Raw genomic sequence first — 54,561 nt, forward strand, 5'->3', positions numbered from 1 at the left:
TGGTCGCGCGATCGCCTCACCGTATCGCGTGCAAGGACCCACCCCAACCCCTCCCTTCCAGGGAGGGGCTCCGATTATTCCACCCGCTCGGCGTGGAGCACTTCGATCAGCCAGTCGTGGAACAGCTTGACCGGCCGCGTCGTGAGCGCGCGGGGCCGGCAGACGAACCAGTAGCTATAGTCGCTCTCCACGGTCAGGTCGAAGAGCTGGACCAGCCGGTCGTCGCGTGCCGCCTCGAAATGCGATTCGAGCATGAAGGCGACGCCCAGCCCCTGCGCCGCTGCCTCGAGCATCAGCGTGCCCGAATCGAAATGGTCGATGGCCGCGGGCTCGATCTCCAGATGCGACAGCCCCGCCGCCGCGCGCCAGGCGGTGAACGTGTCCGCCATGTCGCGGTGCACCAGCGCGGTGAGCTTCGAAAGCTGCTCCGGCCGGGTGACCGGCTCGGGCCCCTCCACCAGCGAACGCGCGCCGATCACATAGACGCGGTTGCGGTCCAGCCGCTTCGAATACAGCGTCGGGTCGATGTCGCGCGCCACCACGATCGCGGCGTCGAGCCCGTCGCCGAGCCGCGCCACCGCATGCGCGCCGGTATCGACGTCGAGATGCAGCTCGGGATGCTTGCGCTTCAGATCGCCCATGTGCGGCATCAGCCGCTGCGTCGCGAACAGCGGCAGGATGCCGAGGCGCAGGCGCAGCAGCTCGGTGCCGCTGGTCATCGTCTCCACCGCGTCGGCCATGGTGTCGAGCGCGGGCGCGATCATGCCGAGCAGCCGCTCGCCATCGTCGTTGAGGCGCAGCGCCTGGTGCCGGCGCTCGAACAGCGGCTTGCCGATGAAGCGCTCCAGCGCCTGGACGCGGCGGCTCAGCGCCGGCGAAGAGAGCGCCAGCTCCTCCGCGGCGGCCTTGATCGAGCCGAGCCGCGCCACCTGCACGAAAGCCTCGATTGCCGTAAGCGGGGGTAGTCGTCGCATTTCGCTCTCTTTTTGTTGCGCTGCGTCACGACCCTTGGCGTGCGATTCGCGCGGCGCCAATGGCGTTTCCAACTCGGGCACAACTATCGTTGCACACACGCGCGATTGCAAGCCATGCACGCGTTAATGTTTCTTTTCGCACTTGCACAAAAACCGGCCGCACTGCACAAAGCGCGTGCCTTTCAGGCATCCTCTCCTAAAACTTTCCCGGCCGGTCCTCGTGATCGGCCTTTTTTTTGTGCAATCGATCCCCCACGTTCCGCGTCTCACACGCCTGGGGAGAACGATAGGATGGCGGACGAAGAAGGGCAGCCCGCCAGGCTGCAGGTTGCCAATTCCCGGCCCGAGGACAGTGGCCGGGGTCTCGCGCATCTGCCGCGCGCGCTGATGGCGCGGCTCGGCCTTGCCGAGGGCGATGTGATCGAGATCGTCGGCAAGCGCGCCACCCCCGCGCTCGCGGTGCTGCCCTATGCCGAGGACGAGGGCCTCGAGATCCTGCGCATCGACGGGCTCCAGCGCGCCAATGCCGGCGCCAGCTCGGGCGATTTCGTCGAGGTGCGCAAGGCCGTGTCCAAGCCGGCGACGCGCGTGGTGTTCGCGCCCGCCCAGCAGAATCTGCGCCTCCAGGGCAGCGGTGAGGCGCTGAAGCGCGTCTTCTTCCAGCGTCCCCTGGCCCAGGGCGACGTCGTCGCCACCGCCGGCCAGCAGCGCGCCGACATCCCGCCCCAGGTCGCCCAGTTCCTGCGCGCGCCGGCCTATGCGCTGCAGGAGATCCGGCTCACCGTGGTCGCCGCCAGCCCCAAGGGCATCGTCCATATCGACGAGAATACCGAGGTCGAGCTGCGCCCCGAATATGAGGCGGCCGCGGGCGACGGCCGGCGTGCCGACGTCACCTATGACGATATCGGCGGCATGGCCGGCACGATCGACCAGCTGCGCGAGATGGTGGAGCTGCCGCTGCGCTATCCCGAGCTGTTCCAGCGCCTGGGCGTCGATCCGCCCAAGGGCGTGCTGCTCCATGGCCCGCCCGGTACCGGCAAGACCCGCCTTGCCCGCGCGGTCGCGAACGAATCGGACGCGCAGTTCTTCCTGATCAACGGCCCCGAGATCATGGGCTCGGCCTATGGCGAATCCGAGGGCCGGCTGCGCCAGGTCTTCGAGGAGGCGACCAAGGCGGCGCCGTCGATCGTCTTCATCGACGAGATCGATTCGATCGCCCCCAAGCGCGGCCAGGTTTCGGGCGAGGCGGAGAAGCGCCTCGTCGCCCAGTTGCTCACGCTGATGGACGGGCTCGAATCGCGCGCCAACGTCGTGGTCATCGCCGCGACCAACCGGCCGGACGCGATCGACGAGGCGCTGCGGCGGCCGGGCCGGTTCGACCGCGAGATCATCGTCGGCGTGCCCGACGAGCGCGGCCGCCGCGAGATACTGGGCATCCACACACGCGGCATGCCGCTCGGCGACAAGGTCGATCTCGCCGAGCTGGCGCGCACCACCTATGGTTTCGTCGGTGCCGATCTCTCCGCGCTCGCCCGCGAGGCGGCGATCGAGGCGGTGCGCCGGATCATGCCGAAGCTCAACCTGGCGGAAGGGACGATCCCGCACGAGGTGCTCGATACGCTGTCGGTCACGCGCGAGGATTTCCTCGAGGCGTTGAAGCGCGTCCAGCCTTCGGCGATGCGCGAGGTGATGGTCGAGGCGCCGCGCGTCCGCTGGGAGGATGTCGGCGGGCTCGACGATGCGCAGATGCGGCTGAAGGAAGGCGTCGAGCTGCCGCTCAAGGATCCCGATGCGTTCCGCCGCCTCGGCATCCGCCCGGCCAAGGGCTTCCTGCTCTACGGCCCGCCGGGCACCGGCAAGACCCTGCTCGCCAAGGCGGTGGCGCGCGAGGCGGAGGCGAACTTCATCGCCACCAAGTCGAGCGACCTGCTGTCGAAATGGTATGGCGAGAGCGAGCAGCAGATCGCCCGGCTGTTCGCCCGCGCCCGCCAGGTCGCGCCCTGCGTGATCTTCATCGACGAGCTCGATTCGCTGGTTCCCGCGCGTGGCGGCGGCCTGGGCGAGCCCCAGGCGACCGAGCGCGTGGTCAACACGATCCTATCGGAGATGGACGGGCTGGAGGAGCTGCAGTCGGTGGTGGTGATCGGCGCGACCAACCGGCCCAACCTGATCGATCCTGCCCTGCTCCGCCCCGGGCGGTTCGACGAGCTGGTCTATGTCGGCGTGCCCGATGCGGCCGGGCGCGAGCGGATCCTCGAGATCCAGACGGAGAAGATGCCGCTCGCCGCGGATGTCGATCTGCGGTCGATCGCCGCGCAGACCGAACGCTATACCGGTGCCGACCTGGAGGATGTGGTCCGCCGGGCCGGCCTGATCGCGCTCCGCCAGTCGCTCGACTCGCGCGAAGTGACGATGGCGCATTTCGACGCGGCGCTCGCCGATTCGCGCGCCACGGTCACGCCCGAGATGGAGGAGGAGTATCAGGCGATGTCGGGCCGGCTGAAGCAGCAGGCCTCGGCGATCCAGCCGATCGGCTTCATCGCGCCGGGCATGCTGCGCGGGCATGGGCCGAAGGGAGCGGATTGACGCTTGCGCACCGCCCGGGAAGGGAAGGCTGGGGTGGGTAGCATCCCGGCGATACGGTGGGTGCGGGCTTGGCCTCGCGGCTTCGCGCGCACTCCGCCCACCCCCTGATCCCCTCCCTTCCAGGGCGGGGAGTCATGTCGATCGCCGCGTCGCCACCCAGGCATAGGCCAGCAGGCATGCCAGCCACCCCGCCGCGGTCAGATAGGGCAGCGGCCGCCAGAGCTCGTAAAGGCCCACTCCAATCGACGGGCCGAGCACGAACGCCGCGCCGTTCACCGAGGTGACCTTGCCCGCCACCGATCCCTGCGATTCCGCCCCCACGGCCAGCGATGCGCCCGCGGTGAAGCCCGGCCGCGCGAAGCCCATGCCGAGCGCGATCAGCGCATAGCCCAGCGCGATGCCGTACAGCGTGGTCGCCGTGCCGGTCGCGACGCAGCCGCACGCGCCCAGGGCCGCGCCCGTCAGCACCAGCGCGCGCGGGCGCAGGTCGAGCATCGGGATCAGCCCCCATTGCGCGAGCAGCGATGCGCCCGCGCCCAGCATCAGCACCAGCCCGGTCGGCTGCAGCGCCTCCGCCGGGGGCAGGTGCATCCGGTCGATGATCAGGAAGCCGATCGCCTGGCCGGTCATCGCCTGGGCATGGCCGATGATCAGCCCGGCGACGATCCACGGCCGGATGCGCGGATCGAAATAGCGGATGTTCTCGCTGGTCTCGGCGGCGGTGGCGGCGGTCACCGTGGCGCCGGTCCCCTGCCCGCCGATCGAGGGATAGGAGATGGCGGCGCCATGGGCGTCGCCCTCGTCCCTGGGCAGCCCGCGCGCGGCGGCGATCCAGATCACCACGCCCACCGCGCTCGCGGCGAAGGCGGGGCCGGCCAGCCCGATCATCGGCCCCTCCGGCCAGAGCCTCCCCATCACCAGATAGGGCGCGATCGCCGGGCCCAGGATCGTGCCGAGCCCGAAGGCCGAGGCGAGCAGGGTGAGCGCGCCGGTCCGCTCCTCGCGGCTGGTGCGGCCGGCGACGATCGCCTGCACCGCCGGCGGCGCCGCCGATCCGAACGTGCCGTAGATCACGCGCCCCGCGACAAAGGCGATGAAGGTGGCCACCGGGCCGAGCAGCCCGTTGATCCCCATGGCCAGGCACAGCCCGCACAGCCCCAGCGACACGGTGAAGCCGCCCACCCCCACCAACACCATCGCGCGCCGGCCGTGCCGGTCGGACCGGTTGGCCCAGAAGGGCGCGGCGATCACCCAGAGCAGCGCGGAGACCGAGAAGACGGCGGCGACGGCGCTGTCCGGCGCGTGCAGCGAGCGGCCGAGCGCGGGCAGCACCGATTGCAGCGCGGTGTTGCCGGCTGCGATGGCCAGCATCACGGTGAAGAGCAGCGCGAAAGTCCGGTCGAAGCGCCGGAACTTCATTTCCGCTCCCAGCTGTAGCTCCGCCCGATCGTGGCGACATGCAGCATGTACCAGCCATACCAGCGCCCGCGCCCCGCCTCGCGCGTCTCGGCATGCTCGGGGTGCTTGCGCCACGCGATCGCGCTGGCCTCGTCGGCCCAATAGCTTATGGTGATCGCCTGGCCGTCCGCGTTGCCGACATGGTCGACGCCGCGATAGCCGGGCTGCTCGGCGGCCAGCGCGTCCATCGCCGCGGCGGCCGTGGCATAGCCTTCGGCGTCTTCCCCCGTGCGCGCGGAGATGAACAGGACGGCGGTCTGCCCGGTGCGATCCTCTGCCATGGCTCCTGCCCCTAACCTAACCGTCACTCCGGCGAAAGCCGGGGTATCGGGCGATGGCGCGGCCGTGGCACGAGATCCCGGCTTTCGCCGGGACGGCGGGTGTGGCTAAAGCCGCACCCTATGATCACCGACTGGCATTTCTATGTGCTCGCCGTGCCCGCGGTGATCCTGCTCGGCCTCAGCAAGGGCGGGTTCGCCGGCATGGGCGCGCTGTCGCTGCCGCTGCTGGCCTTCGCGATCGATCCGGTGCGTGCCGCCGCGATCACCCTGCCGATCCTGATCGCGCAGGACGTGGTCGGCGTCTGGGCCTTTCGCCGCACGGTCGACTGGCGGCTGCTCGGCTGGATGCTGCCCGGCTCGGTGCTCGGCATCGCGCTGGGTTACGGGTTCGCCGCCAGCGTCTCATCCGCCGCGGTGATGGCGATGGTCGGCGCGATCTCGATCCTGTTCGGCGCCTATCGGCTCCGGGCCGCCCGCCATGCCGCGCCGCGCGGCACCGCGCGCTGGCCGGACTGGATCGGATCGCTGTTCGGCATCGCCTCGGGCTTCACCAGCCAGATCGCCCATGCCGGCCAGCCGCCCTTCCAGCTCTGGGTGCTGCCGCGCAACCTCCCGCGCGACATGCTGGTCGGCACCACCGCGATCTTCTTCGCCGCGACCAACTGGATCAAGGTGCCGGCCTATTGGGCGCTCGGCCAGTTCACCTCGGCGAACGTCATGACGTCGGCCGCGTTGCTGCCGCTCGCGCTGGTCGCCACGGTTGCCGGCGTCCGGCTGGTGCGCAGGGTGGATGCGGCGCGCTTCTACACCGCGATCCATGTGTTGATGATCCTGGTCGGCATCGCCCTGGTTGCCGAGGCGATCCGCTAGCTCAGTCGAAGAGCGAGGAGACCGAGCTTTCGTCCGCGATCCGCTTGATCGCTTCGGCGAGCAAAGGTGCGATCGTCAGGTGGCGGATCTTGCTGCTCTCGGCGATCACCGCGTGGTTGCCGATCGAATCGGTGATCACCAGCTCGGCGAGCGCCGATCCGTCGACGCGCGCCACGGCGCCGCCCGAGAGCACGCCGTGCGTGCAATAGGCGACCACGTCCTCGGCGCCCGAGGCCTTGAGCGCGGCGGCGGCGTTGCACAGGGTGCCGGCCGAATCGACGATGTCGTCGATCAGGATGCAGAAGCGCCCTTCGACATTGCCGATGATGTTCATCACTTCCGATTCGCCCGGGCGCTCGCGGCGCTTATCGACGATGGCGAGCGGCGCGTTGTCGAGCCGCTTGGCCAGCGCGCGGGCGCGGACCACGCCGCCCACGTCGGGCGAGACGACCATCCACTGTTTGCCCGGGAAGCGGCTGTGGATGTCGGCGCTCATCACCGGCGCGGCGAAGAGATTGTCGGTCGGGATGTCGAAAAAGCCCTGGATCTGCCCGGCGTGCAGATCGACCGAGAGCACGCGGTCGGCGCCCGCGGTGGTGACGAGGTTGGCGACCAGCTTGGCCGAGATCGGCGTGCGGGGGCCGGGCTTCCGATCCTGGCGGGCATAGCCGAAATAGGGGAGCACCGCGGTGATGCGCCGGGCCGATGCGCGCTTCAGCGCATCGATCATGATCAGCATCTCCATCAGATTGTCGTTCGCCGGGAACGCCGTGGACTGCATGACGAACACGTCCTCGCCGCGGACATTCTCGAGGATCTCGACGAAGATCTCCTCGTCGGCGAAGCGGCGGACGTTCGCCTGGGTCAGCGGGATCTCGAGATACTCGGCGATCGCCTTGGCGAGCGGCAGGTTCGAATTGCCGGCCATCAATTTCATGTGCGCCACTCCCCAGGCTTGCTACGCTGGGCGCGCATTAGAGGCCAAAGGGCGGGGTTGAAAAGAGCAGATGGCGATTGCGCATGCAGAAGGCGTCACGACTGTGACTTATGTGCTCGACGCCGATGCCCAGATCGCGGCGGCGCGGGCCAATCTCTGGCGCTATCTCCGTTCCAGCCGCGCCTGGATCCGCATGGGAATCGGTCTGCTCGTCATGCTCGCCATCGGCGCGGTGCTCGGCGTGGCGATCGGCGAGGATCCGCTGTGGTGGATGCTGGTCTTCGCGGCCGAGATGGCCGTGCTGTTCCCGCTGATCTACGGGCTCCTCTACCTGTTCCTGCCGCGCCGGATCCGCCGGCTGGTGGCGCAGAGCGCGATCTGGCGGCGGCCGGTCGAAGTCACCTGGTCCACCGCCGGCATGTCGGCGCGCTCGCCCCATGGCGAAACCGAGCTCGCCTGGACCGACTATCATGGCTGGTACGCCGCGCGTTCGGGCTTCCTGCTCTACTTCAACGACCAGCAATATCAGGTCGTCCCGGCCTCGGCCCTCGCCGCTGGGCAGGCGCAGGCGCTGCGCGCGATCCTCGAAGCATCGGGCCTGCGCCGGCTCTGAGCCGGTTTGCGCGCGCCGGGCCCGCCCGGTAGAGCGCGGCAATGACCGTCACCACCCGTTTCGCGCCGAGCCCCACGGGCACGCTCCACGTCGGCAACATCCGCACCGCGCTCCACAACTGGATGTTCGCGCAGGCCCATGGCGGCCGCTTCCTGCTGCGCATCGACGATACCGATGGCGAGCGTTCGGAGGAGCGCTTCGTCGACGCGATCCGCGCCGATCTCGCCTGGCTGGGGCTGGCGCCGGACGGGGAGGAGCGCCAGTCCGCCCGGTTCGGCCGCTACGAGGCGCGCTTCGCGGAGTTGCAGGCCGCCGGGCGGGTCTATCCGGCGTACGAGACCGCGCAGGAGCTCGAGCTCAAGCGCAAGGTGCTGCTCGGCCGCGGCCTGCCCCCGGTCTATGACCGGGCGGCGCTGGCGCTGGCCGATGCGGACAAGGCGAAGTTCGAAGCGGAGGGCATCCGCCCGCACTGGCGCTTCCGGCTCGATCATGACGCCATGATCGAATGGGACGATCTGGTCCGCGGCTCCCAGCGCTTCGATCCGAGGACGATGAGCGACCCGGTGGTGCGCCGCGCCGACGGCTCCTGGCTCTATCTCCTCCCCTCGGTGATCGACGATATCGACATGGCCGTCTCCCATGTCGTGCGCGGCGAGGATCATGTCTCGAACACCGCGACTCAGCTCCAGATGTTCGCGGCGCTCGGTGCCGCCGCGCCGCGGTTCGCGCACGAGGCGCTGCTCACCGGCGCCGAGGGCAAGCTCTCCAAGCGGCTGGGCTCGCTCGGCATCGACCATTTCCGTGCGCGCGGCATCGAGCCCCAGGCGCTGATCGCCCTGCTCGCCCGGCTCGGCACCAGCGACCCCGTCGAGCCGTTCCCCGATGTCGCGCCGCTGATCGCCGGCTTCGACTTTGCGCGCTTCGGCCGCGCGCCCGCGCGCTTCGACGAGGAGGAGCTGGCCCAGCTCAACGCCCGCATCGTCCACCAGCTCGGCTTCGACGCAGTGAAGGACCGGCTGCCGGCGGGGATGGGCGCGGCCGGATGGGAAGCGATCCGCCCCAATCTGGCGACCGTCGCCGAGGCGGCGGACTGGTGGGGCGTGGTCGAGGGGCCGGTCGCCGCGACGATCCCCGAGGAGGACCGCGCCTTCCTCGCCCTCGCCGCCGAGGTCGCCAAGGGCATCGACTGGTCCGATCCCTGGCCGGCGCTCACCGGCGCGCTGAAGCAGGCCACCGGCCGCAAGGGCCGTGCCCTGTTCCTCCCCCTGCGACTCGCCCTTACCGGCCGCGAGCACGGGCCCGACATGGCCGCCCTGCTCCCGCTGATCGGCAAGGAAAATGCCCTGGCGCGCCTCGGTAGCGTATGATCGAGAAAGCATTTGCACCGGATATGTAATGTTGTATCATCGCTTTCGCCGGCCTGGACCGGCGTTGGAGATGGAGTGCAACGCCATGTATGCCGAACATCGCTACCAGCCCCAGCAATCGCGCGCCGTCAGCATCGGGGCGTCGCTGCTCATCAGCGGGGCGATCATCACCGGAATGATCTATTCGGCGCCGAACATCATCAAGCATGTCACCCCGATCTTCGAGGCGACGCAGATTCCGATCGAGCAGCCGCCGCCCCCCGACCCCCAGCCCATCGACAAGAAGGTGCTGGTGAAGACGCCGACCCAGCCGCCGATCACCGTGCCCGATCCGATCGTGAAGACCGACCGCGATCCGATCATCAGGACCACGCCGGACATCCCGCCGGTGCAGCCGGACATCGCCAAGCCGGTCGAGGTCGGCCCGCCGGTCGCCGTCGATCCGCCCAAGCCGGTGCCGGCCCTTATCGGCGCGAAGCGCGATCCGCGCTATGCCGATGCCTTCCAGCCCAACTATCCCGCCTCGGAACTGCGCGCCCAGCGCGACGGGCGCGTCGCGGTGCGGGTGCTGGTGGGCCCCGATGGCCGGGTGAAGGCGGTCGAGCAGGTCAGCGCCACCAGCGCCGCCTTCTTCGAGGCGACGAAGCAGCAGGCGCTGGCCAGATGGCGGTTCAAGCCGGCGACGCGCGGCGGCGTGGCCGAGGAGAGCTGGATGACCCTCAGCGTCACCTTCCAGATCAAGGACCAGTAGCGGAACGTCCTTGGCGGAGCGCGGGGGCTGGCTCTCGGGCCTCCGCGCTCCTATCTTCGGCGGCGAGATGAGCTACCTCCAGAGATTCAACCCCCTGCGCGCATTCGGCGACCTGCGGCGCTGGCTTGCCACCCGCAAGCCCTATGAGCTGTGGTTCATGATGCTGGCCATGGCGGTCACGCTCGTGATCCTGTGGATGTTCGTGAAGGATTCGAACGTCGCCACACCCTATAAGCGCGACATCATCTATGTGCAGCAATGGCGGCTCGATCGCAGCGATGCCGATATCAAGGCACAACAGGCCAAGGACCTGCCCGAGGAGCTGAAGCGCAAGGCGGCGATCGAGGCGGCGCAGAAGAAGCGCCAGGCCGAATTCAAGAAATATGACGATTGGCTGACCAGCCACGGCTTCTGAGCGACGCGCGCCGGATGGGCGCCGCGCTCGCGCTGGCCGAGCGCGGGCGGGGGCGGACCGCGCCCAATCCCAATGTCGGCTGCGTGATCGAGCGGGACGGCATCGTGGTCGGCCGCGGCTGGACCCAGCCGGGCGGTCGCCCCCATGCCGAGGCGATGGCGCTGGCCCAGGCGGGCGCGAAGTCGCGCGGCGCGACTTGCTATGTCACGCTCGAGCCCTGCGCGCATGAATCGCCGCGCGGGCCGGCCTGTTCGAGCCTGCTCGTCGCGGCCGGCATCGCCCGGGTGGTGATCGCGCTCGGCGATCCCGATCCGCGCACCAACGGGGCTGGGGCGGCCCGGCTGCGCGCCGCCGGGATCGACGTGGCGGAGGGCGTCCGCGCCGCCGATGCCCGCCGTTCGATGGCCGGCTTCCTGACGCGGCTGGAAAAGGGGCGTCCGCTCGTCACGCTCAAGCTGGCGACCTCGCTGGACGGCCGCATCGCGCTTCCCACGGGCGAGAGCCGCTGGATCACCGGCGCCCAGGCCCGCGCCCATACCCATCTGGAGCGCGCCCGGCACGAAGCGATCCTGGTCGGCCGCCGCACGCTGGAAGTCGACCGGCCGCGCCTCGACGTCCGCCTGCCCGGACTGGAGGACCGCGCGCCGCGCCGGCTGGTGCTTTCCGCCACCGGCGATCTGAAACGCCCGGAGGACATTGCGGCGCTGAAGGGTGTCGACCATCTCTTCGTCGAGGGCGGCGCCGAGACCGCCTCGGCCTTTCTCCGCGCCGGCCTGGTCGATCGGCTGCTGCTCTATCGCGCGCCGATCCTGATCGGCGAGGGGAGGGTGGCGCTTGGCGATATCGGGCTCGCCCGGCTGGACGAAGCCCATGGCCGCTGGCGGCTATATGACAGCCGCATGCTTGGCAGTGACAGGATGGAGGTCTACGAGCACGCCTCATGAGGAAGCATGGCCTCCGGTTTGCCGCCCGCGCGCGGCGCAGCAAGGACTCCTGATGTTTACTGGGATCGTCACCGATATCGGCACCGTCGAGACCACGGAGAGGCAGGGCGACCTGCATGTCCGCGTCTCCACCGCCTATGAAACCTCCGGCATCGATCTCGGCGCCTCGATCGCCTGTTCGGGCGTGTGCCTGACGGTGGTCGACAAGGGCGTGGATGCGGGCGGCGGCTGGGTCGCGTTCGACGTCTCGGGCGAGACGACCAGCCGCACCGCGCCGGGCATGTGGGCCTCGGGCCGCAGGCTCAACCTCGAGCGCGCGCTGCGCCTGGGCGACGAGCTGGGCGGGCACATCGTCACCGGCCATGTCGACGGGATCGGCACGGTGAAGGCGATCGAGGAGATCGGCGGCTCGCACCATGTCGTCCTCCTCGCCGGACCGGAGCTGGCGCCCTATGTCGCGCCCAAGGGCTCGATCACCGTCGATGGCGTCTCGCTCACGGTGAATGCGGTGCGCGATACGGCCGAAGGCGTGGAATTCGACCTCAACATCATTCCCCACACCGCCGCCGTCACTACATTCGGCGCACTCGAAGCAGGGCAGGCCGTCAATCTCGAGATCGACGTGCTCGCCCGTTATCTGCAGCGCATGGAGGCGCTCCGTGGCAAAGCCTGAACGAGCCAATGAACTGGGGCGCCTGAAACATGCCTTCCTCTCCTCGCCCGAGGAGCTGATCGACGAGGCCCGCAACGGCCGGATGGTGATCCTGGTCGATGACGAGGATCGCGAGAACGAAGGCGATCTCGTCATCCCTGCCCAGATGGCGACGCCCGACGCGGTCAATTTCATGGCGCGGTTCGGCCGCGGGCTGATTTGCCTCGCGCTCACCGCGGAGCGGGGCCGCCAGCTCCAGCTCGAGCCGATGGCGCGCATCAACGGCACGCCGCTGGGTACTGCGTTCACTGTCTCGATCGAGGCGAAGGAAGGCATCTCGACCGGCATTTCCGCCGCCGATCGCGCGCGCACCGTCGCGGTGGCGATCGACGCGGCCAACGGGCCCGATGCGATCACCTCGCCGGGCCATGTCTTCCCGCTGATCGCCCGCGACGGCGGCGTCCTCGTCCGCACCGGCCATACCGAGGCGGCGGTCGATCTCGCGCGGCTCGCCGGGCTCAACCCGTCGGGCGTGATCTGCGAGATCATGAAGGACGACGGCACGATGGCCCGTCTCGACGATCTGATCGCCTTCGCCCAGTTCCACAATCTCAAGCTCGGCACGATCCGCGACCTGATCGCCTATCGCCGCCGCTACGACCATCTCGTCGAGAAGCGCGCCGAAACGCGTTTCGAGAGCGAATGGGGCGGCGAGTGGGCCGCGATGACCTTCTGGAACAAGGCGACGGAGAGCGAGCAGGTCGCGCTGGTCAAGGGCAGGATCGATCCGGCCCGGCCGACGCTCGTCCGCATGCATGCGCTTTCGCCCTTTTCCGACATCTTCGGCGAGGGCGGCGCGCGCGGCGGGCTGCTGCGCCGCTCGATGGAGATCATCGCCGAGGAAGGCGCGGGCGTCGTGGTCGTGATCAACAAGCCGCGGCCGGACCAGTTCACCGTCGCGCTCCAGGCGCGCGCCGGCACGCTCGAGGCCAAGGACATGGACGAGCTGCGCGACTATGGCGTCGGCGCGACGATCCTCACCGAACTCGGCGTGCAGGACATGATCCTGCTCACCAATACCCACCACACGCTGGTCGGGCTCGACGGCTATGGCCTGTCGATCGTCGGCGAGCGCCCCATCGATACCGGAGAATGACTTGGCACGTGTCCTGATCGTCGAAGCGCGCTTCTACGCCCATCTGAACGACCTGCTGCTCGAAGGCGCGCGCGCCGCGATCGAGGCGGCCGGGCACCAGCACGAGACCGTGACGGTGCCGGGCGCGCTGGAGATCCCGGGCGCGGTGGCGATGGCCGCCGAGACCGGGCGCTACGACGCGTTCGTCGCGCTCGGCGTGGTGATCCGCGGCGAGACCTATCATTTCGAGATCGTCTCGAACGAAAGCGCGCGCGGGCTGATGGCGCTGGCGATGGATGGGATCCCGATCGGCAACGGCATCCTCACCGTCGAGAACGAGGCGCAGGCGCTCACGCGCGCGAAGCCCGACGAGAAGGACAAGGGCGGGGAAGCCGCCAAGGCCGCGCTGGCGATGCTGGCGCTCAAGAGCCGGTTCGGCTGACGGCCATGGACATGCCCCCCTCCCGCTACCGCGTAGTGGAGCAGGGGCGCCGGCTGGTCGTGATCGACACGCTGGCGGGGGAACCGGTCCGCCCGGTTCCCGCCGCGCCCGAGATGCCGGGCGAGAAGCGCCGCCGGATGGAAGCGCCGCGGCCGGCCAGTCCGCCTCCGCCGCGCGGCCGCGATGCGGGCGGGGAGGGATTCAGCCTGGTCACTGCCCGCTGGTTCGACAATGATGCCCCGCGCTCGATCCGGATCGACCGGGACGGCCAGGCCCAGCTCGGCATGGCGCTGCTCGTGCTGGTGGTCGTCGCCGGCTTCTTCCTCACCGTCATCGGCTGGCCGGCGGTGATCGTGCTGGGTATCCTGCTGTTCAATCCCAAGGCGCGTGGCGGCCTCCGCACCGCCGCCACGGCCTGGCTCACCGCGCTGGACCGGAAGGGCGGTTAGACCGCTGCCGGATAGTCGGTATAGCCCTCGGCTCCGCCGATATAGAACAGGTCCTCGCGCTGCGGATTGAGCGGCAGCCTCTCGCGCAGCCGGTGCGGCAGATCGGGATTGGCGAGGAAGGTGCGGCCAAAGGCGATCGCATCGGCCTCGCCGGCGTCGAGCGCTGCCTGGGCATCGTCGCGAAGATAGTCGGCATTGAGCGCCAGCGGGCCCTTGAACGCCTTGCGCATCACCGGATGGACCGGCGGATGATCGGGCAGCCCGCGCGTGCCGCCCGCCCGCGGCTCGCGCAGCTCGAGAAAGGCGATGCCGATCGCGTCGAGCGTGGCCGCCGCCGCCTCGAACAGCGCATGCGGGCTGCTGTCGTTGACGCCCTGCACCTCGCCATTGGGGGACAGGCGCACGCCGGTGCGCGTGCCGCCGATCGTGTCGACCACGCGCTGCGTCACTTCGCGCAGCAGCCGCACCCGGTTCGGGATGGTGCCGCCATAGCCGTCGTCGCGGAAGTTGGAATTGTCGCGCAGGAACTGGTCGATCAGATAGCCGTTCGCGGCGTGGATCTGCACCCCGTCGAAGCCGGCGCGGATCGCGTTGCGGGCGGCATGGGCATAGTCGTCGAGGATGCCGGGGATCTCGTCGGTGCGCAGCGGCCGCGCTTCGCCATAGGGGCGCCGGATCTCGCCGCTATCCTCCGCCGGATAGGTGCGGACGGTGCCGGGCGCGGTGGTGGCGGAGGCCGAGACGGGTTTCGCGCCGTCCAGGAAATCGGAATGGACCAGCCGGCCCATGTGCCAGAGCTGCGCGACAATGCGCCCGCCGGCTTCATGCACCGCTTCCACGATCGGCTTCCACGCATCGGTCTGCGCCTCGTTCCACAGGCCGGGGGCATAGGCCCAGCCCAGGCCCTGCCGGCTGATGCCGGTCGCCTCGGAGATGATCAGCCCGGCGCTTGCCCGCTGGGCATAGTAATCGGCCATGATCGGCGTGGGCACATGCGCGCGGGTGGCGCGGCCGCGCGTCAGCGGCGCCATCAGCATGCGGTTCGGCGCGTGGATCGCGCCCAGCTGGATCGGATCGAACAGGCTCGGCATCGTCGCAAATTCCCTAACGACTGTGACGCCGGCCAAATAGGTGGCTAAGGGGGCGCATGCATCGTCCCGGGTCCCCAAGAAAAGCTACCGCACCGCAAACCGCCTCTGCGTTGCCGATCGCGGCGCTGCTTGCCGGCAACATCGCGCTCGCCTTCGGGCCGTGGTTCGTGCGGCTGGCCGATGTCGGGCCGGTGGCGGCGGGCTTCTGGCGCATCGCGCTGGCGGCGCCGATCCTGGTGGCGCTGGCCTTTGCCGGGCAGAGGCGCCCTTTCGCCCCGGCGCGCGGGCTGTGGCTGCCCATCGCCCTGGGCGGCATCGCCTTCGCGGCGGACCTGGCGAGCTGGCATGTCGGCATCCTCCAGACCACGCTCGCCAATGCGACGCTGTTCGGCAACTCGGCGACGCTGATGTACCCGATCTACGGCTTCCTCGTCGCGCGGATGTGGCCGACGCGGACCCAGGGCCTCGCGTTGGCGCTCGCCGCGGCGGGGGCGGGGCTGCTGCTCGGCCGTTCCTTCCAGCTCTCGCCCAAGCACCTGGCCGGCGACCTGCTCTGCCTGCTCGCCGGCACGCTCTACACCGTCTATTTCGTGCTGATGGGCAAGGCGCGCGAGGTGGTGGCGCCGCTTCCCGCGCTCGCCCTTTCCACCCTTGCCAGCCTGTTGCCGCTGCTGGTCGCCGCCCTGGTCGCGGGCGAGCGGTTCTGGCCGCAGCATTGGGGGATCCTGATCGGCCTGGCGCTCGCCAGCCAAGTGGTCGGCCAGGGGCTGATCATCTACGCCATCGGCCATCTCTCGCCGCTCGTGGTGGGGATTGCGCTGCTCAGCCAGCCGATCGTCGCCGGCGCGGTCGGCTGGATCGCCTATGGCGAGCGGCTCGGCCCGGCCGAGCTCAGCGGCGCGGTGCTGGTCGCGATCGCCCTGGTGCTGGTACGCAGCGGCGGCCCGCGGGTTGCGTCGGAAGCCGGGGAGGCTAAACCGGCATGATGGACCTGAAGGACGCGACTCTCGACGAACTGCGTGCCGCGCTCGCGCCCGAAGTGGCAGCCAATGCGGCGTTCGACGGCTGGAACAACCGCGCGCTCGACGCCGCGGCGGACGGCCTCGGCATCGACCGCGACGTCGCCCGGCTCGCCTTCACCGACGGGCCGGTGGCGATGATCGATGCCTGGTTCGCCGCGATCGATGCCGCGATGCTCGCCCGCTTCACGCCGGAGCAGTTGGGCAGCATGAAGATCCGCGCCCGCATCACCGCGCTGGTCGAGGCCCGGCTCGACCTCGCCGCTCCGCACCGCGAGGCGCTGCGCCGCGCGCTCGCCATCCTCGCCATGCCGCAGAACGCCGCGCGCGGGGCCCGGCTCGGCTGGCGCGCCGCCGACGCGATGTGGCGTGCCGCCGGCGACACGGCGACCGACTATAACCATTATTCCAAGCGCATGACGCTGGGCGCCGTCTATGCCGCCACCATCGCGGTGTTCCTGGACGACGAGAGCGAGGGCCATGCCGAGACGCGCGCCTTCCTCGCCCGCCGGATCGAGAACATCATGCAGTTCGAACGCGCCAAGGCGAAATGGCTGACCCCGCCCGAGCATCGCTTCAGCCTCTCCCGCTTCATCGGCCGGCTGCGCTACCCGGCGGTTTGATTCAGGGGGACGGGCCAGGACATATCCCACTGGCGCACGGCACTCGCAATTGATAATGACTCGCAGCATGAATGCCCCCGCTGCGATTCCCGTGCCCGTACCGCTTGCCAGCCTGCCCCGCCACAAGCCCGCGGCCGTCGCCACGATCGACTGGAGCAAGCTGAGCGAGCCCGAGGGCCGGCGCCTGCGCGAGCTGGGGCTGGACGAGGGCGTCGAGGTCGAGCTGCTCCACAAGTCGGGCCTGCTCGGCGGCGGGCCGATCGCCTGCCGGATCGGCCGCATGATCGTGGCGCTCCGCCGCCACGTCGCCTCGGCCATCCACGTCAGTCCCGGCGCATGAACGCCGCGCCGCTGGTTGCGCTGGTCGGCAATCCCAATGCCGGCAAGAGCGCCCTGTTCAACGCGCTCACCGGCGCGCGGCAGAAGGTGGGCAATTATCCGGGCGTCACCGTGGAGCGCCATGCCGGCCGCCTGTCGCTGCCCGATGGCCGCCCCGTCGAGCTGCTCGACCTGCCGGGCACCTACAGCCTCGACCCGTCCTCGCCCGACGAGGCGGTGACTCGCGACGTGCTGTTCGGCAAGCAGCAGGGCGAGAAGCTGCCCGACGCGATCATCGTGGTGGTCGATGCCACCAATCTCGACAATCACCTGCGCTTCACGCTCCAGCTGATCGCGCTGGGCCTGCCGGTGGTGGTCGCGCTCAACATGGTCGACATGGCCGAGCGCGACGGCCTGATCCTCGATGCCGAAGCACTGGCGCGCGAGCTCGGCGTGCCGGTGGTTCCCACCGTGGCGGTGCGCAAGCGCGGGATCGACACGCTCAAGGACCGATTGGGGGAGGCCGTCAGGGGCACGCACCGGCTGCGCGAGGGCGCCGGCGTCCAGCACGACATCGTCGTCCTCCAGCGCCGGGCCCGCCAGATCGCCACCGCCGTCACCGTTTCGGAAACGGCGGCGCGCCGCTGGACCCACCGGATCGACGCGGTCGTGCTCCACCCGGTCGCCGGGCCGATCATCCTGCTCGCGCTGATGTTCGTCATGTTCCAGTCGGTCTTCGCCTGGGCGGAGGCGCCGATGGGCTGGATCGAGGCGGGCATGGCCTGGATCGAGGGCGTCGTCGCCGGCGCGCTGCCCGACGGGTTCCTGCGCGACTTCCTGGTCCAGGGCCTGATCGCCGGCGTCGGCGCCGTCGTGGTCTTCCTGCCGCAGATCCTGATCCTGTTCGCCTTCATCCTGGTGCTGGAGGCGACCGGCTATATGGTCCGCGCCGCGATGCTGATGGATCGGGTGATGGCCAGTGTCGGCCTGTCCGGCCGCGCCTTCATTCCCCTGCTCTCCAGCTTCGCCTGCGCGGTGCCCGGCATCATGGCGACGCGGACGATCGCCGACGAGAAGGACCGGCTCACCACCATCCTGATCGCACCTCTGATGACCTGCTCGGCGCGCCTGCCGGTCTACGCGATCATCATCGGCGCGCTGATTCCCGATCGCGCGGTGCTGCCCGGCATCGGGCTGCAGGGGCTGGTGCTGTTCGGGCTCTACATCCTCGGCATCGTCGGCGCCTTCTGCGCGGCGCTGCTGCTCCGCCGCACGGTGACGAAGGGCGCGACCTCCGGTTTCATGATGGAGATGCCCAAATACCAGCTGCCCCGCCTGCGCGACATCGCGCTCGGCCTGTGGCAGCGCGCGGAGATCTTCCTGAAGCGCGCCGGCACCACCATCGCCGCCACCGTCGCCATCCTCTGGGTGCTCGCCACCTTCCCCCAGGCGCCGGCGGGCGTGAAGCAGAGCGAATATTCGATCGCCGGCCGCATCGCGAGCGGGATCGAAGTCGTGGTGAAGCCGATCGGGTTCAATCACGACATCTCGCTGGCGCTGCTTCCGGCGATGGCGGCGCGCGAGGCGGCCGTGGCGGCGATCGGCACGGTCTATGCCGTCGACAATCCCGAGGATGCCAAGGGCGAGGCGACGATCACCGACAATCTGCGCAAGCGCTGGAGCCTGCCGACCGCGCTCGCCTTCCTGATGTGGTTCGTGTTCGCGCCGCAATGCATCTCGACGATTGCGGTGACCCGGCGCGAGACCAATGGCTGGAAATGGCCGCTGTTCATGATCGGCTATCTCTTCACGCTCGCCTATGTCGCGGCGGGGCTCACCTATTGGAGCGCGCTGGCGCTGGGGCTTTAGGCCGAAGCGATATTTCGAGTAAGGGCGTGGCGATGGCGCCGTCTACCCCGTCGCGCCGGCGAATATGGGAGTTCCGGCGCCTGAACGTCGGTCCATCCCGCGGCTTGCAATGTGGGATCGCGCATGTTCGGCCTTTGTCCCGAAGGGAGAGGCGGAATGGAACGGTGGGTCCGCGAAATGCCGCGCGAGGGGCGTCGCGGTGCTTGGCCAGGGGCCGAAAAGAGGGGCGTGCCGTAAACTTCCGCGGGGCCGCTAGTCGCGCCTGGCATCGTCCAGCGTCTTCGCGATCCGCGCCTTCTCGGCGGCTTCGGCCTGCTTCTCGGCCTTGGTGCGGCCGAAGCGCGCGCGATTTTCCTGTGCACGGATCGGCTTCTCGGCCTTCGCCCTGGCCTTGCGCGCCTTGTTGAAGTTGATGATCTCGGCCATATCCTCACCCGAGCATTTACAGATTTCGAAGCGGAGTTTCCATGGCGGGCAGCGTCAACAAAGTGATCCTGGTGGGTAATCTCGGGCGCGATCCCGAGAGCCGCAGCTTCCAGAATGGCGGCAAGGTCGTCGAGCTGCGCATCGCCACGTCCGAAAGCTGGAAAGACCGTAACTCGGGCGAGCGCAAGGAAAAGACCGAGTGGCACACGGTCAAGGTCTTCAACGAAGGCCTGGCGAATGTCGCCGAACGCTATCTGCGCAAGGGCAGCAAGGTCTATATCGAAGGCGCGCTGACCACCCGCAAATGGCAGGACGCCCAGGGCCAGGACCGGTATTCGACCGAGATCGTGCTCCAGGGCTTCAACTCGGTGCTCACCATGCTGGACGGCGCGCCCGGCGGTGGCGGTGGTGCTGGCGGCGGCTTCGGCGGTGGCCGCTCCTCGGGTGGCGACGATTGGGGCGCCGGCGGCGGTGACGAGTTTGCCGGCCAGTCGTCCAGCCGGGGCGGCGGCAATTTCAACAGCGGCGGCCAGCGTTCGGGCGGCAGCGGCGGAAACAATAGCTTCGGTGGCGGGTTCCCCGATGATCTGGACGACGACGTCCCGTTCTAGGAAACACCCAGCGCGAGCTTGTCGCGTCTTATAGGCGAAGCCACGGGCGGAGCGCGTGAAAGCGTGCTCCGCCCTAGCGATCATACCAAGCTGCGCTCCTCGGAAACGCCGTCTTGGACAGAAGGTTGAAGTCAATCCCGAACGCTGCGGTGCGTTGGTTGTAGCGCCGTCCGTCGGGAGAGACCGGGCTCGGGCTCGATTGGCCCACCGGAATGGATGGCAGCGCGGAAGGTGTTGCTGCCACGGCCCAGAATGCTTCAGGTGCAACTCCATATACGAAGCGCAGCGGTTCCCTTGGCGATCGAGCCCGGGCCCGAGACTATTCGGATCGTGGTCGTAAAATCGCCCTCCCCGCCCGACGCGCACGGGGCCGGCAGTTCGTAGTAATAATAGCTTCCTTGCGAAGGGTTCATCACAAAGGTGCCGGACGGAGAGCCCGGGCGTGAGAAGCTATACGCAAGGGTTGTAGCGCCAGTGCAACTGCCCGATTTATCGATCCAGATCAGGAAAGGTTTGCTCGGAAACTCCCAATCATGGGAGAATCCGCCGTCGCGCACAGCGAATTTGCAATCCCCGTCTGCAACCGGCACGCTCGTGGCAACGTTTGTACGATTTCCGGCGGAGTCATAGGAATAAGTTGAAGTTACGCCGCTGGCGGCGCCTCCGCTATGAGTCACGCCGACCAGATGCCCCAGTGCATCATATGAATATTTCGTGGTTTCCTGAGCGTTTGAAGGCGATGCGATCATTGCCCCTGCAATTGCGAGAAACGAAATCACGGAGGCACTTCTATCGGCGCGCATTTCCAACCCTTCGATGATGTCAGACATGAAACAGAAACCGCACACGTGTTACTGTGGTATGAAACGCTTCTGAAAACTGCGCCAAATCCGGCACCGTCGAATCCTCTCGGGCCGATAGATGGGGCTTGAGGAACGGATGTTCCCCACTTGCTCCCTGGATTCACGAGATGATTTAGCGAGGGGCGAATCAAGCGCGGCCAGCGCATCGGCGCACGCAGATTCAGAACGCGGCTTGCGAGTGGGATCCCGAAGCCCGGGAATCCCGGCACCTTCCAGCGCAACTGCGCGGCGCTGTTCCGCGAAAGGCTTGGCGACCCGAACATCGGGGGCATGCCGTTCCATTGCTCGGATATGGACCAATTGACCGCCGGTTTGACGCATTCCCGTAACCGTCCAGCGCTTCATTGTTCATATCGGCCATGGGCAACGGGGCGGGGCATGTATCTGCGTTTACTGGTTTCCTCGGGCGCCCTTGCCCTAGGCTTCCTTTCGCTGCCGGCGCGGGGGACCAGACCATGGTCACAGTACAGGGCGCGCATTTCCACGATTAGCGGCTCGCTGAGGGGCGGGAGATGCAGTGGCGCGTGACGCTGCGTCCCGCTTTGGCAGGCTGAGCGAGTTTCAAATGGCTATGGGCAAGAAGGGCATCATGACCGAGCATATCGTTGCGCTCCGGGTGGCAGGTGCGCGCCTTTTCCGAATGTTTGGGACGGTGCGGCGCTCGATCCTGCGGCTCGGGCTTCCCGTGTCGGCGCTGGTGCTGGTGCCGTTGGCGGCCAGTGCGCAGGACAACTCCGCGCAGAACCAGACCGTGATCAATCCACAGCCGGATATCAACGGCGTCGATGTCGCGACCGCGCAATACTCGGTCGCCTCGCCCCTCGGTTTCAATGCGCCTGGAGCGGGGCATTTGCAGGTGCGATCCGTCTTCAACGGGCGGCGCTTCACCACCAACCTCGAAACCTATCTGACCGACGATACGCTGACGGAACCCGATAGCGGCAACCCCAACAGCCGCCAGATCCGCGTGCATTTCGAAGGCATGGACAAGATGTTCGTCTGCACGGGCCTCGGGCTGTGCCAGCAGGTCGGGAAGGTGGACGGTTCGCGGCTTACCCGCACTGCGGACAAATCCTATGGCCTGCAGACGCGCGACGGCACGGTCGTCAGCTTCTTTCCGATGTCCGTCGAACCCATTCCGGTCTGCATGGGCGGCGGCGCCAGCTGCAATGGCGCGAACTATCGAGGCTTCGCTTACGCTTCCTCGATCCTCTATGCGAATGGCGAGAAGCTTACTTTCGCGGGCAATCCGATTGTGTCGGGCAGCACGATGGTCAGCACGATCACGAGCAATCTCGGTTACACCGTCGACGCCATCTATCCCTGCACTTCCTGTACTTCCAGCGCTTCGCCGGCAGGCAGTGCCTGGGTGCTCTATGGCGGCCTCGCCAACGCTACGTCTTATGTCCTGAGGAAGAACGGGATCGAACTCGACCGGGTGAGCTTTAGCCGCGCCCACACGAATTTTCCGGCAAATCAGGTAGGGCAGCTGGCAGCGCAGCAAGACTGGAAGGCGACGGACAAGATCGGCCGCGCCTTCAAGGTCACGCTGCAGGCGAGGAACATCATGACCTGCCAGCTCGGTTCGGACAGCTGGGGAATAAGCAACGGGCATGACAAGACGACTTTGAATCCCGTCCGGGTGATCACGCCCAACGGTGTCGAAACCGGCATCACCTACAAGAATATTACCCAGTTTAGTGCGTCGCGCATTGTACCGGTCTCGTCGATCACGAGGGGAGGCCGGACCTGGCTCTACAATTTCGTGGACACGAATGACGGCGGCGGCACGCTGACCACGACCGACCCGATGGGCAATAGTCAGACGCGGATTGCGGTCGGCAATCCGGTGCCCTGGGTCACCGGCTGGGGTTCCATTGACTCCGCCTGCTTCGTCTCGACCACGGGTTCGGACGTGGTCCAGAACAAAGACGAGTTCAATCAGCAGACGAACTTCGCCTATCAGTCGCAGGGAACGCTGAGCGCAACCACTCTCCCTGAGAGCAACGCCCGCCAATATCAACATGACAGCCGCGGCAATCTGATCCGCGTCACCAGCGTCGCCAAGCCCGGCTCGGGGCTCGCAGCGATTGTCCTCTATCAGGCCGACTATGACGCGACTTGTTCGGTTCCAGTGAAATGTAACAAGCCGAATTGGACGCGGGATGCGAATGGCGGCGAGACCCATTTCGAATATGACCCGGCCCATGGCGGCGAGACTAGGGTCACCATGCCGTCCGACAGCGCCGGCGTGCGACCACAGCGGCGATCGACCTACGAGGCCATCAATGGGGGGGGCGGCACCCTCTATCGTCTTGTGCAGGTGTCGGAATGCAGGACTCTGGCATCATGCGCCGGCAGCTCGGACGAGGTGCGACACAGCTTCACCTATGTCGGAAACACCTTCCTTCGCGCGACGGAGACCGTCGCCTCGGATGGTCTGTCGCTGGCGACCAGCTATACCTATGACGATGCCGGCCATCTCGTGACCGTGACCGGTCCCGGCGGAGGTACGACGACGTTCCTCTACGATGCCGTCGGGCGAAAGATCGGAACGATCAGTACCGATCCGGATGGATCGGGACCGCTTCCCCGGATTGCAAAGCGGATCAGCTATAATGATGACGATCAGGTCACCAAGGTCGAGGATGGCACCGCAACCGACGTGACCGCGGGCGCGCTTGCCGCGATGTCGGTCACTCAGGTCACCGACACCATCTATAATTCCTACGGCGAGAAGATCGTCGAGACCATATCGTCGGGCGGTGCCGCCTATCAGCTGAGGCAGTACAGCTATGACGGTGCGGCGCGGCTCGAATGCGCCGCCATGCGGATGAACCCGGCCGCGTTTGGCGCTTTGCCGGCCAGCGCCTGCGCGCTGGGCGCTGAAGGCAGCGAGGGGCCGGATCGAATCATCCGCAAATTATATGACGCCGCGGGACGTTTGCAGCAGATCCGCAAGGCCGTCGGAACGAGCGTCGAGCAGGCCTATGTGACGTACAGCTTCTCGCCCAACGGCAAGGAGCAATATGTCGTCGATGCGAACGGTAATCGCGCGCAACTGGTCTATGACGGGTTCGACCGGCACGTGCAGTGGCGCTTCCCATCTTCGGGCTCCGTTTCGGGCTTTAATCCGGCGACTGCCGCTACGGCGTTGGCGAGCGCCGGCGCGGTGAGCGGCGCAGACTATGAAGAATATGGCTATGATGCGAACGGCAACCGCACGCGCCTGCGCAAGCGCGACGGGCGCACCTTCACCTACGCCTATGATGCGCTGAACCGGATAACCTCGAAGATCGTGCCGGAAGCTTGCGTGTCAGGCTATGCCTGCACCAATGTGCCGCCCTCGCTGACGCGCGATGTCTATTATAGTTACGATCTGCGTGGCTTACAGACGGCGGCAAGGTTTGACGGCCCTTCGGGCAGCGATGCCGTTATTAACGGCTATGACGGGCTTGGGCGGATTATCTCGACGACCACCGCAATGGGCGGCATAAGTCGAACGCTGACTTTCCAATTCAGTGCGGATGGCAATCGAACGCGCGTTACGCATCCCGATGGCGCATATTTCGCCATGGATTACGACGGATTGGACCGGATGAGCGCGGCACAATGGTGGACCGGCGCCACAGGTACCGTGCCTTTACTGGGCATCGGCTACGATGCCCAGGGACGGCGCGCCAATACCAACCGCGCGAGCAGCATGACGGGCTATGGCTATGATGCGATTTCCCGCCTTGCCAGTCAGACGCAGGGGTTTGCCGGCGGCGCCGGGAATATGACCGCTACCTTCGGGTATAATGCGGCGAGCCAGATCGTCAGGTTCGGCCGCAGCAACTCGGACTATGCGTACAACGCTTATGCATCCACCAGCCGCACCTATGTCCCGAATGGTCTCAACCAATATGCCGCGGTAGGCGGCAACGGCTATGGTTATGACGCCAATGGCAACCTGACTTGGGACGGCGGCATCGCCTACACCTACGATGCCGAGAACCGGCTAGTGAGCGCTTCGACCGGTGCGAACTTGGTCTATGATTCCTTGGGGCGCCTCTACCAGACGTCGGGTGGCAGCGCGGGCGTCACGCAGTTCCTGTACGACGGCAACAACCTCGTTGCCGAGTATAGCGGCAGCGGGGCATTGCTGCGCCGCTACATGTTCGGTCCCGCCGAGGACGAGCCCATCCTATGGGACGAGGGCGGCGCGATGAACTGTTCGACAACCAAGCTCTTCCATGCCGATCACCTGGGCTCGATCATCGCGACCGCCGATTGCTGGGGCAACCGCACGGGGATCAACAGCTACGATGAATATGGCTTGCCGGGTAGCGGCAACGCTGGTCGCTTCCAGTATACCGGCCAGGCTTGGATACCCGAGCTGGGCATGTACTATTACAAGGCGCGTATCTACTCGCCGATGCTTGGGCGATTCATGCAGACGGATCCGATCGGATATCTCGATCAGATGAACTTGTATGCCTATTCCTCAAATGATCCCATTAACGCTTCCGATCCTTCGGGTCTCTGCGGCCCGGCGTGTATTGGCCTTCTGGTGGAGATGCTGAATCAGGCAACCAGCGATTCCGACAGGGCAGCTTGGGGCGCCGCCTATGAGCAAGCGAAGAATGGGCATGTCCTGGGTGTGCTGGGCTCGGTAAAGACGCAGGTTGCCAGGCTCGGTATCTCTGCGCTGAGCGGTGGCCTGGCCGGGAGGGTGGGGACCGCCATTATCCGGACGCAGGAGCTGAAGACCGCGGTAGTGATGACGACGGCCGTTGGCGGGGCGCTCGGCGTTGGCCAGCGTACCGTTGAGAACGCAATGGCGGGTCGTCCGCTGGATGACGGCTTGGTCAGGGCGGGTATTGTAAATGCGGCGACGGCTGGATTGGGCACCTATTTGGGAATGACTCGGGCGGATTTCCTGGTTCCCATCGGCCCGGGCCGGCGAAACGAGTTGGCTGGCGCCATTGGCGATCAGGTTGGTGCGGCGGGGCAGGCCGCCTTCACCGCTGCCACTTCCGATGTGGCCTCATCGGCTTTTGATGACGCTCATATAGTCGTCAATGGAAGGAAATGTCCCAAGCCGACGCTTTTAAATGGCTTCGGCGCCTGGGATGGCTGTTCTGATTAGGATATTGAGATGAAGCTGAGCAGCATTGTTGGAGCGATATCTTTATCGGTGCCGTCAATTGTTCCATATGGAATAATTGTATATATTCTTCAGGCAGTATATTTCGTGAGAAATGGCAACCTGTCAGTTCATCTTTCGATGTGGGCGTGTTTGATAGTTGTTTTCTTGATAAATAACTACTTAAGATATAGGATAAGAATAGATAGTGCTACTGTTGTTGGCGATGTGATGCTGTCGGCAGGTGTTTTATTCGTCATAATGTCCGTATTGAGTTTTGTGCACGTCGTTACCGCGGTTATAATATGATCAAACCCGACGCATAAGGCATGATATATATTTCATGATCGATGCCGAGGGAGTTGAGGTCGTATCGAGTTAGGCGCGGCACTTGTTCATTTGATGAATATAATGAATAGCTGAACCATAATAGATTTATGGCGCTGTTCTTACGGATGCAACCTGCCGGCTCTTTCCGTTTCGCCAAGGGAAGCCGGAGAACGCCGCGCCCGGGCATGTGAGAACCGAAAAACGTACGGTTTCATCGGCAAGATCGCATGCTTCCAAATTTATCCTGGTAAATCATAATATTATATGGAATGCATTGCGCGCTAGGTAGCAGGTTCCGTTCTGATCGATGAGGGAATTGCCATGCGCGGCGCGGTGACAGGATTGGCCTTGCTGGCGGCGGCCTGTGGCGGGCCGAGGACGACCAACGATCCCGCCGCGCAGAACGTGATCGAGGCGACCTCGAAGGGTGTGCCGGCCAAGGTCGCCGCCGGCACCTGCAACGACAAGCCCGATTTCGTGCCGGTCTACAAGGAAGCCAAGATCATCAGCTGCACCAGCGGCGATGTCGCGGCGACGGGGAAGCGCAGCGGCACGGTGATCTACACCGATTTCGCCGCGCCCCCGGCGATCCTCGCCTGGTCGAAGGAGCAGGCCATCGCCTCGGGCCTGACGCCCGGCATCGAGGACCGCAAGTCGTTCAGTGCGGCGGACGGCGACCGGCGCACGCTGCGGGTGATGGCGGAGCCGGGCACGGCCGTGACCAACGTCACCGTCAACTGGGGCGTGCGGCGCTAGGCCCGGGAATTCAGGCCTCGACGATCTCGGCGATGCCGAACCGGCCGGCCTGATAGTCTAGAAAGGCCTGGCGGATCTCCGCCTCGCTGTTCATCACGAAGGGGCCATGCGCCACGATCGGCTCGTCGATCGGCGCGGCGTGGCCGAACAGGAACAGCGCCGGCTCGGAAGCGGTGATGGTCACCGCGTCGCCCGGGGTCAGCTCGGCGAGATGGAAATGCGCGACCGGGGTGCCTTCCACGTGGAACATGCCCCGCACGGCATAGAGGAGCACGTCGCGCCCCTCGAGGCCGGAGAAGGTGACGCTGCCGCCGGCCGCGATCTCGACCCAGCTCAGGAACACGCCGGTGAGCGAATCGACCGTGCCCCTCGCATCGCCGAATGCGCCGGAGATCAGATGGATGGTGGCGCCGCTGCCGGTGGCGACCGCGGGGATCGCCTCGGCCTGCGCGCCGACATAGCGCGGGGCGGTCATCTTGAGCCGGGCGGGCAGGTTCACCCAGAGCTGGAGTATCTCCATCGGCCCGCCGTCGCGCTTGAAGTCCGCCGGTGAGACCTCGGCGTGAACGATGCCGCTGCCGGCGGTCATCCACTGGATGCCCCCGGCGCGGATGATGCTCGCATGGCCGGCGCTGTCGGTATGCGCCAGCTCGCCCGCCAGGATGAAGGTCACCGTCTCGAAGCCGCGATGCGGATGCGGGCCGAAGGGCAGGCCGCGATTGTTCGGCGGATAGGCTTGCGGGCCGTGATGGTTGAGGAACAGGAAGGCGCCGACATGCCCGATCGCCGGGCCCGGCACCGGGCGCCGGGTGACGAGATCGCCGATGTCGTCGCGAAAGGCCGGATGCACCCGCTTCACCGTCCGCATCGCATCACCTCACTTCACTTCACCGTCTCAGCAGGAACACCGCATGTTCGGCGAACAGATTGGCCATCGCCGATCCGCAGCTCTGGTCGCCCGAGAGGAACCAGCTGCCCTCCAGCGTGATCCCTCGGCCCTGCACGAACGCACGGAAATCGTCGACGGTCACATGGTGGATGTTGGGCGTGGCATACCATTCGACCGGCAGCAGCCGCGTCACCGGCATCCGCCCGCCGAACAGCAGCGAGGCGCGCACTCGCCAATGGGCGAAATTCGGGAAGGAGACGAACGCGTGCTTGCCGATGCGCAGCAGGTTCTCCAGCACCATGTCCGGATGGCGGGTGGTCTGCAGCGTCTGGCTGAGAATGGCATAGTCGAAGCTGTTGTCGGGATAGTCGGCCAGGTCGGTATCGGCGTCGCCCTGTACCACCGAGAGCCCCCGGCCCACCGCCGCCGCCACGTCGCCCGCGTCGAGCTCCAGACCGCGCGCATCGACCTGGCGGGTGTCGCGCAACGCCGCCATCAGCGCGCCGTCGCCGCAGCCGACATCGAGCACGCGGCTGCCCGCTGCCACGTTCGCCGCGATGATCGCCAGGTCCGGGCGCAGGGTCATCGCGTGTAGAGATCCACGTCGTGCCGTTCCATGCAGCGCTCGGGATGCGGGATCTGCGTCCAGCCGAGCTTGGCGTAGAGCGGCTGCATGTCGCGGGTGAAGAGCAGCCAGCGGCGCAGGCCGGCCAGCTCGGAATGCGCCTGCACCGCTTCGAGCATCTGCGTCGCCACGCCCCGGCCCCGGTGCGCGGGCAGCACGAACACGTCGGCCAGATAGGCGAAGGTGGCATGATCGGTGATCAGCCTGGCAAACCCCACCTGCTCGTCCTGGCCGGCCTCGTCCTTGGCGAAGGCGCCGGCGCAGAAACTGTGCGCGATCGAGGTCTCGACGATGTGCCGCGGGATGCCCCTGGCCCAATAGGAGCCGCTCAGGAACGCATGGATCAGGTCGAGATCCAGCTCGGCCTTGTCGAACGAGATGCGATAGTCGCTCATGCCGTGCCCGCCTCCAGAAAGCCGCGCACCACCCGGTCGAGCTCGGGGCTTTCGAGCAGGAAGGCGTCATGGCCGAAGGGTGATCGCAGCTCGACGAAGCTCGCCCGCGCGCCCGCTGCGTTGAGCGCGTGGACGATGGTGCGCGATTCGCTCGTCGGATAGAGCCAGTCAGTGTCGAAGCTCACCACGCAGAAGCGCGCCCCACTGCCCCGGAAGGCGTTGGCGAGCAGCCCGCCATGCTCCTCGGCCAGGTCGAAATAGTCGAGCGCCCGGGTGATGTAGAGGTAGGAATTGGCATCGAACCGGTCGACGAACGCCAGGCCCTGGTGGCGCAGATAGCTCTCCACCTGGAAGTCCGCGTCGAAGCCGAAGGTCTTGGCGCCGTCCGGCTTCTCCGGGCGGCTCTGCAGCTTGCGCCCGAACTTGGCGGTGAGCCCGGCCTCGGAAAGATAGGTGATGTGCGCCGCCATCCGCGCCACCGCCAGCCCGGCGGCGGGGGGATCATTGTCGGCATAATAGTCGCCGCCGCGCCATTTGGGATCGGCCATCACCGCCTGGCGGCCGACTTCGTGGAAGGCGATGTTCTGCGCCGAGTGCCGCGCGGCGCTGGCGATGACCACGGCCGAGGCGACGCGCTCGGGGAACGTCGCCGCCCAGCTCAGCGCCTGCATGCCGCCCATCGAGCCGCCGACCACGGCGAACAGCTTGCCCACGCCGAGATGGTCGAGCAGCATCGCCTGGGCGCGGACCATGTCGCGAATGGTGATGACCGGAAAGCCCATCCCCCAGGGCTTGGCCGTGGCGGGGTTGACCGTCGCCGGCCCCGAGCTGCCCAGGCAGCTGCCCAGCACATTCGAGCAGACGACGAAATAGCGATCGGTGTCGATCGGCTTGCCCGGCCCCACCATGCGCGCCCACCAGCCGGGCTTGCCGGTGCGCGGATGGGTGGAGGCGACATGCTGGTCGCCGGTCAGCGCATGGCACACCAGGATCGCGTTGCCGCCATCAGCGGCGAGGGTGCCATAGGTCTCGTAGCCGATGTCGAGCGGCGACAGCAGCCCGCCGCCGTCGAGGCGCAGCGGCCCCGGCAGAGTCACCGAACGGCCAGTGCCATAACGCGGATCGTCGGACATTCCGCGGTCGTTAGGAGGCTGCGCGCCGCGGTTCAAGCGGCCTTGGCATCGATCCGCGTGCCGAGAACGGCGGCGACCGCCATCCGTCCGGTCTGCGCGGCGCCGTTCATATAGCCCGGAAAGGCATCGGAGAGATGCTCGCCCGCGAACCAGATCCGTCCCGCATGGGGCACCTGGTCGTTGCCCTCGCCTTCGACGTACAGCAGCTTCGAGAAGCGGGTGAGCTGGCCGGGGGCATAGTTGCAATAGGCGCCGAGGGTGAGTGGCTGGGCATGCCAGTTGGTGCGCGTGAACGGGCCGGTGGCGGCCTCGACCAGCCCGGGGATCGCGGCGGCGGCGCTGGCGGCGAAGCGCGCGGCGAGCGCGGACGGCGCCTCGCTCGCGGCGCGCAGCACTTCGCCGCCGCCGAGGAACCAGGTCCAGACCGGCGACAGCCCGTCCTTGCGATGGACGCTGCCGTCCCAGCCCAGCGCCCAGCCGGCCCGCGGATCGGTTTGCCACAGCTCGCCGCCCACGCCCATCGGGTGGCGCCACGGCGTCGCGTTGGTGCCGGACTGGACCTTCTCGTTGAAGCCCAGCTCCATCTCGCCGATGAACGCGCGCCAGGCGGCGGGAAGCGGCACGCGGAAATCGATCTGGCGCGTGAGCGGCCCCGGCACCGCGACGATCAGCGTATCGGCATCCGCGGCCGAGCCGTCGAGGAAATGCAGCTTCAGCCCGGGCTCGACCCGGTGCAGGCGCTTGCCCGTGGCGATCCGGTCGGCATGGACCGCGCTGATCGCCTCGACCAGCGCCGAGCTGCCGCCCTCGATCACATAGCGTTCGTCGGCGCCGCCCAGCACTTCGGCGCGCCGGCCGTCCACCGTCGGCAGGTTGAAGATCAGCTCGATCGCCGAGGCGCGGTTCGGCTCGACGCCATATTCGGTGCGGCTGGTCGCCTCGAGCAGCTGGCGGACCCAGGGCTCGCGGATCTGCGCGGCGTGACTTTCCAGATAGTCGTGGATCGACAGGCGATCGAGAGCGGGGGCGACGCGGGCATGGTCCCGGTCGAGCCGATCGGCGTCCCGGCCGATCTGCGCGGCGATCGGGCGCAGCGCCGCGGCCAGCTCCGCGTCGCTCACGAGCCGGCCATCGGCGAGGATCAGCGTGTCGTGCGGCTCGCTCTTGCGGTCGAGCAGCGCCACGCCGTAGCGTGCGAGCAGCGCGTGCATGTCATAGTGATTGGTGTTGACCAGCTGGCCGCCCGCCTCGAACGTCCAGTCGCCCGATCGGTGGGTGTGCATCCGCCCGCCGGTGCGGTTGCGGCCTTCGTACAGGAATGCGTCGACGCCCGCCTTGCGCAGATGGTGGAGCGCGCTGAGGCCGGCGATGCCGCCGCCGATGATCGCGACGCGTCCTGGCGCGCGTGCCGCGGCGGGGCGGGGCAGGGCGCCGGCCATGCCGGCCGCGGCCAGCGCCCGCAGCACCGCGCGCCGCGTCGCGCCGCTCTCGCCCTTGACCGGCATCGCCTCGCCGGCCGCTTCCAGATTGCGTCGCCGCGCCGCTTCCAGCGCGCGCCAGACGATGCCGTTCCCCCGCATTGCCCCTCCCCGGCTCCCTTTAACCATGAAGCCCTAGCGCGTGACCCTTGCCATCCGGTAACCATTCCGCCAAGCCGCGCGGCCATGACCGCACCTGTTCCCAAGCCCTGGATCATGGAAATCGCCCCCTATGTGCCGGGGCGCTCCACCACCGATGACGGCCGCAAGGTCTCGAAGCTCTCGTCCAACGAGAATCCGCTCGGCACCTCGCAAAAGGCGCGCGACGCGTTCCTGACCGCGGCGACCAGCCTCGAGCGCTATCCCGATGCCAGCGCCGTCGAGCTGCGCGAGACGATCGCGGCGAAATACGGCCTCGATCCCGCCCGCATCATCTATGGCAACGGCTCGGACGAGGTGCTCCACCTGGCCGCCGGCGCCTTTGCCGGCCCGGGCGACGAGATCATCTATGTCCATTACGGCTTCACCGTGTACCCGATCGCCACCCGCCGGGTCGGCGCGACGCCGGTGGTGGCGCCGGACAAGGACTATGCGACCGATGTCGACGCCATCCTCGCCTCGGTGACCGAGCGCACGCGGATCGTCTTCGTCGCCAACCCCAACAACCCGACCGGCACCTACGCGCCCCGTTCGGAGATATTGCGCCTCCATGCCGGGCTGCCCAGCCATGTGCTGCTGGTGCTCGACCATGCCTATGCCGAATATATCGAAGGCGATGACGACGATGGCGGCATGGAGCTGGCCCGCACCGCGCCCAACGTGCTGGTGACGCGCACCTTCTCCAAGATGTACGGCCTCGCCGCCGAGCGGATCGGCTGGGGCTATGCCTCCGCGCCGATCATCGAGGCGATGCACCGCATCCGCCTGCCCTTCTCGATCACCATCGCGGGCACCGCGGCGGCGGTCGCGGCGCTGGGCGATACCGATTTCGTCGCCCACACCAAGGCGCACAATGCCGAGTGGCGCCGCTGGTTCGCCGACGAGATCGCCAAGCTGGGCAACAAGGGCCTGCGCGCCGTGCCGAGCCAGGCCAATTTCGTCCTTGTGCTGTTCGAGGGCCATCTCACCGCCGAGGCGGCGTACAAGGGGCTGATGGACGCCGGCTATATCGTCCGCTGGCTGCCCGGCCAGGGGCTCCCGCACGGCCTGCGCATCACCATCGGCACCGAGGACGAGACGCGCGGCGTGATCGCGGCGCTGCGGGCAATGGCGGGCGAGGGCTGATGCTGCCCGCGCCTGCGGAAGACCAGCGGCAGCAGCCGCCCTTCGGCCGGGTGACGATCATCGGCCTGGGCCTGATCGGCTCGTCGATCGCGCGCGCGGTGAAGCAGCACATGCCGAGCGTGCGCGTGACCGGCTTCGACGCCGATCCGGCGGTGCGCGAGACTGCCCTGCGCATCGCGCTGTGCGACGACGTCGCCGACACCGCGGGCACCTCGGTGATCGATGCCGATCTCGTCATCCTCTGCGTTCCCGTCGGCGCGATGGCCGGGGCCGCGGCCGACATCGCCGCGGACCTGCCCGCCGACGCGATCGTCAGCGATGTCGGCTCGTGCAAGGAAAGCGTGGTCGAGGCGGTGCGCGCCGCGCTGCCGGAGGCGACCTTCGTTCCCGCGCATCCGGTGGCGGGCACCGAGAATAGCGGGCCCGAGGCCGGCTTCGCCTCGCTGTTCCACGGCCGCTGGTGCATCGTCACGCCGGTGGAGGGGACCACGCCCTTCGCCATCGAGCGCGTCCGCGAATTCTGGCGCCGCCTGGGCGCCGAGGTCGAGACGATGGCGCCCGATCATCACGATCGCGTGCTGGCGGTGACCAGCCATTTGCCGCACCTGATCGCCTATACGATCGTCGGGACCGCTTCGGACATGGAGGAAGTCACCCAGTCCGAGGTGATCAAATATTCGGCCGGCGGCTTTCGCGACTTCACGCGCATCGCCGCCTCGGATCCGACCATGTGGCGCGACGTGTTCCTGGCGAACAAGGAAGCGGTGCTGGACATGCTCCAGCGCTTCTCGGAGGATCTGACGGCGCTCCAGCGCGCGATCCGCTGGGGCAAGGGCGACGAGCTGTTCGAGCTGTTCAGCCGCACCCGCGCGATCCGGCGCTCGATCATCGAGCAGGGCCAGGACGATGCGGCGCCCGATTTCGGCCGCACGCACGACTAGGCTGGGGACCGATACTCCCTCTCTCGTCATCCCCGCAAAGGCAGGATGACGGCGTTTGCTGAGTGGGGCCTGCCTCCGGGTTCCTACAGGGCGATCGGGACGGTCCGCCGAAAGGTCGCGAAAGCCTCTACCCGCTGCCCGGTTCGCGGCGTGCAAATTTCCCTGTTTTCCCGAGGATGCGGGGCATCTCGCAACTTCCTTGCGCGCGAGGGGTCCTATTTCTCCAACAGGTCGAAAGAGCGGCCGGGCGCCAATCCGGCCGCGGGAGCAGGCCATGCGAAGTCCTACATTGCAAGCCGCGGGCGGCGCCGGCCGGTAGCGCTCAGCCGTTCAGCGCATTGATCCCCGCATGCACCCGCGCCTCGGCCTCGGCGCGGGGCAGGCCCGGCGGAATCATCGGCTCGAACCGGAAGGTGACGACGCCCGGCTTCTTGATCCCGTGCTTGGGCCAGACATGGCCGCTCTTCACTGCGATCGGCACCACGGGCAGGTCGAGCATCCGGTAGAGCCCGGCAAAGCCCGAGCGCAGCTCCGGCTTCTCGCCCGGCTTCACCCGCGTCCCCTCCGGAAAGATCATCACCGATCGGCCCTGCTTCAATGCGGCCTGCGCGTCCTTCATCATCGCGCGCAGCGCCGAGGCATTGGCGGTGCGGTTGACGATGATGACGCCATAGCGCCGCGCCGCCCAGCCCCAGAGCGGGATCCGCGCCAGCTCGCGCTTCATCACCGTGGCGGGCGAGCCCAGCAGCCGGCTCAGCTCCAATGCCTCGAACAGCGATTCGTGCTTGCCCGCGAACAGCACCGGGCCCTTGGGAATCTCGCCCTCGATCTTCACCCGGATCCCCAGGATCCAGCGCGCCGACCAGCGCATCAGCGCCACCCAGCCCATCGCATAGCTGCGCAGCGAATCGCCGCCCAGCAGCGCCACCAGGGGCACGAGCAGCACCATCGGCACCGACAGGCCGTAGAAGAAGATCGAGAAGGCGAGCGTGCGGAGCAGGTTCATCAGCTGGCACCGAGCAGCAGCGCGATCCGCCGCACGAGATATTTGTGATACTCGCGGAACAGCATCGCGAAGCCCGGCTGGCTGCGCACCGGATCGCCGATCACCTCGACGCCCTTCAGGGCATGGGCCAGTTCGAGCCGGGCGCGCGGCATATGCCAGTCGGACGTCACGAGCCGCACCGTCTTATACTGATGCTCCTTCACCCATTCCGCGGTCTCCTCCGCGTTGGAGCGGGTGTCGACCGCCTGCCAGCCCAGGTCCACGCAGCAGCGCATCAGCTGCCGGTCGATCTTGTATTCCGCCGCGAACTCGCCGGGGCGCACATCGGGATCGACGCCGCTGACCAGCATCCGCTTCGCATCGCCGGCGCGCAGCACCTCGAGCCCGCGGTCGATCCGCTTCGATCCGCCGGTCAGCACCACGATCGCGTCGGTCTTGCGGTTCTCCAGCGGATGGCCGAGCGACAGCATGAACGCCGCGAAGCCGAGCAGCCAGGCGATCACCACCAGGGCGATGAGGCGCAGGATCACAGCGTGCGGCCCAGCGCGCGCAGCACGGTGCTCCGCGCCGCGAAGGTGGCGAGCAGCGCGAAGCCCAGCGGCAGCAGCAGGAGCAGGAACCAGTCGCGCTGCTGCAACGCCACGCCGCTCAGCATCTCCGAGCCGACCAGCGCCATGCGCGACTGGAGGAACCAGACGAGCCCCAGCGCCGCGGCAGTGCCGAGCAGGCCGCCGAACAGCGTGTCGAACGCGATCCGCCGCTGGAACAGGCGGGCAATCTGGACATCGGTGGAGCCGAGCATGTGCAGCACATCGATGGTGTCGCGGTGCGTGTCCAGCCCCGAACGCGCGGCGAGCAGCACCACGGCGGCGGTGGCGGTGGCGATCAGCAGCATCAGCCCCACCGCGAGCCAGCTCATCGTGGTCATGAAGCCGCGCACCGGCGAGAGCCATTGCGCGTGCCGGTCGATCCGGGCGCCGGGCGCGATGGCGCGGGCGGTGCGCTCGACCATGGCCAGGCTGCTGCCATGCACCTCGACATCGATCATCGCCGGCATCGGCAGATCGGGATCGAGCCCGGTGTCGCCCAGCCAGGGCTTGAGCAGCTCGGCGAGCCGCTGGCGATCGACTTCGGCCGCGCGCGCCACGCCCGGGATCCTGGCCACCGCCGCGCGGATCGCCGCCGCCTCGCCGTCGCGCATGGCCGCATTGGGCTCGACGATCTGGATGGTGAGCCGGCCCGCGAGCTGCCGGTCGAGCTGCGCGGTGGCGGCGAACATGCCCAGCCCCAGCGCGCCGGCGAGCACGGTCAGGAACAGCATGATCGCCATGATCCAGGTCATGGCGCGCGTGCGCCGGCTCTCGTCGAGCAGGCGGCGATCGGGCGCATTGGGGTTGAGGCTCAGCTTCATGCGCGCCCCGGCGGGTTGCGCAATGCGCCGGTCGGGTCGTTGAGCCGGCCCTTTTCGAGCCGCATCATGTGCGCGTTGGGAATGCGGTTGAGCAGGTGGAAGTCGTGCGTCGCGACCACCACGGTGGTGCCCAGGCGGTTGAGGCTGTCGAACAGATGCAGCAGCCGCTCGGCCATGTCGGGATCGACATTGCCGGTCGGCTCGTCGGCGACGAGCAGCTCGGGGCGGCCGATCACCGCGCGGGCGATGGCGATGCGCTGCTGCTCGCCGCCGGAAAGCGTCGGCGGCCGGGCGCGGCCGCGATCGGTCAGCCCCACCCAGGCGAGCATCTCGCGCACCGGCGCCTCGATATCGCCTTCGGACACGCCTGCTATCCGCAGGGGGAGTGCGATATTGTCATAGGCGGAAAGATGGGGGACGAGCCGGAAGTCCTGGAACACCACGCCGATCCGCCGGCGAAAGCCGGGCAGGCGGGCGCGGGGCAGGGCGCCCGCGTCCTCGCCGAACAGGCGCACCGTGCCGCGGCTCGGGCGCTGGGCCAGATACAGGAGCTTGAGCAGCGAGGTCTTGCCCGCGCCGGAGGGACCGGTGAGGAAATAGAAGGCGCCGGTGTTCAGCGTGAAGCTGATGTCCGAGAGAGTCTCGTCGCCCGAACCATAGCGCAGGCCGACATTCTCGAATTGGACGATGCTGGCCATCTGGCTCCCGGCGCTTCCCTCGCACCTGCCATCGCACAGCCGCTGGCGGGTCACAAGAAGCTGGGGATACTCGGGCGGGGGACTCTTGTGGGCGCGAATCGATGGGTCTAGAATCGTGACAATCGGGCGACAGGGCCCCGTGTCGTGAGCCGCGCGTAATGATCCTCGAATGCAGCCAGTGCCGTACCCGCTACCTGGTGCCCGACAGCGCCATCGGCGCCGATGGCCGCACGGTGCGCTGCGCGAGCTGCAAGCACAGCTGGTTCCAGGCGCCGGTCGCGCTCGACCTGACGACGCGGGCGACGGACGCCGACGGCCCGGTCACCCAGGCCACGGGCCGCGCGGCCGAGGCGCCGAAGCGCGAGGCTCCGCCGCCGCGCGTGTTCGACGACGCGTCGATCACCGCCGCGGCCGGCGGGCCCGCGCCGGACTATGATCCCTTCGCGCCCCAGCCGCCGTTCAAGCCGCGCAGGAATCCGGCGCGGCGCTGGACCGCGGCCGCGTTCGTCGCCGGCTTCTCGATGCTGCTCGGCACCGGGGCGATCCTCTATTCGGGCGCGCCCGGGCTGGCGGCGCAGATGGGGTTCGGCCTCGGCGTCGGCGGCGAGGTCGAGACACCGCTGGTCTTTGCCGACAAGAACGCCGAGCTGCGCACCCAGACCAATGGCAGCGAGCTGTTCATCATCTCGGGCAAGGTGGCCAATCCCACTTCGGACAAGCAGCGCGTGCCCGATATCCGCATCGAGCTCAGGGACAAGCAGAACCAGCTGGTCTATAGCTGGCGCGTGACGCCGCAGGTGCGCGAGATCGGCCCCAAGCAGACGATCGACTTCAATTCGGCCCAGCTCGACCCGCCGCGCAGCGCGAGCACGGCGCGGCTGAGCTTCGCTACCGAAATCGGCGGTTGATCCACCAGAGCCGCGTGCCGTGGAGCGCGGCGGCGACGACCATGCCGAATCCCGAGGCGAGGACCAGGCCGGTCGCGCCCCAGCCGGCAAGATGGACGAATGCCAGCCCCGCCCCGCCGGTGACGAGGAAGAAGGCGATCACCGAGTTGACGCCGGCCACCACCTGGTCGCCCAGCGAGCGCAGCGCATAGACGAACACCACCTGCATCCCGTCGAACAGGATGAAGGGCGCCCATATCGGCAGCATCGCCAGCGCGAGCCTCTGCACCTCGGGCACTGCGGGGAACAGCGCGACGAAGGGGTGCGGGATCAGGATCAGCAGCGCCGCCAGCACGCCCGTCGCCAGGGCCGCCAGGGCCGCGGCGATGGCGGCCCGGCGCGCGGCGGCCTGGGGCACGCCCTCGCCCACGGCGTTGCCCGCGCGGACGCCCGCCGCCGATCCCAGCCCCAGCGCCACCGAGAAGGTGACATTGTGGATCGAGAAGACGATCTGGAAGGCATGGGTGGTGACTTCGCCCAGTTCGGTCGAGAGGGCGATCAGGATCGAGAAGCCGATAAGCTCGAGCCCCGAGGCGATGGCGGGGACCAGGCCGAACAGCGCGAGCCCCAGCGCGCCCTTCAGCGAGGCGCGGCTGAAGATGCCGGCCAGGTCGTGCACGCCGCGCTGCCTGGCCCGGGGCAGCGTCCAGGCCGCGCCGATCATCCCCGCCGCGCCGAGCGCCGAGGCGATCGTCGTGGCCAGCGCCGCGCCGACGGCGCCCAGGGCGGGCAGGCCCAGATGCCCGCCGGACAGCGCCCAGGCCAGCAGCGCGTTGACCGGCAGGATCGCAAGGTTGACGACCGTCACCCGCTGCGGCCGGCTCACGCCTTCCAGGAAGAAGCTCGCGGTGACGATCAGCAGCTGGAAGGGATAGGCGAGCGCCATCACTCGCACGACGTCGGCGGCGAGCGGCGCGATCTCGCCCGCCACGCCGATGCCGCGCAGCATCGGCTCGGCAAGGGCGAACAGCGTCAGCGCGCTGATCATGCCCAGCGCGATGGCGAGCAGCAGCCCCTGGTGAAAGGCGCGGCCGGTGCCGGGCAGGTCCTTCGCGCCATCGGCGCGCGAGACATGGACCAGCACGCCCGAAAGCGCGCCCAGCCCCATCACGATGCCCGGAAAGGTGAGCGCGCGGCTCGCCCCCAGCGCGGCCACCTCCTCCGTGCCGGTGAAGCCGACGACGATCACGTCGGTGACGTGGAGGATCGTCCAGTTGAGGCTGGTCAGCGCCACCGGCCAGGCAAGCGACAGGATTCGGCGCATCTCGGCGGAAAGGGCGGGGGAGAGGCGCATGGGAGGGCGCGCTTAGCGGATTTCGCGCCGTTTGGAAAAGCGTGCGGCAATGGCTTGCATTGTCCGAAACGCATTGCTAGGGGCCGCTGCCTTACCAGCCGTCGGTATTCATTCGACGGAGTTTCACGTGCGGTCGTGGCGGAACTGGTAGACGCGCAACGTTGAGGTCGTTGTGGCCGAAAGGCCGTGGAAGTTCGAGTCTTCTCGACCGCACCAGTGAAACATGCAGCGCCCGGCGGAGCCGGGCGCGGGCTCCCATCCGCGGTGCCGCGATTTTTTCCAGAACCGGGCAAACTTCTGCGACAAGTGGCGATTAGCCACGCGGCATTCATGCAAGCGGTGTCACGTGCGCCGCGGGTCTTCGATTAGGGTGGGGGAATTGATGCGTTCGAGGTTGAAGCTGGGTTGTGCGGTTGCCGGTCTGCTCGTCGGCGCGATGCCCGGCGGGGCATTGGCCCAGGCGCAGCAGCAGCCCATGCCTTCGCCGAGCCAGGATCCTCCCGCCCGGCAGCATGCGTCGCAGCCGGCCGCCGCGCAGGATCAGGGTCCGGACGAGACGGGCGACGAAGGCACGATCGTCGTCAACGGCGTGCTGCCCGGCGCGGTCAAGACCGACGTCAAGCCCGAGGTCCAGCTCAATCCGGCCGATATCCGTGCCTATGGCGCCTCGAACGTCTCGGAGCTGATCACGGCGCTGCAGGCGCAGCTCGGCAGCAGCTCGGGCCGCGGCGACGAGCAGCCGGTGATCCTGATCAGCGGCCGCCGCTCGAGCATGAACGAAGTGCGCGACCTGCCCACCGAGGCGATCGACCGGATCGACATCCTGCCCGAGGAAGTCGCCCTGCAATATGGCTATGGCGCCACGCAGAAGGTGATCAACTTCGTGCTGCGCAACCGCTTCCAGGCGGTCACCACCGTGCTGGAGGGGCAGATGCCCACCGCCGGCGGCAATGCGACCGAGAGCGCCAATCTCAACATCCTGAAGCTCAACCGCAACGGGCGGGTGACGCTCGACGTCAAGTACAATCAGAACTCCGCGATCCTCGAGAGCGAGCGCGGCGTGAGCCGCGTCGGAAACTCGCTGTTCGACACGCGGGGCAACATCACCGGCATCGGCGGGGGGGAGATCGATCCGGCGCTGAGCGCATTGGCGGGCAAGCCGGTGACGGTCGCCGGAGTTCCCGTGAGCGGCCAGCAGTCGCTCGCGGGCTATGCCGCCAATGCCAATGATCCCAACGTCACCGATCTCACGCCCTATCGCACGCTGGTGGGCCCGGCGAAGAACCTGACGATCAGCGGCATCTACAATCGCGCGCTCTCGGCCAAGGTGAGCGCCACCGCCACCGTCAATCTGGACGTCAACGAAAGCGAATCCTGGCTCGGCCTGCCGAGCGCGACCTTGCTCCTGCCCGCCGGCAACCCGTTCTCGCCCTTCGGCCAGAATGTCGAGCTGCGGCGCTATTACGACAATCTCAATCCCCTCACCCGCTCGAGCGGCAGCCAGTCGCTGCGCGGCGAAGTGACGATCAACGGCGACAGCGCGCCCTGGATCAGCAGCTGGCGCTGGTCGCTCAACGCCAACTACCAGCAGACCGGCAGCGACACGACCACCACGCGCGGCGTCGATCCGTCGCAGATGCAGGCGCTGCTCAACGCCAACGACGCCAGTTTCAATCCGTTCGCGGCGATCCCCTACGGCCTGGTCGGCAGCCGGCCGGACGACTGGACCGAGTCGACGACCAAGGTGGGCAATATCGAGTTCCTCACCAACGGCCCGCTGTTCAAGCTGCCGGCCGGCGACGTGACCACCAGCGTCCGCGTGGCGGGCCGCACCAACGATCTTTCGGGCAAGTCCTTCCGCTCGGGCCAGTACAGCGCGAGCGACATCTCGCGCGACATCGGCGCCGTGCGCGGCAACATCACCGTCCCGATCACCAGCCGCCGCCGGGCGGTGCTCGACGCGGTCGGCGACTTCTCGGTCAACGCCAATTTCGAGATCGAGCAGCTGTCGGACTTCGGCCGGCTGACCACGACCGGCTATGGCTTCAACTGGTCGCCCATCACCCAGGTCCAGGCGATCGTCAGCTTCATCAACGACAGCAACGCGCCGACGCCGGGCCAGCTCGGCAATCCCGTGGTCACCACGCCCAACGTGCCCATCTATGATTTCGTGCGCGGCGAGAGCGTCAACATCACTCAGATCACCGGCGGCAACCCGTCGCTAGGTGCCGACAGCCGGCATGTGTTCCGCGTCGGGCTCAACATCCGGCCGCTCACCGAGACCAATCTCGGCATCGTGGTGAACTATACCAATGTGCGCTTCCGCAACGCGATCCAGAACTTTCCGGGCGCGTCGGAGGAGCTCGAGGCCGCCTTCCCCGATCGCTTCGTGCGGGACGGCAGCGGGCGGCTGCTCAGCCTCGATACCCGCCCGGTGAACTATGACCGGACCGCGCATTCCGAGCTGCGCTGGGGCTTCAACCTGTTCATCCCGATCGCCTCGCCGCAGCAGAAGCGCATGCGCGAGCGCCGCGAGGCGTTCATGAAGGCGCGCGAGGAATCGCGCCGCACCGGCCAGCCGATGCCGGCCGAGATGACGGCGATGTTCGACCAGTTCCGCCGCCTCGGCCAGCAATCGAGCCTGTTCGGCGGCACGCTGAACCAGCAGTTCCGTGGCCCGCGCCCGGACGGGCAGCAGGGCCAGGGGCCGCAGCCGGACCAGGGACAGGGACGCGTGCAGACCGACGGGCCCGGCCCGGGCCCCGGCGGCGGTCCGGGCGGCGATGGCGGCCCGCGCCGCTTCGGCGGACCCGGCGGGGGCGGGGGCGGCGGTGGTGGTCGCGGCGGCTTTGGCGGCGGCGGCGGTGGCAACCGCATCCTGCTCAGCGCCTATCATACCTGGGTGCTCAAGGACGAGATCCAGATCCGGCCGGGCCTGCCGGTGATCGACCGTCTCGACGGCGAGGGATCGCAGTCGATCGCGGCGCACCGGGTGGATTTCACCGCCGGCATCAAGCGCGACGCGCTGCTGCTCCAGCTCAACGGCAACTGGCAGAGCGGCACCCGCACCACCAGCGGCACCGCGACGATTCCGGGCGGCGCGACCGAGCTCAATTTCGGCAGCCTCGCCAAGCTGAACCTGCTGGCCGAGTTCAATCCGGGCCAGGACATCGACTTCCTGCTCAAGCACCCCTGGTTCCGCGGCTCGCGGGTCCAGTTCCGGATCGACAATCTGTTCGACGCCCGCCAGCGGGTGACCGATCAGAACGGCATGACGCCCGCGGCCTATGCGCCCAATCTGCGCGATCCCATCGGCCGCACGATCAAGCTCACCTTCCGCAAGCAGTTCTTCTGATCGGCTGATCAGTGCGGTAGCGGCGCGCCGGCCTCGCGGCTGGCGCGCAGGCCGGGGCGGAAGCGGCCCTGCTGGTCCTGGTCCATGATCCGGCGATAGAGCAGAGTGATCGAGACGCGGCGGTTGCGCGGATCGGCGGGATTGTCGACGATCAGCGGCTCGCGGTCCGCCACGCCCTCGATCCGCTCGAAGCGCATCTCGGTCACGCCGCCGGAGAGCAGCCGCCGGCGCGTGGCCTCGGCCCGGCCGCTCGACAGCATCCAGTTGTTCATCGCCAGCGGGTCGCCATAGCCCAGGCTGTCGGTATGGCCGCGGATCATGATCGGGTTCTCCATGCCCCGGATCGAATCCGCGATCGTGCCGATCAGCGCGCTCGCCTCGGGCACGAGCGCCGTCGTGCCCAGGTTGAACATCGAATAATTGGCATCGTCGAGCAGGTCGATCCGCATCCCGTCGCGCGTCGGCACGAAGCGGACGTGATTGGCGAGCTTGGCCAGTGCCGGCGTCGCCCGCATCCGCTCGCGGATGCGCTTGGCGGTCTCGTCGAAATTCTTCTGGTCCTGCTGGGTCAGCGCGCGCTGGTCCTTCAGCGTGCCCTTGGCGCCGGTGCCGACATTGTTGCCGCCGCTGCCGCCCACCGGCACGGTGAGCGCCCGCGTGCCGGTCTGCGAGGCCTTGCCCGGATAATTGTCGCGCTGGTTGATCGCCTCGCCGCCGAACAGGCCGTTCGAGCCGGCGCTGTTCTGCTTCAGCTCGACGAGCGTCGGCGCGAAATAATCGGCCAGCGCCTTGCGCTGCTTCTCGGTGGTGGCGCCCAGGATCCAGAGCAGCAGGAAGAACGCCATCATCGCGGTCACGAAATCGGCATAGGCGACCTTCCAGGCGCCGCCGTGATGGCCGCCATGCCCCTCGACGATGATCTTCTTGACGATGATCTTCGGCTGGAGCTGGTTTCCATGGGGTGCGCGCGGAGCGGCCATTTATGCGGCTCCCGCCGCGGCACCGCACCAGCCCGCGCCCCCACCCGGCCACCCATGAGAGTAACCTTGTTGGGTGGCCGGGTGGGGGCGCGGGCTGGTGCCGAACATGATCAACGACCGCGCAGCCCGTCGAACACCTCGCCGAAGCCCGGCTGGTTGGCGTGCGCGATGCTGGAGCGGGCGGCCTCGATCACCAGCGGCTGCGGATGGCCGTGGAGCGAGGCGATGATGATCTGCTTCACCACGTGATAGATCGCCGAATCGGCGTCGATCACCTGCTGCAACCGGCCGGCCAGCGGGGCGACGATGCCATAGGCCAGCAGCACGCCCATGAAGGTGCCGACCAGCGCCGAGCCGATCATCGCGCCCAGGATGCTCGGCGGCTTGTCGATCGAGCCCATCGTCTTCACCACGCCGAGCACGGCGGCGACGATGCCGAGCGCCGGCAGCGCGTCGCCCAAGGACTGGAGCGTGGTCTGCGGACCCTGGACCTCGTGGTGGTGGGTCTTGATCGAGTTGTCCATCACCTCTTCGACCGCGTGCACGTCGAGCGTGCCCGACGAGACGACGACGAGGCGGAGCGTGTCGGTGATCAGGTTGATCAGCGTGTGATCGGCGAGCAGGCGCGGATATTCGGCGAAGATCGCGGAGGACTTGGGATCCTCGACATGCGGCTCGAGCGCGATCGGCCCTTCGGTCCGCAGCATCTTCATCAGCTTCGAGACGAGGAAGATCGTGTCGAGATAATCCTGCTTCTTGTACTTCGGTCCCTTCAGCACCTTGACCAGGCCGCCGCCGAGCGCCTTCAGCTCCTTCGTCGAATTGCCGATGACGAGCGCGCCCATGGCGGCGCCGCCGATGATCAGCATCTCGTGCGGGATCGCTTCGAGCACGGGGCCGAGCGCGCCGCCGGTGATCGCGAAACCACCGAAGACCATCGCGAGCAGGATGACGAGGCCGATTGCCGGAAACATGTGCGCGAAGAACCCCTGTTTTGACGTTTCGGTTAACGACCGCTTCGCCGTGATCTTCAGCGGAAAAACATGGTTAATTCGTTACCGGCGCGAATTATTTCGCCGTTTCGCTTGGGTTTTCGCCGGGGGCCGCCTAGCGCGAGAGCCTTGGCAAACCCTTGAAACTACGTTCGTCATCCCCGCGCAGGCGGGGATGACGGTTGAAGGAATATGAGTCCCCCAACCCAGCCGCGCGGCGGCAGGCGCAATCCCATTGGGCAGCGCCCGCAGGTGCTTACTTGATATAGTCGAACAACGAGACGCTGTTCAGCTTGGAGAAGCTGGCCTGGGTCGCCTGGAGCACGGTCAGCGTCTTCTGCAGGTTCGCCACCGCGGTGGGGATGTCGGTGTCCTCGATGCCCGAGCGGGTCGCCTCGCGCGTTTCCGCCACATCGGTGAGCCGGTCCGCCTGGAGGTCGAGCCGCGCGCCGCGCGCACCCACCGAGGCGCGGGCGAGCGCCACCGTGTCGAGCGAGGCGTTGATCCCGTCCAGCGCCGTGGCACCGGCCGCCTGCACGTCGCCGCCCGCCTTGAGCGCGTCGGCAAGGTTGCCGAGGACCGCGAACATATCGGCGCCGGCGGGGCTGAACACCCGCTGGCCGCTGATCGTCGGCTGGATGCTCTCGCCGTCGCCGATCGGGATCGCGGAGGGCTCGCCGGTGCCGGCGAAGCTGATCGAGCCGTCGACGTTCTTCACATAGGCGGTGTCGCCGGTCGCGCCGCCGAACAGCGGCTGGCCGCGAATATCGTCCTTGGTGTTGGCGAGCGCGAACAGCGTGTCGCGGATCGAGCTCAGCTCCGCGCCGATCGACGCGCGATCCGAGTTCGAAAGCGTGTCGTTCTTGGCGCGGGTCGCGAGCTCCAGGGCGCGCTGCAGCTGCGTCTCGACGCTCTCGAGCGTCTGGTCGGTCTGCGAGACCACGCCCTGGGCGACCGTGATGTTCGCCTTGTAGGTGGCGTCGGCGGTGGTGGCGCGCTGGATCTGCTGCAGCTTGATATAGGCCGCCGCGTCCGAGACCGCGGTCACGCCCAGCTTGGTCGTGGCGATCTGGGTCTGGGTCTTGTCGGCCTCGGCGGTGAGCTGGGTCATCAGCGACACCGGCCGGCTGTACATCTGCGAAGTGGAGATGCGCATGATCGTTTACCTGATATCGAGGAGCGATTGCAGCGTCTCGCGCGCGATCTGGATCACGCGGGTGGACGCCTGATAGGCCTGTTGGAAGCGCATCAGGTCGACCGCCTCCTCGTCGATGTTCACGCCGCTCACCGAATCGCGCGCCGAGACGGCGGCGTCGCGGATCGCGGTCTGCGCGTCGGCCACGCTGTTGCGGCCCGAAAGCGCCGCGCCATTGGCCGCGGTGAGATCGGTCACGCCCTGCTCGAACTTGCCGCTGGTGCGCAGCGCGTCGAAGCCGGCGAGGTTGCTGTTGTCGCGCTGGCCCGCGCCCGCCGCCGCCGCGGCGATCCCGCGCGGGTCGGTCATGACCGTGCCGAGCTGATAGGCGGGGTCGCCCACCGTGAAGATCGGCTGGCCGGCATTGCCCTGCAGGTCGCTGCCCGCCGCCTGGACGGCATTGACGCCCTCGGCGAAATCCCTGGCCATCTGGCTGATCTGGTCGCGGGCCGCCGCGATGCGCCCGCCGCTCTCGGCGATGCCGGCGAGCGCGCCGCCGCCCGGCGACATCGGCTGGACCTGGCCGCTGCTCTGCTTGACCGCGAAGGAGAAGGCGCCCTCGTCGTTGCTCACCTGCGTGACCTGGGCCGCCTGCGCGCCCTCGACCAGCAGCGGGCCGGTATTGCCGCCGGCGTGCACGGTGGCCCGGCCGTAATTGTCGAAGCTCACCGTCACGTCGGTCAGCGCGCTCATCTGCTCGAGCATCTGGTCGCGCTGGTCGAGCAGCGCGGCCTGGCCGGCGGTGCCGTCACTGGCGCGCGCCAGGCCGGCATTCACCTTGGCGAGGCTGGCCGAAAGGTTGTTGAGCTGCGTCACCGCGGTCTCGGCCGAGGCCTTGAGATCGGTCATCGCGCCGTCGAGCGCCTTGCCGGTGGCGCCGAAGGCGGCGGCGACGCCGGCGGCATTCTCCAGCATCGTCGCGCGCGCGGGCAGCGCGGTCGGGTCCGCCGCCACGGCCTTGGCCGAAGTGAAGAAGGCGGTGAGCTGGTCGCCCAGCTTGTTCTGGGTGAGGCTGCTGTCGATCCGCCCGAGCCAGGTGGCGCCGGCGAGAGTGCGGGCGAGATCGGAGCTCGCGCTGCGTACTTCGGTCGCCTTGAAGGCGTCGGCCGCGCGCGTGACGCCGCCGACATTGGCGCCCAGGCCCGAATTGATCGCGCCGGTATTGCCGCCGGTCGCGACGACTTCGCGGACCGTGGCGACGCGGCGCGAATAGCCCGCGGTCGCGGCATTGGCGATATTGTCCGACGTGGTGGCGAGCGCCGACTGATAGGCGCGGGCGCCGCTGGCGCCGATCGAGAGCAGGTCGGTCATTTGACGGTGCCTCCGTTCGTCGCGGCCGGCGCGGCATCCGGTGCGGGCGCCGTTTCGGTCTTGAGGTTCCTGGCCAGGAAGGCGGTCATCGCCTTGCCGATCCCGATCGGGGCGTGCACGGCCATGCTCTGGGCGAGCTGCTGGTCCTGCATGTCGCGGAACTGGTCCTCGCCCTTGCTGTCGAACAGCCCGTCGCCCAGCCTGGCCTGGCGCATCGACTTCAGCATCATGCCCGTGAAGACCGCCTCGAAGCGCTGGCCGGCGGCTTCGAGATTCTCCTTGGACGCCAGGCGCGACGTGTCGGTCGACACGCCGCCCGACGGGCTGCCGATGGGGCCGAGCAGCTTGCTCACAGGACGATCAGCTCCGCCTTGAGCGCGCCGGCTTCCTTGAGCGCCTCGAGGATGGCGACGAGGTCCGCCGGCGACGCGCCGATCGCGTTCACCGCCTTGACGACGTCGGAAAGCTTCGGGCCCGGTGCCATCAGGAACATGGGTCGCTTCTCCTCTTCGACGCCCAGCGTGCTGTGCTGCTCGGTGCGGGTCTCGCCCTTGCTGAACGGCGCGGGCTGGCTGACACGCTGGTTCTCATCAATACGAACGGTCAGTTTACCATGGGTTACCGCGGCGGGGCTGACGCGGACGGCGGAGTTGATCACCACCGTGCCGGTGCGCGCGTTGACGATCACCTTGGCGGGGGCTTCCGCCGCCTCGACGGTGAGGTTCTCGACTTCGCTCATCAGCTCGGCGCGCACGTCGCGGCCCGCGGGGGCCTGGATGGCGATCGAGACGCCGTCGATCGCGCGGGCGCGGCCGGTGCCGAAGCGCAGGTTGATCGCGTCCTGCACGCGCTGCGCCGTGGTGAAGTCGGCACGGGCGAGGTTGAAGGTGAGGAACGGCGACCTGTCGAAGCCGGTATCGACCGTGCGCTCGACCGTGGCCCCTTCCGGGATGCGGCCCGACGACGGCGTGTTGACGACGATCTTCGAGCCGTCGGCCCCCTCGGCGCCCAGGCCGCCGACCGCGAGGTTGCCCTGCGCCATCGCATAGATCTGGCCGTCGGCGCCCTGAAGCGGGGTGAGGATCAGCGTGCCGCCGCGCAGCGACTTGGCCTTGCCCATCGACGAGACGGTGATGTCGAGCTTCTGGCCCGGCTTGGCGAAGGGCGGCAGCTCGGCGGTGATCATCACCACCGCGGCGTTCTTCAGGCCCGGCGCCACGCCCTGGGGCAGCTGCAGCCCGAAGCGCGAGGCGACGCCCTTCATCGACTGGACGGTATATTCCAGATTGTCGTCGCCCGTGCCCGGCAGGCCGACGACGATGCCATAGCCCGTGAGCTGGTTGGTGCGGATGCCCTGGAAGCCGCCCAGGTCCTTCACGCGCTGGGCGTGCGCCGCGGGAACGGCGGCGGCGCCAAGAGTAATTGCCGCCAGGGCGGCGAGGGCGAGGAAGCGGCGGATCATGTCTCTGCTCCGGCTTAGAAGGGGCTGATCGCGGAGAAGAACCGGCTCAGCCAGCCCTGGCGGCTGGCGCGGGCGACGTCGCCCTTGCCGGTATAGGCGATGCGGGCATCGGCGACGCGGGTCGACAGCACGCGATTGTTCGCGTCGATATCGGCGGTGCGCACCAGGCCCTTGATCTGGACGAACTCGTCTCCCCGGTTGAGCGTCACCCGCTTCTGGCCCTGCACCAGCATCGTGCCGTTGGGATAGACCGCAGCGACGGTGACGCTGATCTCGCCGGAGAGCGCATTGGCCTGGTCGGCCGTGCCGGTGCCGTTGAAGTTGCGCTTGCCGCTCACGCTGGCATCGCTTTCCTTGAACAGCGAGAGCGCGCCGGTGGTGGGCGGCGTGAGGCCGAAGCCGCCGCCGCTGTCGAGCTTGGTGCCCGCCGATTTGGACGCAGCGGTCTTCTCGACCAGCAGGATCGTCAGCGGATCGCCGACGCGGCGGGCGCGCATGCCCTCGTAGAGCGCGGCATAGCCGTCGCCCGCCTGGAAGATGCCGCCATTGGCGGGCGGCTGGACGGCGACCGGCGCGGGCAGCGTCGCGGAGAAATCCTCCGGCTGCTTCTTCTTGCCGATGCCGAGGAACTGCGCCTGGGCGGGCGTCGCGGCGAAGGCGAGCCCGGCGGCGAGCAGCGTGGCGGCGGCGAGGGCGTGGAGATGCTTCATGATCCGCCCTCAGATGTTCTGGTTGACATATTTGAGCATCTCGTCGGTCGCCGAGATCATCTTCGAGTTCACCTCATAGGCGCGCTGGGTCTCGATCATATCGACCAGCTCCTCGACGACGTTGACGTTCGAGCCTTCGAGCATGCCCTGGCGGATCGTGCCGCGGCCATCGATGCCGGCATTGCCGAGCGCGACGGTGCCGCTCGCCGGCGTCTCGATCAGGTAATTGTCGCCGACGGCCTGGAGCCCCGCCGGATTGGGGAAGCTCGCCACCTGGATCTGGCCGATCTGGGTAAGGTCGGTCTGGTTCGGCATCTGGGCCGAGACGGTGCCGTCGCTGCCGACGGTGACCGAGATCGCGCCTTCGGGAATGGTGACGCCGGGCATCACCTGATAGCCCTCGGCCGTGACCAGCTGCCCCTCGGCCGAGCGCGAGAAATTGCCCGCCCGGGTATAGCCCAGGCCGCCGCCGGGCAGCTGGATCTGGAAATAGCCATTGCCGTCGATCGCCATGTCGAGGCCGTTGCCCGTGGTCTGGAGCGAGCCCTGCGTCTCGAGCCGCTGCGTGCCCTGGATGCGCACGCCGGTGCCCAGGTTCAGGCCGGTCGCGTATTTGGTCTCCGCGGTCGAGGCGGCGCCGGGCGCGGTGACGACCTGATAGGCGAGCGTCTCGAAGCTGGCGCGGTCCTTCTTGAACGCCGTGGTGTTCACGTTCGCCAGATTGTTCGAGATGACCCGCATGCGCGTATCCTGGGCGTCGAGGCCCGTGCGCGCGATGTGCAGTGCTGCCGATCCCATGTTCTAACTCCTCATCAGGACGGCATCCGCATCAGCGATGCGGTGCTCTCGTCCATGTTCTTGGCTTCCTTGAGCAGGTTGGCCTGCACTTCGTAGGCGCGCTGGTTCTCGATCATGTCGACCAGCGCCTGCGTCAGGTTCACGTTCGACTGCTCGAGCGAACCGGAAGTCACCTTGGCGTCCATGTCCTCGGGCAGCACGCCGCCGCCCTTCACATGGAGAAGATTGTCGAGCCCCTTGGCGGTCTGGCTGCCGCCGGTGCTCGCCAGCTTGATCTTGCCGACTTCCTGGGGCTGGGTCGGGTCGCCGCCGCGCGGCACGATCGAGATTGTGCCGTCCTCGGAGATGCTGATCCGGTCGGCGGGCGGCACGGTGATGGGGCCCCCCGACCCCATCACCGGGAAACCGTCGCCGGTTTCCAGCACGCCCGAGGGCGCGATCCGGAGATCGCCACGCCTCGTATAGGCTTCGGTGCCGTCGGTCGCCTGGACCGCGATCCAGGCGTCGCCGTTCACCGCGACGTCGAGCGGGTTGCCGGTCTGGACCATCGTGCCCTTCGAGCGGTCGAAGTCGTTGACTTCCTCCGCCGCCATCTGGCGCGAATCCATGCCGGTGCCCTGCAGGACCAGCCGGTCGAAGCTGACGCGCTCGGCGCGGAAGCCGATGGTCGAGGCGTTCGCGATGTTGTTCGCGATCGTCGCCTGCGACTGCATCTGGCTCCTGAGCCCGGACATCGCGGTATAGACAAGCCGGTCCATTGCTTACTCCTCCTCAGCCGATCCGATCAGCTGCGGATGTTGAAGATCGTCTGGGACATCTGGCTTGCGGTATCGAGCGCCTTGGCATTCGCCTGGAAGTTGCGCTGCGCCGCGATCAGATTGACCAGCTCTTCGGTGATGTCGACGTTCGAGCGCTCGATCGCGCCCGACATCAGCCCGCCGAAGCCGTTGGTGCCCGGCTCGCCCAGGCGGGCATCGCCCGAGAAGCCGGTGGCCGCCCAGGTCGAGTTGCCGAGCTGGCGCAGGCCCGCATTGTTGGTGAAGCTGGCGAGCACGACCTTGCCCAGCGCCTGGGTGTCGCCGTTCGAGAAGCTGGCGGTCACGGTGCCGTCATCGGCGATCGTCACGCCCTCGATCTGGCCGACGGGCGAGCCGTCCTGCTTGGTCGAGTTGAGGCTGAACGGCGAGCTCACCTGGGTGGTGCCCTGGGTCAGGTCGAGCTTGAGCACCTGCTCCGAAGTCGCGCCCGGCGCCAGGAAGCCCATGAAGGTGATCGGCGTGGTCGGCTCGGACAGCTTGCCGGTGCTGTCGAACTTCAGCTCGAACTGCTTCATCGTGGTGGGATCGTCGCCGGCATTGAGCTGCTGGTCGCCGACGAACGAATAGACTTTCCAGGTGCTGGTCGCGTCGCTGTCGGTCGGCTTGGTCTCGCGGACGAAATAGTTGGTCAGCGTCAGCGCGTTGCCGTTCGCGTCATAGACCGTCGTCTGGACCGACTGGTTGTAGGTGGTCGGGTCGAAACGGTCGAACTTGTAGCCGGCGCTCTCGAACTTGGGGTTGGTCGAGGGGATCGCCGAGCCGGCATTGAGGTTGAGGCCGAGCTTGACGTTCTCGGTCGCCTGGGGCGTGCCGCTGGTCTGGGGCAGGCGCAGGCTCACCGTCGAGGACAGGCCGGTCGCGACCACCGCGCCCGAGCCGTCCACCGGATAGACCTGCAGCTTGTTGCCCTGCGCGTCGACCACATAGCGATCGGCATCGACCTGGAAGCTGCCGTTGCGGGTATAGGCAACGCCATTGCCGCTCTTCTCGTCGCCCTTGACGATGAAGAAGCCATCGCCCGAGATCGCGACGTCGAGCGAGGAAGACGACTGGGTGAAGCCGCCCTGGCCGAACTGCTGGCGCACCGCCTTCACGACCACGCCCGAGCCGACCATCTGGGTCGGGTTCATGTTGGCGGTCGACGCGATGACGTCGGCGAACTGGGTGGTGCTCTTCTTGAAGCCGTTGGTCTGCACGTTCGCGAGATTGTGCGAGATCGTCGACATGTCGGTCTGCGCTGCCTGCAGGCCGGAGAGCGAGGTGAAGAAGGACATTTTCCGTTACTCCGTGGAAAAAATGGATTCAGCCGACCTGCCAGACGGCGTCGGTGGACACGTTGCCGATGCCCGGAAGCGTGAGGACGGGCTTGCCGTCGGATCCCATCGAGACGGCCGTGACCGGCGCCCAGACCAGCGGATAGGCCTTGACGCTGCCGGTGCCGTTGGTGGCGGTGACGCTGACCGTGAAGGGGCCCGCGCCGGCACTTTCGCCGGCATCGGTCTTGCCGTCCCAGTCCCAGGCGACCGCGCCCTTGCCTTCCTTGCCCATCTCGATCGTCTTCAGCGTGTTGCCGTTCTGATCCTTGATGGTGACGGAGACGTTGGTCGCGTCCTTGTCGAGCGCCACGGCGCCCGCCAGGCCGCCGCTGGTGCGCGGATAGGCGGTCGATCCCTGGACGAGCACGTTCTTGCCGACATAGCCGAGCGCGTCGTTGAGCGTGCCGCCGTTCAGCTTGCTGGCGATCGACTTCAGCGTCGAGCTCATCTCGGTGATGCCCGAGAGCGACGAGAACTGCGCCATCTGGGCGACCATCTGGCTGTTGTCGACCGGCTGGAACGGATCCTGGTTCTTCAGCTGGGCGGTCATCAGCGCCAGGAAGTCGGAGACGTTCATGTCGGTCTTGCCGAGCCGGGACGTGTCCTTCGTGTCGAGCGTGGTGCCGCTCGTCGTGCTCGTCTTGTTGTACCGGGAGATGCCCAGCCCGGCGAGGGTGTTGTCGAAGTCACTCATGATCAGCGGCCCAGCTTGAGGGTGTCGACGATGAGCTGCTTGGCAGTCTGCATCACTTCGACGTTGTTCTGGTAGTTCCGGGCGGTCTCCATCATGTCGACCAGCTCCCGGGTCTCGTCCACGGCGGCTTCCCAGACATTGCCGTCCTTGTCGGCCATGGGGTTGCCGGGATCGTAGCGCTTGGTGGGATCGGAGCCCGCGGTGACGACCTGCTCGACATCGACGGTCGACATGCCGCTCGCCTCGTCGAAGGCGGTGCGGAACACCGGCTTGATCGTGCGATAGGCGGCGTCGGCGCTCGACGCGACCGTGCCGACATTGGCCAGGTTCGACGCCGTGGTGTTCATCCGCACCAGCTGCGCGCTCATCGCGCGGCCGGATACCTGGAAGATGGATAGCGGCTGGTCGCCCATGCTCATTCTCCCTTCAGCGCGCGCGTGATCTGGTTGATGCGGCCGTTGAGGAACGACAGCGTCGTCTGATACGCGACGGCATTCTCCGCGAAGGCGGTCTGTTCGGTGGTGAGCTCGACGGTGTTGCCGTCGACCGAGGGCTGGAGCGGCACGCGGTAGAGCGTGTTGGCGTCGATCGCCGCGTCGAGCGAGCCGCCCGGCGTGGTCGCGCCGTTCAGCGCGGCGCGGAAATCCACGTCCCTGGCCTTGTAGCCGGGGGTCGAGGCGTTCGCGATGTTCGACGCCAGCATGCCCATGCGCTGCGAGCGCACGGCAAGCGCCGCGCCGTGTACGCCGAAAAGCTTGTCATCGGGCATTGCACGTCTCCCGCACAAAAGGTTCGGCGGGTTCCAAGCAATCGCCGTGCCAATTTGCCTGAAGGTGTGAAAAAACCCGGTTTCCCCTCAGGGCCGGCAAGTCGCGGCAAGGTTTTGCCGGTGCGGCGGCAGGTGGTTGCCGCTCCATCGGGCCTGGCGGGCGTTTCGCGCCGGCCCGCGCGGTTGGCCCGTGTCTTGCACCCACGCAGGCATGGACATGAATGCACTTCCCGCCCTGGGTACCTTCCTCGATCCGCTCGCGCTCGCCATTGTCGGCGGGGGGACGCTGGCCGGCACCGTGCTGCGCAGCGCTTCGGGCGACCTGGCGCGGGGTGCCGCGGCGCTCGGCGTGCTGCCGCGCCGCCGCTTCGATGCCGAGCCCCTGCTCGCCCAGGTCTCGGCGCTGGGCCGGATCGCGCGGCGCCACGGCGTGATCGCGCTCGATCGCTCGAAGATCGAGGATCCGGACATCGCCGCGGCCGTTGCCGCGATCGTCGATGGCGCGGGGCCGCGGGAAGTCGAGACGCTGCTCGAACAGCGTCGCTGCGCGCGCGTCGAGCGTCAGCGCGGTGCATGGGAGGTCTGGTCCGGTGCGGCCGAGCTGGCCCCGGCGATGGGCATGGTCGGCACGCTGCTCGGCCTGGTCGGCATGTTCGCCGCGATGAAGGATCCCCAGGCGATCGGCGGCGCCATGGCCGTCGCCCTGCTCGCCACCCTTTATGGCGCGCTGCTCGCCAATCTCGTGCTGCTGCCGGTCGCCGTACGCCTGAAGCGCCGCGCCCGGCACGAGGCGCAGGAGCGGCTCCGCCTCCAGCCGGCGCTCGCCGCCCTGGCCGGGATCGAGCCGGGCACCGGCCGGATAAAGGAGATCGCGGCGTGACCATGTTCGACGAGGACGAGCCCGCGCGCGCGCCCTGGCTGGTCACGCTGGCCGACCTGTCGCTGCTGCTCGTCGGCTTCTTCGTCTTCCTCCAGGCGACCCAGGTCGATCCCGCCAAGCTCGCCGCGGGCATCCGCGCGGGCTTCGGCGCGCACGAGGCCGCGCCCGCCGCCATGCCGGTCGACATCGCCACCGCCACCGGCTTCGCGCCGGGCTCGGCAGTGCCCGTCGATACCGGCTCGGCGCTGGAATGGGCGCGTGGCGCCGCGCGC

54 protein-coding genes and 1 tRNA gene (1 of these 55 only partly in view) are annotated in these 54,561 nt (G+C 67.9%); 25 read left to right on the plus strand and 30 right to left on the minus strand.

Annotated features, from left to right (window positions below; all coding sequences use genetic code 11):
* Positions 1-74 precede the first annotated feature (74 nt).
* Positions 75-974, minus strand: a complete 900-nt coding sequence (locus OMP43_RS19930; RefSeq protein WP_280281302.1) for a LysR substrate-binding domain-containing protein — start codon at positions 972-974, stop codon at positions 75-77.
* A 291-nt stretch (positions 975-1,265) separates the two neighbouring features.
* Here OMP43_RS19930 and OMP43_RS19935 point away from each other — a divergent pair, with 291 nt between their 5' ends.
* The gene (locus OMP43_RS19935) at positions 1,266-3,560 is read left to right on the plus strand and encodes a CDC48 family AAA ATPase (protein ID WP_280281303.1); all 2,295 of its coding nucleotides are present in this window, start codon (positions 1,266-1,268) and stop codon (positions 3,558-3,560) included.
* A 132-nt stretch (positions 3,561-3,692) separates the two neighbouring features.
* Here OMP43_RS19935 and OMP43_RS19940 read toward each other — a convergent pair whose 3' ends face one another.
* Positions 3,693-4,979 carry an MFS transporter gene (locus OMP43_RS19940; RefSeq protein WP_280281304.1) on the minus strand — a complete coding sequence of 429 codons (1,287 nt, stop codon included), beginning with the start codon at positions 4,977-4,979 and terminating at the stop codon, positions 3,693-3,695.
* Entirely contained in the window at positions 4,976-5,299 is a 324-nt protein-coding gene (locus OMP43_RS19945) for an antibiotic biosynthesis monooxygenase (RefSeq protein ID WP_280281305.1), read from the minus strand. The genes OMP43_RS19940 and OMP43_RS19945 overlap by 4 nt, the downstream gene beginning before the upstream one ends.
* Positions 5,300-5,419: 120 nt before the next feature.
* Between OMP43_RS19945 and OMP43_RS19950 the strand changes: the two genes are divergently transcribed.
* Positions 5,420-6,169 (plus strand): sulfite exporter TauE/SafE family protein, encoded by a 750-nt coding sequence (locus tag OMP43_RS19950; protein ID WP_280281306.1) that lies wholly within the window; start codon positions 5,420-5,422, stop codon positions 6,167-6,169.
* 1 nt (position 6,170) lies between these two features.
* Here the strand turns inward: OMP43_RS19950 and OMP43_RS19955 are convergent, their stop codons facing one another.
* On the minus strand, positions 6,171-7,106 hold the full coding sequence (locus OMP43_RS19955; protein ID WP_280281307.1) for a ribose-phosphate pyrophosphokinase: 936 nt from the start codon (positions 7,104-7,106) through the stop codon (positions 6,171-6,173).
* A 103-nt stretch (positions 7,107-7,209) separates the two neighbouring features.
* On the opposite strand from OMP43_RS19955, the gene OMP43_RS19960 reads away from it, so the two are divergent.
* The 9 genes from OMP43_RS19960 (at position 7,210) to OMP43_RS20000 (ending at position 13,874) form a co-directional block, all read left to right on the plus strand.
* Complete coding sequence (locus OMP43_RS19960; RefSeq protein WP_280281308.1) at positions 7,210-7,719, plus strand: YcxB family protein; 510 nt, start codon at positions 7,210-7,212, stop codon at positions 7,717-7,719.
* Between the two features lie 41 nt (positions 7,720-7,760).
* Positions 7,761-9,086, plus strand: a complete 1,326-nt coding sequence (locus tag OMP43_RS19965; RefSeq protein WP_280281309.1) for a glutamate--tRNA ligase — start codon at positions 7,761-7,763, stop codon at positions 9,084-9,086.
* An 85-nt stretch (positions 9,087-9,171) separates the two neighbouring features.
* On the plus strand, positions 9,172-9,837 hold the full coding sequence (locus OMP43_RS19970; RefSeq protein ID WP_280281310.1) for a TonB family protein: 666 nt from the start codon (positions 9,172-9,174) through the stop codon (positions 9,835-9,837).
* Between the two features lie 67 nt (positions 9,838-9,904).
* Positions 9,905-10,252 carry a hypothetical protein gene (locus OMP43_RS19975; protein ID WP_280281311.1) on the plus strand — a complete coding sequence of 116 codons (348 nt, stop codon included), beginning with the start codon at positions 9,905-9,907 and terminating at the stop codon, positions 10,250-10,252.
* A gap of 14 nt (positions 10,253-10,266) precedes the next feature.
* Positions 10,267-11,196, plus strand: coding sequence for a bifunctional diaminohydroxyphosphoribosylaminopyrimidine deaminase/5-amino-6-(5-phosphoribosylamino)uracil reductase RibD (gene ribD / locus OMP43_RS19980; RefSeq protein WP_280281387.1), 930 nt, complete (start codon positions 10,267-10,269; stop codon positions 11,194-11,196).
* A gap of 52 nt (positions 11,197-11,248) precedes the next feature.
* Positions 11,249-11,869, plus strand: coding sequence for a riboflavin synthase (locus OMP43_RS19985; RefSeq protein ID WP_280281312.1), 621 nt, complete (start codon positions 11,249-11,251; stop codon positions 11,867-11,869).
* Positions 11,856-13,004: a 3,4-dihydroxy-2-butanone-4-phosphate synthase gene (ribB, locus tag OMP43_RS19990; RefSeq protein WP_280281313.1), complete on the plus strand. Its 1,149-nt coding sequence runs from the start codon at positions 11,856-11,858 to the stop codon at positions 13,002-13,004. Before OMP43_RS19985 ends, ribB begins: the two co-directional genes overlap by 14 nt.
* Position 13,005: 1 nt before the next feature.
* Complete coding sequence (gene ribH, locus OMP43_RS19995) at positions 13,006-13,425, plus strand: 6,7-dimethyl-8-ribityllumazine synthase (protein ID WP_280281314.1); 420 nt, start codon at positions 13,006-13,008, stop codon at positions 13,423-13,425.
* Positions 13,426-13,430: 5 nt separating this feature from the next.
* Positions 13,431-13,874 (plus strand): hypothetical protein, encoded by a 444-nt coding sequence (locus OMP43_RS20000; protein ID WP_280281315.1) that lies wholly within the window; start codon positions 13,431-13,433, stop codon positions 13,872-13,874.
* Here the strand turns inward: OMP43_RS20000 and OMP43_RS20005 are convergent.
* On the minus strand, positions 13,871-14,965 hold the full coding sequence (locus OMP43_RS20005; RefSeq protein ID WP_280281316.1) for an alkene reductase: 1,095 nt from the start codon (positions 14,963-14,965) through the stop codon (positions 13,871-13,873). The two genes, OMP43_RS20000 and OMP43_RS20005, sit on opposite strands and share 4 nt — an antisense overlap.
* 56 nt (positions 14,966-15,021) lie before the next feature.
* On the opposite strand from OMP43_RS20005, the gene OMP43_RS20010 reads away from it, so the two are divergent.
* The 4 genes from OMP43_RS20010 (at position 15,022) to OMP43_RS20025 (ending at position 18,794) form a co-directional block, all read left to right on the plus strand.
* A complete protein-coding gene (locus tag OMP43_RS20010) occupies positions 15,022-15,951 on the plus strand; it encodes a DMT family transporter (protein ID WP_280281317.1) in 930 nt (309 codons plus the stop codon).
* Positions 15,951-16,607 carry a COQ9 family protein gene (locus OMP43_RS20015; RefSeq protein ID WP_280281388.1) on the plus strand — a complete coding sequence of 219 codons (657 nt, stop codon included), beginning with the start codon at positions 15,951-15,953 and terminating at the stop codon, positions 16,605-16,607. Before OMP43_RS20010 ends, OMP43_RS20015 begins: the two co-directional genes overlap by 1 nt.
* 67 nt (positions 16,608-16,674) lie before the next feature.
* Positions 16,675-16,947, plus strand: coding sequence for a FeoA family protein (locus tag OMP43_RS20020; protein WP_086127725.1), 273 nt, complete (start codon positions 16,675-16,677; stop codon positions 16,945-16,947).
* On the plus strand, positions 16,944-18,794 hold the full coding sequence (locus OMP43_RS20025) for a ferrous iron transporter B (RefSeq protein ID WP_280281318.1): 1,851 nt from the start codon (positions 16,944-16,946) through the stop codon (positions 18,792-18,794). Before OMP43_RS20020 ends, OMP43_RS20025 begins: the two co-directional genes overlap by 4 nt.
* Positions 18,795-19,046: 252 nt before the next feature.
* Here the strand turns inward: OMP43_RS20025 and OMP43_RS20030 are convergent, their stop codons facing one another.
* Positions 19,047-19,220 carry a DUF4169 family protein gene (locus tag OMP43_RS20030; protein ID WP_280281319.1) on the minus strand — a complete coding sequence of 58 codons (174 nt, stop codon included), beginning with the start codon at positions 19,218-19,220 and terminating at the stop codon, positions 19,047-19,049.
* Positions 19,221-19,261: 41 nt separating this feature from the next.
* Between OMP43_RS20030 and ssb the strand changes: the two genes are divergently transcribed.
* Positions 19,262-19,831 (plus strand): single-stranded DNA-binding protein, encoded by a 570-nt coding sequence (gene ssb, locus OMP43_RS20035; RefSeq protein WP_280281320.1) that lies wholly within the window; start codon positions 19,262-19,264, stop codon positions 19,829-19,831.
* 257 nt (positions 19,832-20,088) lie between these two features.
* On the opposite strand, the gene OMP43_RS20040 is transcribed toward ssb, so the two are convergent.
* A complete protein-coding gene (locus OMP43_RS20040) occupies positions 20,089-20,661 on the minus strand; it encodes an RHS repeat protein (RefSeq protein ID WP_280281321.1) in 573 nt (190 codons plus the stop codon).
* Positions 20,662-21,283: 622 nt separating this feature from the next.
* Between OMP43_RS20040 and OMP43_RS20045 the strand changes: the two genes are divergently transcribed.
* Both OMP43_RS20045 and OMP43_RS20050 read left to right on the plus strand, forming a co-directional pair.
* The gene (locus OMP43_RS20045) at positions 21,284-25,825 is read left to right on the plus strand and encodes an RHS repeat-associated core domain-containing protein (protein ID WP_280281322.1); all 4,542 of its coding nucleotides are present in this window, start codon (positions 21,284-21,286) and stop codon (positions 25,823-25,825) included.
* A gap of 648 nt (positions 25,826-26,473) precedes the next feature.
* On the plus strand, positions 26,474-26,908 hold the full coding sequence (locus tag OMP43_RS20050) for a hypothetical protein (protein WP_280281323.1): 435 nt from the start codon (positions 26,474-26,476) through the stop codon (positions 26,906-26,908).
* 10 nt (positions 26,909-26,918) lie between these two features.
* On the opposite strand, the gene OMP43_RS20055 is transcribed toward OMP43_RS20050, so the two are convergent.
* Genes OMP43_RS20055 through OMP43_RS20075 form a run of 5 tightly spaced genes read right to left on the minus strand, consistent with a single transcriptional unit; the run spans position 26,919 to position 31,530 of the window.
* Complete coding sequence (locus OMP43_RS20055) at positions 26,919-27,776, minus strand: pirin family protein (protein WP_280281324.1); 858 nt, start codon at positions 27,774-27,776, stop codon at positions 26,919-26,921.
* Positions 27,777-27,795: 19 nt separating this feature from the next.
* On the minus strand, positions 27,796-28,383 hold the full coding sequence (metW, locus tag OMP43_RS20060) for a methionine biosynthesis protein MetW (protein ID WP_280281325.1): 588 nt from the start codon (positions 28,381-28,383) through the stop codon (positions 27,796-27,798).
* Positions 28,380-28,817 carry a GNAT family N-acetyltransferase gene (locus OMP43_RS20065; RefSeq protein WP_280281326.1) on the minus strand — a complete coding sequence of 146 codons (438 nt, stop codon included), beginning with the start codon at positions 28,815-28,817 and terminating at the stop codon, positions 28,380-28,382. The genes metW and OMP43_RS20065 overlap by 4 nt, the downstream gene beginning before the upstream one ends.
* The gene (locus tag OMP43_RS20070) at positions 28,814-29,950 is read right to left on the minus strand and encodes a homoserine O-acetyltransferase (RefSeq protein WP_280281327.1); all 1,137 of its coding nucleotides are present in this window, start codon (positions 29,948-29,950) and stop codon (positions 28,814-28,816) included. The genes OMP43_RS20065 and OMP43_RS20070 overlap by 4 nt, the downstream gene beginning before the upstream one ends.
* A 32-nt stretch (positions 29,951-29,982) precedes the next feature.
* Positions 29,983-31,530 carry an NAD(P)/FAD-dependent oxidoreductase gene (locus OMP43_RS20075; protein ID WP_280281328.1) on the minus strand — a complete coding sequence of 516 codons (1,548 nt, stop codon included), beginning with the start codon at positions 31,528-31,530 and terminating at the stop codon, positions 29,983-29,985.
* An 84-nt stretch (positions 31,531-31,614) separates the two neighbouring features.
* On the opposite strand from OMP43_RS20075, the gene hisC reads away from it, so the two are divergent.
* Both hisC and OMP43_RS20085 read left to right on the plus strand, forming a co-directional pair.
* Positions 31,615-32,712 carry a histidinol-phosphate transaminase gene (gene hisC, locus OMP43_RS20080; protein WP_280281329.1) on the plus strand — a complete coding sequence of 366 codons (1,098 nt, stop codon included), beginning with the start codon at positions 31,615-31,617 and terminating at the stop codon, positions 32,710-32,712.
* Entirely contained in the window at positions 32,712-33,653 is a 942-nt protein-coding gene (locus tag OMP43_RS20085) for a prephenate/arogenate dehydrogenase family protein (RefSeq protein ID WP_280281330.1), read from the plus strand. The genes hisC and OMP43_RS20085 overlap by 1 nt, the downstream gene beginning before the upstream one ends.
* Positions 33,654-33,975: 322 nt before the next feature.
* Here OMP43_RS20085 and OMP43_RS20090 read toward each other — a convergent pair whose 3' ends face one another.
* Genes OMP43_RS20090 through ftsE form a run of 4 tightly spaced genes read right to left on the minus strand, consistent with a single transcriptional unit; the run spans position 33,976 to position 36,768 of the window.
* Complete coding sequence (locus tag OMP43_RS20090) at positions 33,976-34,659, minus strand: lysophospholipid acyltransferase family protein (protein ID WP_280281331.1); 684 nt, start codon at positions 34,657-34,659, stop codon at positions 33,976-33,978.
* Positions 34,659-35,189, minus strand: coding sequence for a YdcF family protein (locus tag OMP43_RS20095; RefSeq protein ID WP_280281332.1), 531 nt, complete (start codon positions 35,187-35,189; stop codon positions 34,659-34,661). The genes OMP43_RS20090 and OMP43_RS20095 overlap by 1 nt, the downstream gene beginning before the upstream one ends.
* On the minus strand, positions 35,186-36,070 hold the full coding sequence (locus tag OMP43_RS20100) for an FtsX-like permease family protein (protein WP_280281333.1): 885 nt from the start codon (positions 36,068-36,070) through the stop codon (positions 35,186-35,188). Before OMP43_RS20100 ends, OMP43_RS20095 begins: the two co-directional genes overlap by 4 nt.
* A complete protein-coding gene (ftsE, locus tag OMP43_RS20105; RefSeq protein ID WP_280281334.1) occupies positions 36,067-36,768 on the minus strand; it encodes a cell division ATP-binding protein FtsE in 702 nt (233 codons plus the stop codon). Before ftsE ends, OMP43_RS20100 begins: the two co-directional genes overlap by 4 nt.
* A 158-nt stretch (positions 36,769-36,926) precedes the next feature.
* Between ftsE and OMP43_RS20110 the strand changes: the two genes are divergently transcribed.
* Entirely contained in the window at positions 36,927-37,676 is a 750-nt protein-coding gene (locus OMP43_RS20110; RefSeq protein WP_280281335.1) for an MJ0042-type zinc finger domain-containing protein, read from the plus strand.
* Here OMP43_RS20110 and OMP43_RS20115 read toward each other — a convergent pair.
* Positions 37,657-39,009 carry an MATE family efflux transporter gene (locus tag OMP43_RS20115; protein ID WP_280281336.1) on the minus strand — a complete coding sequence of 451 codons (1,353 nt, stop codon included), beginning with the start codon at positions 39,007-39,009 and terminating at the stop codon, positions 37,657-37,659. The genes OMP43_RS20110 and OMP43_RS20115 overlap by 20 nt on opposite strands.
* Before the next feature lie 129 nt (positions 39,010-39,138).
* Here OMP43_RS20115 and OMP43_RS20120 point away from each other — a divergent pair.
* Positions 39,139-39,225: transfer RNA gene (locus tag OMP43_RS20120), tRNA-Leu, on the plus strand.
* A gap of 166 nt (positions 39,226-39,391) precedes the next feature.
* Positions 39,392-42,364 carry a TonB-dependent receptor gene (locus OMP43_RS20125; RefSeq protein WP_280281337.1) on the plus strand — a complete coding sequence of 991 codons (2,973 nt, stop codon included), beginning with the start codon at positions 39,392-39,394 and terminating at the stop codon, positions 42,362-42,364.
* A gap of 8 nt (positions 42,365-42,372) precedes the next feature.
* On the opposite strand, the gene OMP43_RS20130 is transcribed toward OMP43_RS20125, so the two are convergent.
* The 13 genes from OMP43_RS20130 to flgB form a co-directional block, all read right to left on the minus strand.
* Entirely contained in the window at positions 42,373-43,344 is a 972-nt protein-coding gene (locus OMP43_RS20130; RefSeq protein ID WP_280281338.1) for a flagellar motor protein MotB, read from the minus strand.
* 110 nt (positions 43,345-43,454) lie between these two features.
* A complete protein-coding gene (gene motA / locus OMP43_RS20135) occupies positions 43,455-44,318 on the minus strand; it encodes a flagellar motor stator protein MotA (protein ID WP_280281339.1) in 864 nt (287 codons plus the stop codon).
* Positions 44,319-44,592: 274 nt separating this feature from the next.
* A complete protein-coding gene (locus OMP43_RS20140) occupies positions 44,593-45,492 on the minus strand; it encodes a flagellin (RefSeq protein WP_280281340.1) in 900 nt (299 codons plus the stop codon).
* Positions 45,493-45,498: 6 nt separating this feature from the next.
* Positions 45,499-46,842 carry a flagellar hook-associated protein FlgK gene (gene flgK / locus OMP43_RS20145; protein WP_280281341.1) on the minus strand — a complete coding sequence of 448 codons (1,344 nt, stop codon included), beginning with the start codon at positions 46,840-46,842 and terminating at the stop codon, positions 45,499-45,501.
* Positions 46,839-47,195, minus strand: a complete 357-nt coding sequence (locus OMP43_RS20150; protein WP_280281342.1) for a rod-binding protein — start codon at positions 47,193-47,195, stop codon at positions 46,839-46,841. Before OMP43_RS20150 ends, flgK begins: the two co-directional genes overlap by 4 nt.
* Positions 47,192-48,304 carry a flagellar basal body P-ring protein FlgI gene (locus OMP43_RS20155; protein WP_280281343.1) on the minus strand — a complete coding sequence of 371 codons (1,113 nt, stop codon included), beginning with the start codon at positions 48,302-48,304 and terminating at the stop codon, positions 47,192-47,194. The genes OMP43_RS20150 and OMP43_RS20155 overlap by 4 nt, the downstream gene beginning before the upstream one ends.
* Before the next feature lie 14 nt (positions 48,305-48,318).
* The gene (locus OMP43_RS20160; protein WP_280281344.1) at positions 48,319-49,014 is read right to left on the minus strand and encodes a flagellar basal body L-ring protein FlgH; all 696 of its coding nucleotides are present in this window, start codon (positions 49,012-49,014) and stop codon (positions 48,319-48,321) included.
* Positions 49,015-49,023: 9 nt separating this feature from the next.
* Entirely contained in the window at positions 49,024-49,812 is a 789-nt protein-coding gene (flgG, locus tag OMP43_RS20165; RefSeq protein WP_167300131.1) for a flagellar basal-body rod protein FlgG, read from the minus strand.
* A gap of 14 nt (positions 49,813-49,826) precedes the next feature.
* Entirely contained in the window at positions 49,827-50,570 is a 744-nt protein-coding gene (gene flgF / locus OMP43_RS20170; protein WP_280281345.1) for a flagellar basal-body rod protein FlgF, read from the minus strand.
* A 26-nt stretch (positions 50,571-50,596) separates the two neighbouring features.
* Positions 50,597-51,904, minus strand: coding sequence for a flagellar hook protein FlgE (locus OMP43_RS20175; protein WP_280281346.1), 1,308 nt, complete (start codon positions 51,902-51,904; stop codon positions 50,597-50,599).
* A gap of 28 nt (positions 51,905-51,932) precedes the next feature.
* Complete coding sequence (locus tag OMP43_RS20180) at positions 51,933-52,640, minus strand: flagellar hook assembly protein FlgD (RefSeq protein ID WP_345849409.1); 708 nt, start codon at positions 52,638-52,640, stop codon at positions 51,933-51,935.
* Between the two features lie 2 nt (positions 52,641-52,642).
* Entirely contained in the window at positions 52,643-53,053 is a 411-nt protein-coding gene (gene flgC / locus OMP43_RS20185; RefSeq protein ID WP_086127697.1) for a flagellar basal body rod protein FlgC, read from the minus strand.
* 2 nt (positions 53,054-53,055) lie between these two features.
* Positions 53,056-53,409, minus strand: a complete 354-nt coding sequence (gene flgB / locus OMP43_RS20190) for a flagellar basal body rod protein FlgB (protein WP_280281347.1) — start codon at positions 53,407-53,409, stop codon at positions 53,056-53,058.
* A 217-nt stretch (positions 53,410-53,626) separates the two neighbouring features.
* Here flgB and OMP43_RS20195 point away from each other — a divergent pair, with 217 nt between their 5' ends.
* Together OMP43_RS20195 and OMP43_RS20200 are read left to right on the plus strand one after the other, a co-directional pair.
* Positions 53,627-54,289, plus strand: a complete 663-nt coding sequence (locus tag OMP43_RS20195) for a MotA/TolQ/ExbB proton channel family protein (RefSeq protein ID WP_280281348.1) — start codon at positions 53,627-53,629, stop codon at positions 54,287-54,289.
* Between the two features lie 2 nt (positions 54,290-54,291).
* Positions 54,292-54,561 carry the 5' portion of a flagellar motor protein MotB gene (locus tag OMP43_RS20200; RefSeq protein WP_280281390.1) on the plus strand. Its footprint extends 225 nt past the window's final position, so the window shows 270 of its 495 coding nt (coding positions 1-270); its start codon is at positions 54,292-54,294; the stop codon falls past the right edge of the window.

The organism is Sphingomonas sp. CBMAI 2297 (genome assembly GCF_029870595.1).
Taxonomy (GTDB): Bacteria; Pseudomonadota; Alphaproteobacteria; order Sphingomonadales; family Sphingomonadaceae; genus Sphingomonas.

Bases quoted from the DNA above. Each gene is read 5' to 3' on its own strand.
- OMP43_RS20155 (WP_280281343.1), bottom strand. From the start codon at position 48,304: ATGATCCGCCGCTTCCTCGCCCTCGCCGCCCTGGCGGCAATTACTCTT.
- OMP43_RS20000 (WP_280281315.1), top strand. From the start codon at position 13,431: ATGGACATGCCCCCCTCCCGCTACCGCGTAGTGGAGCAGGGGCGCCGG.
- OMP43_RS20115 (WP_280281336.1), bottom strand. From the start codon at position 39,009: ATGCGCCTCTCCCCCGCCCTTTCCGCCGAGATGCGCCGAATCCTGTCG.
- hisC (WP_280281329.1), top strand. From the start codon at position 31,615: ATGACCGCACCTGTTCCCAAGCCCTGGATCATGGAAATCGCCCCCTAT.
- flgB (WP_280281347.1), bottom strand. From the start codon at position 53,409: ATGCCCGATGACAAGCTTTTCGGCGTACACGGCGCGGCGCTTGCCGTG.
- OMP43_RS20195 (WP_280281348.1), top strand. From the start codon at position 53,627: ATGAATGCACTTCCCGCCCTGGGTACCTTCCTCGATCCGCTCGCGCTC.
- OMP43_RS20005 (WP_280281316.1), bottom strand. From the start codon at position 14,965: ATGCCGAGCCTGTTCGATCCGATCCAGCTGGGCGCGATCCACGCGCCG.
- flgG (WP_167300131.1), bottom strand. From the start codon at position 49,812: ATGGGATCGGCAGCACTGCACATCGCGCGCACGGGCCTCGACGCCCAG.
- OMP43_RS20055 (WP_280281324.1), bottom strand. From the start codon at position 27,776: ATGCGGACGGTGAAGCGGGTGCATCCGGCCTTTCGCGACGACATCGGC.
- OMP43_RS20025 (WP_280281318.1), top strand. From the start codon at position 16,944: ATGAACGCCGCGCCGCTGGTTGCGCTGGTCGGCAATCCCAATGCCGGC.
- OMP43_RS20130 (WP_280281338.1), bottom strand. From the start codon at position 43,344: ATGGCCGCTCCGCGCGCACCCCATGGAAACCAGCTCCAGCCGAAGATC.
- OMP43_RS20070 (WP_280281327.1), bottom strand. From the start codon at position 29,950: ATGTCCGACGATCCGCGTTATGGCACTGGCCGTTCGGTGACTCTGCCG.
- OMP43_RS19975 (WP_280281311.1), top strand. From the start codon at position 9,905: ATGAGCTACCTCCAGAGATTCAACCCCCTGCGCGCATTCGGCGACCTG.
- OMP43_RS19935 (WP_280281303.1), top strand. From the start codon at position 1,266: ATGGCGGACGAAGAAGGGCAGCCCGCCAGGCTGCAGGTTGCCAATTCC.
- OMP43_RS20090 (WP_280281331.1), bottom strand. From the start codon at position 34,659: ATGAACCTGCTCCGCACGCTCGCCTTCTCGATCTTCTTCTACGGCCTG.
- OMP43_RS20065 (WP_280281326.1), bottom strand. From the start codon at position 28,817: ATGAGCGACTATCGCATCTCGTTCGACAAGGCCGAGCTGGATCTCGAC.
- OMP43_RS19945 (WP_280281305.1), bottom strand. From the start codon at position 5,299: ATGGCAGAGGATCGCACCGGGCAGACCGCCGTCCTGTTCATCTCCGCG.
- OMP43_RS20010 (WP_280281317.1), top strand. From the start codon at position 15,022: ATGCATCGTCCCGGGTCCCCAAGAAAAGCTACCGCACCGCAAACCGCC.
- OMP43_RS19950 (WP_280281306.1), top strand. From the start codon at position 5,420: ATGATCACCGACTGGCATTTCTATGTGCTCGCCGTGCCCGCGGTGATC.
- ribD (WP_280281387.1), top strand. From the start codon at position 10,267: ATGGGCGCCGCGCTCGCGCTGGCCGAGCGCGGGCGGGGGCGGACCGCG.
- ftsE (WP_280281334.1), bottom strand. From the start codon at position 36,768: ATGGCCAGCATCGTCCAATTCGAGAATGTCGGCCTGCGCTATGGTTCG.
- flgF (WP_280281345.1), bottom strand. From the start codon at position 50,570: ATGGACCGGCTTGTCTATACCGCGATGTCCGGGCTCAGGAGCCAGATG.
- flgC (WP_086127697.1), bottom strand. From the start codon at position 53,053: ATGGGCGACCAGCCGCTATCCATCTTCCAGGTATCCGGCCGCGCGATG.
- metW (WP_280281325.1), bottom strand. From the start codon at position 28,383: ATGACCCTGCGCCCGGACCTGGCGATCATCGCGGCGAACGTGGCAGCG.
- OMP43_RS19965 (WP_280281309.1), top strand. From the start codon at position 7,761: ATGACCGTCACCACCCGTTTCGCGCCGAGCCCCACGGGCACGCTCCAC.
- ssb (WP_280281320.1), top strand. From the start codon at position 19,262: ATGGCGGGCAGCGTCAACAAAGTGATCCTGGTGGGTAATCTCGGGCGC.
- OMP43_RS20085 (WP_280281330.1), top strand. From the start codon at position 32,712: ATGCTGCCCGCGCCTGCGGAAGACCAGCGGCAGCAGCCGCCCTTCGGC.
- OMP43_RS20140 (WP_280281340.1), bottom strand. From the start codon at position 45,492: ATGCGCATCTCCACTTCGCAGATGTACAGCCGGCCGGTGTCGCTGATG.
- OMP43_RS20015 (WP_280281388.1), top strand. From the start codon at position 15,951: ATGGACCTGAAGGACGCGACTCTCGACGAACTGCGTGCCGCGCTCGCG.
- OMP43_RS19985 (WP_280281312.1), top strand. From the start codon at position 11,249: ATGTTTACTGGGATCGTCACCGATATCGGCACCGTCGAGACCACGGAG.
- OMP43_RS20020 (WP_086127725.1), top strand. From the start codon at position 16,675: ATGAATGCCCCCGCTGCGATTCCCGTGCCCGTACCGCTTGCCAGCCTG.
- motA (WP_280281339.1), bottom strand. From the start codon at position 44,318: ATGTTTCCGGCAATCGGCCTCGTCATCCTGCTCGCGATGGTCTTCGGT.
- OMP43_RS19940 (WP_280281304.1), bottom strand. From the start codon at position 4,979: ATGAAGTTCCGGCGCTTCGACCGGACTTTCGCGCTGCTCTTCACCGTG.
- OMP43_RS20160 (WP_280281344.1), bottom strand. From the start codon at position 49,014: ATGAAGCATCTCCACGCCCTCGCCGCCGCCACGCTGCTCGCCGCCGGG.
- OMP43_RS19970 (WP_280281310.1), top strand. From the start codon at position 9,172: ATGTATGCCGAACATCGCTACCAGCCCCAGCAATCGCGCGCCGTCAGC.
- OMP43_RS19930 (WP_280281302.1), bottom strand. From the start codon at position 974: ATGCGACGACTACCCCCGCTTACGGCAATCGAGGCTTTCGTGCAGGTG.
- OMP43_RS20100 (WP_280281333.1), bottom strand. From the start codon at position 36,070: ATGAAGCTGAGCCTCAACCCCAATGCGCCCGATCGCCGCCTGCTCGAC.
- OMP43_RS20180 (WP_345849409.1), bottom strand. From the start codon at position 52,640: ATGAGTGACTTCGACAACACCCTCGCCGGGCTGGGCATCTCCCGGTAC.
- OMP43_RS19955 (WP_280281307.1), bottom strand. From the start codon at position 7,106: ATGAAATTGATGGCCGGCAATTCGAACCTGCCGCTCGCCAAGGCGATC.
- OMP43_RS20125 (WP_280281337.1), top strand. From the start codon at position 39,392: ATGCGTTCGAGGTTGAAGCTGGGTTGTGCGGTTGCCGGTCTGCTCGTC.
- OMP43_RS20175 (WP_280281346.1), bottom strand. From the start codon at position 51,904: ATGTCCTTCTTCACCTCGCTCTCCGGCCTGCAGGCAGCGCAGACCGAC.
- OMP43_RS20110 (WP_280281335.1), top strand. From the start codon at position 36,927: ATGATCCTCGAATGCAGCCAGTGCCGTACCCGCTACCTGGTGCCCGAC.
- OMP43_RS20075 (WP_280281328.1), bottom strand. From the start codon at position 31,530: ATGCGGGGGAACGGCATCGTCTGGCGCGCGCTGGAAGCGGCGCGGCGA.
- OMP43_RS20030 (WP_280281319.1), bottom strand. From the start codon at position 19,220: ATGGCCGAGATCATCAACTTCAACAAGGCGCGCAAGGCCAGGGCGAAG.
- flgK (WP_280281341.1), bottom strand. From the start codon at position 46,842: ATGACCGACCTGCTCTCGATCGGCGCCAGCGGCGCCCGCGCCTATCAG.
- OMP43_RS20045 (WP_280281322.1), top strand. From the start codon at position 21,284: ATGACCGAGCATATCGTTGCGCTCCGGGTGGCAGGTGCGCGCCTTTTC.
- OMP43_RS20050 (WP_280281323.1), top strand. From the start codon at position 26,474: ATGCGCGGCGCGGTGACAGGATTGGCCTTGCTGGCGGCGGCCTGTGGC.
- OMP43_RS20040 (WP_280281321.1), bottom strand. From the start codon at position 20,661: ATGTCTGACATCATCGAAGGGTTGGAAATGCGCGCCGATAGAAGTGCC.